The following is a 57,085-nucleotide window of genomic DNA, read 5'->3' as shown; positions in this document are numbered from 1 at the left end:
TCACGGATAATCGTCACGGACCCCGGCGACCGACGGATGACCTGTTCGGCGACGCTTCCGACCAAGAACCGTGACAGCCCACGCCGGCCGTGACTCCCGAGGACGATGTGATCGATATCGTGTTCCTCTGCATATCGGACGATCGACGACGCCGCCGTTCCGACCGTCGTGTCAGTCGTCAGGTCCGCGTCGTATTCCTGTGCGATCTCGGTCGCTTTCTCGAGGAGTCGTTCGGCGGACTCCTGTGATTGTCTATAGGCCGTCTCCGAGTAGAAGCCGTCCATGCCGTCAGTACTCACCCACTCCTGTGGATCACTTACGTGGAGGACGCGAATCTCGGCGTCGGTGTACGTCGACAGTGCGTGATGCAATGCGGCGGTCGCCTGCGGTGATTCATCGAACGCGACCAGAATCCGGGATGCCATGGTCCTCCTCTGGACGGCCAGCAGTGAATACGCTTTGGAGCGCTCGTTTCGATGACGATTCCCAGGCCCACTATAGTAGCCACTGAACGTCACTGTACACCCGATCGCACAGCCCTCGTGCGATCGGTGTGTGAACCGTTTCAGTTGCTATACCCCCACTGATTCATAGGGACTGCTGTCGTACTTACGGTATGTCGCCGAAGCACCACCACCATCGCTGTAATTTCTGTGGCGACGACTTCGATACCGGCGAACAGCTTCGTGAACACGTCGAGCGCCGCCATCCCAAGGAGGACGTCCACTGGTGGGTCGTCGCGGAAGATCCCGCAAAGGAGCTCCGTTTTTCCTAGGAGCGCGACCAGTACCAGTGGCCGAGTGAGCGCTGCCGACGCTGGCAGCTGTCTCGGACGGACAACCGTCGAAAAGACGCGGTCGGTCGATGACGATCACGATCACCGAGTCGGTTTCCATCGCCCGCGACTACCCTTGTGGCGTTCGGCCGAGTTCGCGTTCAACCGTTGCCACTCTGTCTGCCGTATGCTGCTCGCGATCGGGTTGATGATCGATTTCCAACGAAGTGATGGTTCGGTCCTCGTCGATCGCTTCGTGTGCGGCCGCTGCAGCGTCGAAGATCTCGCTCACGTCGTCGGCTTCGATGATCGTATCCATCGGTGTGAGTTCGTACGAGATGTCGAACTGATCGAGCGCATCGACTGCGGCGGCGATCTGATCCGACATGTGTTCTTCTCGAATCGGAATGATCTCGAGTCTGGCGATTGCTGTCATGAGTTTCTCCTCCAGGAGACCCACGGCTGTTCGACACCGTGGCACACGACGTACCACCGGCATCGTCAAATGTGTTCGCGAGTCAGCGCTCGAGACAGTCATACGGTCTGTTGTACCGATATCCCGGTGGAACCGCCACCCGCCCTGCGATCCAACCGGTACTGACGTACAGTCGTCCGTATCAGGCGTGTTTCTTTCCTAGCCTGACGCCTGTCGGATGGTACTCCCAGAAGTCGCCGGCGCGCATCGCGTTTCCAACCAGCTTGTGCATGTCGACCATCGTCTCGACGGAGTTCGCATCGTTCGACGCGTCCACTCCCCCCTCCACGCTCGAGAACAGCACCTCATACTGTCGGACAGCAGTCAATACGAAGTCAGTCGCGGATTCGCGGCCGTCTCCACCGGTGACGGCCGCAGCAGCGCGACCGATCGTCACGTCGTTCTGTCCGGCAGTATCACATACAGGCAGTAACAAAAGAGGATGGTTATCCGAACAGTTCTCCGAGCCCCTCGCCCGACACGTCTTCTTCCTCTTCCTCTTCTGGTTCTTCCGCTTCCTCCTCTGGGGCTTCTGCTTCCTCTTCCGCTTCGTCCGCCTCTGCAGCGGGTGCAGCAGGTGCTGGCGCACCGATTGCCCCCTCTGCAATTGCGTCCTCGATATCGACGTCTTCGAGTGCGGCGACGAGTGCCTTCACGCGGGATTCTTCGCTATCGACACCCGCGGCCTCGAGAACGTCGGTAACGCTCTCTTCTGTGATTTCCTGATCGGCTTCGTGTAAGATGAGGGCTGCATAGACGTATTCCATGGTGATCACCGGTTCGAGCCGGAGTCGATCCACGACGGACACTCATACGGGCTGCTGTCCCGATGTCCCGGTGGGCCCGCAGTGCAGGTTGCGGTCCCACCGGAACTGACTGACAGCAGTCCGTATCATCGGTGGACCGTGGGACTCGACCCCGGTTCGAGCGGCCCCTACACCGACGAGATACATAGTCACTCCGTTGGTCACGAAGTCTGAAAGACACGCGATTGGACACTACAGCCGCTCTCGAGAGACGAGCGATCGTCATAACTGGGCTGAGTGGCACATCCATCCCACAGCAGTCGGGCGAGCAGGTGTGCACTGGCGGTCAGTGGCGACTGTCGATGACGATCAGAATGGAATTACAATCATAGCGTAGTAAATTACAGCACTACCTGACTATCTTCCGACCGATTCTTCCGACGGCCAAGTTTTAACTCATCTCCAGTGGCCCGTCCACTGGGCAGCTTGTATGCCCGTGAGAAGCGCTATGACTGAGGAACGTGATTCCACCGACCGATTCGACACGCAACTAGAGCGGCTCCAACGGCAGTTCGAAAACATCTCGCGGATGTGGGACCTCGAGCGGTTCGGGCTCTCGGAATCGGAGATGACGTCGATTGGAATCGATTTGATCGATCACGGGGACGAGTTCGAACTTACGGCGAACGTTCCGGGCTTCGATCGTGACGAGATCGACGCTCGACTCTCGGAGAACACGCTGACTATCACAGCGGAGCGCGAAGAAGAGACCGAAGCAAACGAGGAACTGTACCTCAAGCGCGAACGAGCACACCGGTCGGTCAGTCGCTCCATTCGATTACCGGAACCGGTCAACGAAGAAAACGTAACCGCAACGTATGAGAACGGTGTCTTGAGCCTGACACTCCCGAAGCAGCAACCGAGCGATGTCGGTGGACACACGATAGAGGTCGAGTAATCGCGCTGTCTCCGTTGGCCAGCTCGCGATTCGGGATGGCCCGTTACTGTCGTCTATACTAAAGAAACGAGGGCGAGTGCCCCGCGCCACCGGGCGCGGGGGTGAAGCCCGACACTCGGCCAACCTATCATCCTCCTTCCATACCTTTACAAGACCGCAGTACCACGATTAGAATATGCAGAAGTCGCTGACCAAAACACTCGTTTTTCAACTCCAACCAGACGAGTCCGGTCAGCAACTTCTGGACGACGCCTTCCTCGAAGCCCGCCGCGTGTACAACGAAACCATCCGCCGGGCAAAGAACGGTGATCGCTGGGATAAGATTCGGAAAGACTTGGAGTCTGACGCCGACCTTGTGAACAACACCACCCAACTCGTCGTACAGAAGTCGCTTGAAGCGATGGAAAACTATTACGAGTACGACGACTACAACCAACCCAGCCACACCACAGACAGCGCGTACCCGCTCCGGTCAAACTACGAGGAAGGGTACAACCTGTTCCTCGAAGACGACTGTATCCGTTACCGTATCAGCGCGAAGCCGTACAACCCGGTGAAAGGCACTCTTTGCGGTTCACCCGACGCCCTCGAACAACTCCGCCACGCCATCCAATCCGATGCGTGGCGTGTCGGAACGGCAGAAGCAATGAGGCGGAACGAGAAGTACGAACTCCACATCAATATCACCCACACGGAGGCCGATATCCAAGACAAAGAGGATTTACGAATGGTGGTGGGTGTGGATATTAACGAGGACTGCGTTGCGCTCGCTGCCCTCCACGAGGACGACATCGTTGATTCGGTGGTCATCGACTTCCCTGAAATCAAGGAGGAACGCCATCGATATTTCACGATGCGAAAGCGGATGCAAAACAACGGGAAGTCGTCGTTCGACCGGGCGTTCGAGCAACAAGAGGAACGGTTCGTCCACGACCAACTCCACAAAGTCTCTCGACAAGTCGTGGAGTGGGTGTCTCAGTTCGAGAAGCCCGTCATCGTCTTTGAAGACCTCAAAGAGATGCGGAACTCGATTGACTATGGCACCCGGATGAACCGTCGCCTTCACTCACTTCCGTTCCGCAAACTTCGAGAGTTCATCACGTACAAAGCCGCGTTCCAAGGGGTTCCGTCCGACAAAATCAACCCGGAATACACGAGTCAGGCGTGTTCACTCACCGAGTGTGAGCAGACAACTCGTGCAAACCGGAACAAGAAGCGATTCAAGTGCGTGGATTGTGGGCGGCAAGACCACGCTGACCGGAACGCGGCTATCAACATCGCCAAGAAGGGATTGGCGACACTGGATAGGAATGTGCCTGCTCTCAAGACGCTTCCCAACGTGCGGAAGCTGCGACGGCAGGCATCGGGCTGTGTGACCCAGCCGACCGTGACCCACGACACCGCCAGAGGTCACCACGCCGATGGTGTCGCGGGTGTGTCCGAGTAATCCACGGGAAGCCACGGGCCACCGCGCCCGTGGCGGTTCACTCTCCGTCTCTCATCGATTACTCGGGGGCAGACGATGGGTACGCGTTCGCGTTCACTCGATGTCGTCGGCAGATGAAACGCAGGATCGGACTGAACATGTAAACTTCGTTACTGTGGTATCGCTCCCGCCGCTCCCTCCAAGAGTTTTGACGTTTGGCGTCGTAGCTCGAGCGTATGGAGTACGACGAGATCGATCTCCGGCTGCGCGAGCGCGACGGACGGCGAGTCATCGAGATAGACGGGTACTTCCGACCACATCCAGAATCGAAGCCGTCTGAATACAGACGCCACGCGATCATCGACCTGACAGAAGATCAAGCGCAGACCCTCCACGACGAACTCGAGGAGTGTCTGACAGAGTGATCGGCGCGCGGTATCAGACGGGCTGCTGTCAGTCAATGCCGGCTGGCCGCGACCGTCCTGCGGTCCCACCGGGTCCCAGTGACAGGACGCCGTATCAGGCAGTGGATTCGAGACGTGTCCGGGAACTATGCCGATTCGCTCGGTCGCCCCCGTATCAGCGTCACGGGTATCGTCGATCGACGTGACACGGTCTCAGCGACGCTGCCAGTGATGAGTCGTGCGGGCAGGGACCGACCGTGACTCCCCATGATGATCTGGTCGAATCCGTTGTCCGCCGCGTAGTCGACGATCGACCGAGACGGCTCTCCGTATGTTAGATCCGTCTCGACGGCGAGATCGTCGTCTTCAATCGTCTCGTCGGCTGCTTCGATGATCGAGTCTCCTTGCTCAGTGAGGTCGTCGACGATCTGCGCTGCGTACGTTCCGTCGATAGCATCGACATCGTATTCGAACGGCAGCGCCACGGCGTGGAAAATCGTGATCCGCCCCTCCGGAAACTGGCTGGTCGCGTACTCGAGCGCGGCGAGTGACTGATCGGAACCGTCGACGGGAACCAGAATGCGACCGGGGAGTTCTCGCTCGAGGAGTTCCGACTGAGCCTCTGGAACGATCGTCGTCGAGACGGGGGCTCGCCGGACGACTGCTTCACTAACGTGGCCGAGAAACGGGTGAACGATCGGTGATTCGCCGTGGCTTCCCATGACGACGTGGTCGATGTCGTGTTCGACGGTGTACTCGACGATCGTGCGATGTGGGACACCTGTCTCGAGTACCGTCTCGAGTTCGCGGCCATACTCCGATGCGATCTCGGTTGCCTGCTTGAGGAGTCGGTCGCCAGCCTGCGCAATCCGCTCTTCGCTCGATTCGGGGGAGCCGACCGTTGCGTACGCGTCGTGGTTGGTGTCGGTAACGTGTATCGCGGTGATGGTAGCATCGGGAAACGAGACGAGCGTATAGACGAGCCCTGCGGTCGACTGTGTCGAGCGATCGATCGGAACGAGAATGGTCGTTGACATGGTCTATGATGGGATCACAGCATCCGGCGACGATGCGTGACAGTGATCCCGACGACGCCGAGATGAATAAACCAGGGGTGACTGATACTGCCGGACAAGACGGTTCATCCCTCGATCGCACCCACGACGCTGTCGCCGACGGCGACGGCCGTCGAGACGCGATCGCGTAGTCACTGACTGTTGTCCAGGAGTATGACGGGGCTCGAGCGGCACACGCTGCGACCAGCACAGGTGCGACCCCCAGTGGTAGCTGTAAACGGACGGCGTAGATCGATCATCGATGCTCGTCTACTGACGGAGGTGCCTTGAGCTTGGCGTCGGTGACTCGAATCCGTCCCCACGTGCCGTACCACTCCCGCTCGAACTCGAACGCGATGGGACGAGACATGTGTGGACCGTCGGTGACGATCGTCTGGAACTCGCCGCCTTCGCCCAGCAGATGGACACCGTATTCGCGGTGGAGCGCTTCCAGTTCCGCCAGCGCATCGTGATCGAGCTGGCGGCCGAGCCACGACTCCTCGAAGCCCGGCCCTGCCACCTCGACAATGCGTATCGTCAGTCCGCCGTCGATCATCGTCTCCGCGAGTTCACGTGGATCCGCCTGCCACAGCGGCGCGAAGAACGCACAACCGAGACGGTCACACATCGACCGCAGTCGATCAGCCTGATAGTCGCTCGTGACGGTCCCGGCGACGAGGCCGCATAAACCGCCGTCGAATTCGGTGTCCAGCCGCTCGAGAGCGGGCTCGAGTGCTTCTAGCTCGCCCGCTTGCCCTTCTGACACACCCGTTCGCAGGTCGGGTGGCTCCATGTCGGTGACTGGGAGCCCAACGTCGAGGATGGGAAGGCCGATGCTGCGTGCGGCCAGTCTGATCACCGACTGCGCGGGCGCGTGGTACATGGACGACGTCTCCGGCGGCTGGACGACGACCAGCGTGCGGACGTCACGGCCGGACTCGAGGGCCTGATAGAGTGCCCACGAGGACTCCTTGCCTCCCGAAAAGAGCGCGGCCCAGCCACCGTTGGCGTCGGACATACAGCTCCTTCTCCATGGATGGATAAATTCCTGCGGCTCGGCTCGCTGTCGGTTCGTTCGATCCGTCCGACTGCACTGCCATGTGCAACGATGGATCGCGAGCCGCCGATGACACGCTGGAATGGGCTACCGTCATACGGGCTGCTGTAACAGTTTACCGGTGCAACCGCGACCCGTTCTGCGGTTGTACCGGCAATTACTTATATCAGCCCGTATCAGCGGACGACGGTGACCGGAACGGTCACCTGTTCGACGATCACGTTTGCCACGCTGCCGAGCAGCCGTTCCATCCGCTCTGAGCGGCCGCGGTGGCCGAGATAGATCGTGTCGACCCCTTCCGTCTCAGCGTAGTCGGGAATTTCCGTGCTCGGATCGCCGTAGAGGGGTCCTTTTTCGACGTCAACGTCGCGTTCCGCGGCGACCTCGACCATCTCCTCGAGGATGGTGACGCCGCGTTGTTCGGTGTCTTCGATGCTCTCGAGGACCAGTCGTTCGGCGTCCGAGAGCGTCGAAATCGGTTCGCTGCCACCTTCGTCGTAGACGGTGGGATCGACCGCATGGACCACCGTTATCGAGCCGTCGACTGCGTCTGCGATCTCGAGGGCGTAATCGAGAGCGTTTTCGGCCTCGCCGGAGCCGTCAACGGCTACCAGAAACCTCATAGCGTTAAATCGCCGCCCGTTTTTCAGTTCGTCGTCCCTCCGCGCGACCGTCACGTGCGGTTCTGATTTGAGCTGCCCCTCGTCTCACGATCGGCTGCTCGGTGTCTGATCGTCGGGGATCGAGCCCGGATCGATCGCGATACCAGACGCCAAGCAGTACGTCCACCGATTGCACCGAGTGCAGTGAGAATCAGAAACGAGCAAAAATACCACGGCTTGGATTGCACCACGGCGAGTCCTTTGGTGGAGGCGGGGACGACACCGAGTGCCAGCAGATAGCAACCGGTGAGGAGACCAAGTGACGAGCGGTGGTACTCGTGCCAGTAGAGAACGCCGACGAGGAGTCCCGCGAGGAGGCCGAGTTGGCCGGAGTGAAGTTCAGGAATCGTACTAAAAATCGAGGACAAGACTGTCTCAACGGTCGCCATGTCTACGTTGTGCTACGTCGGAACCGACATACGAGTTGACCTGCAACTGGACAGCTATTATACTGCCCTCCTATCACATCGGTAATTGGTTTGGACGGCGACCGGCGAGACGTTCACTCTCGCAGACAGAAGTGTTTTGTATGATCAATACAATACTGCACAACATCATGGAGCAGGATTCGATGCGACGTGTGTGGGTCGCAACGACCATCGAATACGGCCGACGCGGCACGGAGGGTGGACGATGATCGGGGACGCACTCGAGACGGTCAAGCAAAACCTCATCTACGTCGTGGTGGGGTCGCTGTTCGCGGGACTGGCCGCCGGACAGGTCGTGGGTCCGGTGACGCGGTCGCTTCTCAAGCAGGCGGTCTTGCCGGCCCTGTTGGTGATGATCTACCCGATGATGATCAACCTCGACGTGCGGGAGATCTTCCAGATCCGAAACCACCTCCGAGCGATCGTGCTGGGGCTCGTGGTGAACTTCGTGATCGCGCCGGCGGTCGCCGTTGGCCTCGCCCAGCTGTTCTTCGCGGGGAACCCCTACTACGCGGTCGGGCTGTACCTGATCGCCCTGATCCCGACGTCTGGGATGACGGCAGCCTGGACCGGACTGGCGGGAGGCGACCTCGAGAACGCCCTCGTCGCGATCGCCGTGAACCTGGTCGTCGCAGTGTTCGTCTTGCCGCCATACCTGTCGGTGCTCGTCGGGGACGCGGTCGGATTCGATCCGGCCGCGCTGTACCGCCAGCTGGCGACCGTCGTCGTCATCCCGATGGTCGCCGGCAACCTGACCCGACGGTGGCTGTTACACCGATACGACGCCGCGGGATTCAAGCGTCTTAAGCCGAAGCTCGGCGGGGTCAGTTCCGTCGGCGTGATGGTGATCGTGTTCATCGCCATGACGATGCAATCGGGGAGTATCCTCGCAGCGCCGGTCGCCTCGGCGCTCGTGATCGTGCCGCTGGTGGCCTTCTACGCGCTGATCCTCGCTACCGGAGCCGCCATCGGTCGCACGCTGCTCGAGGACACCCAATCGGTCGCGCTCGTGTACGCGACCAGTATGCGCAGCCTCTCGGTCGCGCTGGCCATTGCAGCCGCACCCGGGTTCCCGCCGGCAGAAGCGGTCTTACCGATCGCGCTCGCCTACCTCATCCAGCCGACACTCGGCGCGGTGTACATGCACTATCGCCGTGACATCGTCGGGCAGGACCGGGACCTGGTGGAGGCTGTCCGTTCGTGGGCAGCGACCCGCTGACATCCTCCCACGGCTAAACGGGTGACTTTCGTCTTGCTTCCGCTGTAATTCAGCAGGTCACGGGTCGATGACAATCCCCGAGGACGAGTACTAGAGCCTCGACGGTGTTTTTGTTCCCGCAATACGATCTCCCAATATGTCCGAACGGAACGTCCTCGGCGGGGAACTTGCCACCTGTAGTACTGATCCGACGACCGGGTTCGAGCGTGACGGCTGCTGTGGGACCCATCCTACCGATCGGGGCAGACACGAACTCTGCGCGGTGATGACCGAGGACTTTCTGACGTTCAGCAAAGAACGGGGCAACGATCTCGTAACACCGCGCCCGGCGTTGCAGTTTCCCGGCCTCAAGCCGGGAGACCGCTGGTGTCTCTGTCTTGGACGGTGGATCGAGGCCCTCGAAGCGACCCGGACCGAACGGCTCCCGGAGACGACCGTCCCGCCTGTCGTTCTCGAAGCAACGAACGAGGCAGTGTTGGATTCCGTGGACATGGAGACGCTCGAAACCCACGCGTATGACGTGTGAATCGCCTGCTAGGATGTGATCGAGGCCGTACATCCTCGCTATTGATGACGCCAGCTGGAACACTATGATTCCTCTCGATAGCGTCCACTGATCGACGGACGGAAACAGAACGCTTAGCACGGCGCTGTTCGCAGTCACAAGTCGATGACCGACCTCCAGGCAGTTGCTCTCGGCGAAGCGACAGCAGATCTCGTCGTTCGTGGTGGCCACGTGTTCCTCCCGGAACGTGGCGAGTTCCAACGGCGCGATGTCGCCGTGTCGGACGGAGTCGTGGCCACGCTCACCGACGACGCATCCACAGTCACGGGCTCGGAGACGCAAGTGATCGATGCGACCGATCAGCACGTGCTTCCGGGATTCATCGACGCGCACACACACGTCGATTTACATCAGAGTCTCGAAGGAGCGGTTCACCGCATGCTGGAGGGCGGAACGACGGGCCTGATCGCCGAATGTCCGGGTGTCTCCCTCGTGCTTGGTGCCGGTGGCGTGACGACGCTCCTCGACAGGACAGCGACGCTCCCGATCGACGTCCGGTTTACCGTTCCACCACAACTATTCTTCGACACGTTCGAGCCTCAACCGGGGCGGCCCGAAGATCGCGAGGAACTCCGTGCATTGCTGGACCACCACCGTATCGTCGGCGTCGGTGAAACCGACTGGATTCACGCCGTCGGGAGCGAGACGCCCGCGACCGCGCTGTACGACCGTGCCGCCGCCGTCGGCAAGCCGGTCACCGGGCACGCCGCCGGCTGTCGCGACGAGAACCTCTCCGCGTTCGCGACGCTCATCGACAACGACCACGAGGCGATCACCGGTGACGAGGTAATCGAACGCGTCACCCGCGGTATCCACACCGTCGGCCGCTACGGGACGATTCGTGACGACATCGACGCGATCGCCGAGGCGGCCGAACAGGTACCGACACGAGAACTCTCACTATCGTCAGACGGCATGTGGCCCAGAGACCTCGTCAGTGAGGGGTACATGGACGTGGTGGTCCAACGGGCCATCGAGGCTGGCATCGATCCGATCGACGCGTTCCGGATGGCGACGCTGAACCCGGCCCGCCACTTCGGCCTGGACGATCGCGGCTCGCTGTCTCCTGGTAGCGTCGCTGACATTCTCGTCCTCGACGAACTCGAGACGGTCTCAGTCGACACTGTCGTCACTAGTGGGGAGATTGTCGTCCAGGGCGGTGACGCGCTGGTAGAGCCGATGCAGCCGGACTACCCCGATTCGTTCCGCGAAACTGCGACCGTTTCACGTGAGCCCGACCGATACCGGGTGCCCAGTGATGCGGTTTCGGGTGACACTGTGCGCGCGGTCGAGTGCGCTTCCGGCCTGCTCACTCGAGAAACCTGCGAGCCAGTCGTCGAACGTGACGGCGAACTCGTAGCCGATCCCGACGCCGGCTTACTGAAAGCTACGCTCGTCGAGCGGCGACCGCACGGTGACGGGGCGTCGTTTACGGGATTTGTCACGGGACTGGGCCCGCTCCGGGGCGCTGTCGCCACGTCGATGCTTTGGGAGTATCCGGGGCACCTCGTCGTCGGATCAACAGCGGCGGCGATGCAGCGGGCACTGGACCGCGTCATCGAGATGGGCGGTGGGTGGGCTGCCGTCGCCGACGGCAGCGTCGTTGCCGACGTTCCGTTGCCACTCGCTGGGCGGTGCGCTGAGATGCCAGTCGAAGAAACAGCCGCCGCATACGAAACGCTGGAGCGCGCGCTCCGTGACCTCGGTATGGACGTCGAGCGGCCGTTACTCGCCATCCAGACACTCACGACGCCCGGCGTGCCTCGTCTTCGCTTTACTGCTTCCGGCTACGCCGACATCCGGAATCAGCGAACGGTGACGCTCGATCCGAACTGACCGACGACCATCCGAGGAAGTTTGGCTGGCAGTTGCGCTGCCACCGCCGAGTGTGAGCAGCCAACTCGCCCAAACCAACGGGGTAACTCAACCAGTGCAACCGGTCTATCTAGCCGAGCTGCGCTCGGCCGCGCTGTCATTCGTTTGGCATCGGGACACAAACCACAGGGACGTCAGCGTTCCGGACGACGTTTTCCGTGACACTCCCCAGAAGGTGACGCTCGAGTCCGGAGCGACCGTGCGTTCCGATCACGATCATATCGACCGCCTTCTCGTCGGCGTAGTTCAAAATGACCCGCGCCGGCGGGCCGTTTGCGACGGTTCCCGTGACACTGACGCCGGTCGCTTTCGCGCGTTCACGAACCGCCTCGAGTGCGGTCTCGCCTGTGCGCTCGAGTTCGGAGAGGATCGTATTCGGGCTCGATCCCATCGTGAGCCGGCTCGTGTCGGCCGAGTACAGCGCATGCACCATCGCGTCGAACACGTCCGCGAGATGGACCCCCCAGTCGACGGCAGCCGCTGCGCCCTCGCTTCCGTCCGTTGGAAGGAGAATGTGCGCAGCGGTCTCCCGAGTGAGTGAGACGGTCTCCGCCGCCGGTGGAACGACCAGCACTGGAATGTCGACCGTCCGAAGGACGTTTTCGGTCACACTCCCGAGGACGACCCGCTCGAGTCCCGTCCGGCCTTTCGTTCCCATCGCGATGAGATCGATGTCGGCCGCATCGACGTAGTCGTCGATACACTCAAACGGTGTACCTCGTTCGATCGCCGTCGTGACCTCGAGGTCGGGGGCCTGTTCCTGAGCGATCGTCGCCACGGTTTCGACGGCTTCCTCGGCGTCGGCTTCGAGCGCGTCTCGTTCCTCTGCTACCGCGTCGGCGTCGAGAACCAACGAGAGATCATCGAAGTCCGTCGTGTCGGTGACCGAGAGGACGTGGACCTCCGCGCCCACCGCAGCAGCCAGGTCAATACCGCGCTTTGCGCCCGCGAGCGCGCCATCGCTTCCATCCGTTGGCAGTAACACCGCATCGATCGACTGGGTTGCCGATGGCATCGCACTCTCTTTCACCCTCTCGCCGAATAATTGTAGGGGGTCACTCTCTTCGGCGGCTGATCATTAAGTCGCGTACATTTCCGGGTGACAGGTCACTCGCGTCGACGGGACGGCGCGATTCAAGACGACGAACACCTAGAATATCTGATGACCGAAAAGACGATTGGGATCTTCCTGGTATCTAGTGGCATGGACGAGACACAGTGGCCGGAACTCAGCGGAACGGAGCTACAGTACGGCGACCATACGTGGGAACTTACCGGGACGGTCGATGTCGGGAACACCGGGACCATGCTTGCGGTCGAAGCCAAGCAAGTCGACGACGTTCGCCAACCGAAAGCCGTCCTTCGGTTCGCCCTTGACGGCGATGCACCGTCGTTGAATCCCGGTAATCTCGGGAGCCACTTCGACAGTCTCGAGCAAGCGGGTGGCACACAGTATCTCGTCGTCAAAAAAGCGGCGCGAACCTATCGATACGAACTACACGGGTTCGAGTACGAATGACCACTACGACACGCTGCCCACACTCTCCTGTTCGACGACCGTCGGTTGCGATGCGCGAGAGGGGAGAACAGAACGACGACACCACCCACCGCGTGTGCGAAAGCCACTTGCCAAGACGATGAACGAGATTCACGGCAGAACAGCATGGCGAGAGTCCACCGAGATCGAGGCTGCTGTGTCCAACGTTCGGTCGGTTGGACACGACCTGACGAGCCCGGCCGACCTTGACCAACTCGTCGAGCGATTCGGCGACAGGAAATACGTGCTGATCGGGGATGCGACCCATGGAACGTCCGAGTTCTACCGCTGGCGTTCGCGACTGACCGCCCGACTCATTCAGGAACGGGACTTCTCGTTCGTCGCCGTCGAAGGCGACTGGACGAACTGCTACGAGGCCAATCGATACGTCAAGGGCCTTCCCGAGTCTGCCGAAACCGGTCGCGAAGTCCTCGAGACATTCGATCGGTGGCCAAACTGGATGTGGGCGAACTGGGAAGTCCTCGAGTTCCTCGACTGGCTCGAGGTACACAACCAACTGCTCGAGCAGGACGATCGGGTCGGCTTCTACGGACTCGATGTCTATAGCCTATTTGAGTCGCTAGACGCGGTCATCGATTATCTCGAGGATGTCGACCCGGATGCCGCAGCCGAAGCGAGAGACGCCTACCGGTGTTTCGATCCGTACGGTGGGGACGCGCAGGAGTATACGCAGGCGCTCAGGATGGTCCCCGAGACGTGCGAAGACGAGGTCCTCGAGACGCTGACGAACCTTCAGGAAGCGGCCCCGACGTACGATCACGGACAGGACGACTACTTCAACGCCGAACAGAACGCACTCGTCGCGAAAAACGCCGAACAGTACTACCGGGAGATGGCTCGTGGCAACACCGATTCGTGGAACGTTCGGGACCGACATATGGTCGAGACGCTCGAGCGCCTCCAGCGTCATCACGGTATGGGTTCGAAAGGGATCGTCTGGGCGCACAACACCCACGTCGGCGATGCTCGAGCGACGGACATGGACCAGCGCGGGCGGCTCAACATCGGACAACTCGTTCGACAACACGAGGGCGCGTCCGAGGTGGCATTGATCGGCATGGGAACGTTTCGTGGGTGCGTTATCGCTGCTGATTCGTGGGATGCACCGATGGAAGAGCTGACAGTGCCGCCGGCACGACCCGGAAGCTACGAACACGTCTTCGAGCAAGCCAGCGAAACCGATCAGCTCCTGCTCACTGACGAACTCGACGACGAGACGCCACTTCGAGAGCCCCGAGGCCATCGCGCGATCGGCGTCGTCTACCATCCGAATCGTGAATCCGGAAATTACGTACCGACCGTCCTCCCCGACCGCTACGACGCGTTCGTGTCTCTTGGCGAAACGAGCGCACTCCATCCGTTTTCGCTCCATGCAGACCGAACACACGTGCCAGATCTCTACCCGTGGGGGCTATGAACGGACCGGCAGCGACTCCCGAAATCCTGACAGCCAGGTATTATTGGAACGGCTGGTGAACGGCGAGCCATGACGCTCGTTGCCTTCGACTTCGACGAAACGCTCTCCCAATCGGACCCGAGTATTCTCCTCGGGAGGGAGTACGACGTGGCAACGGAAATGCGCGGACTCCTCGAGCAAGGCGTCCGTGACGAGATCGATTTCGAAACGAGCCTGCAAGAGCGCGTCTCGTTGCTCGAGGGGATGCCGGAACGCCGGGTCGAAACCGCGTTCGAGCGGTGTTCCCTTCGTGACGGCGTTGCCGACATGATCACTGCACTCCGACGGTCCGATGTCCGTGTGGCCGTTCTCACGGGCAGTTTCGAGCGAGCCGTCGAGGCAGCACTCGAGCAGGCCGACACGACGGTCGATCACGTCGTGGCGAACCGCCTCGTGATAGAAAACAGTGCGGTAACTGGCGATGTCGACGGCCCCGTGCTCGATGGCCAGAAGGATGGGCCACTCGGGGAACTCGCCGTCGCCGATGGCGTCGATCTCGAGCAGACGATCGCGGTTGGTAACGGGGCCACGGATCTCTCGATGCTTCGTGCTGCTGGGACTGCTGTCGGATTCAATCCGGAGCCGGTCGTCGAGCAATACTGTGATGTCGTCGTGACATCGATTCGGAAACTCCACCTCTACTTCGAACAGCACGGCATTATCGATACAGAACGCTAGTGTCGATGCTCGCTGACACTGCTGGTGAGTAGCCAGCGCGCTGTGCCGAGCCTGTTATGGCTTGTCGAGACACACCTATGTTATATGCTACTGTCTCTCGTTCGATGACCCGATGGGAGGAGCTCGTCGATTTACCGACCGAACTGATGCGGGAGCGCAACTCGCAACGGCGCTCCGTGAGCGGGACCTCGACGCGGATATCGCACTCGCCATCCCGCGGGGCGGCCTTCCGCTCGGGCGTGCAGTTGCCGATGCACTCGACGTTCCCCTCGATATCGTCGTCGCAAAGAAGATCGGTGCCCCGGGGAACCCGGAGTATGCGATCGGTGCTGTCGCAAGCGACGGGAGCGTCTGGCGGAACGAAACAGCGTTTCGGGGGACGAGCGCCAATGAAGACTACTTCCAGGAAATGCGTGAGACGGAAGCAGCGAACGCGCGTCAAAAGGCCGACCGGTATCGTGGCGACCGGCCGGAACCCGACCTGACCGATAAGACCGTCGTCGTCGTTGACGACGGCGTGGCAACGGGATCGACTGTCAGAGCGTGTCTCAAGCGCCTTCAGAACACGGACGCCGAGCGCATCGTGCTTGCAGTGCCGGTCGGCCCGCCGAGTACGATTAACGAATTGCAGGATGAAGCTGACGACGTCGTTTGTCTCGAGACGCCCAGTGGCTTCCAGGGCGTCGGGCAGTTCTACGAGAACTTCGCGCAAGTGTCCGACGAGGAAGCGATGGAATATCTGGAGTCAGAGACATGAGCAAAATACGACGACCCACGTCTCGATTTGGGATCCCGAGACGACTCATCGAGGACGTGGAAGACAGGAACCGCCTTCAGCCGCGAGCAGCACAGCCGCATCGGACGACAGATCGAACACTCGAGCGGACACACACCAATACCCATGGATATCGCTGACATCGTTTCGGACGAATACGTCGAATTCACGCCAGACACACCGGTCTCGAAGCTCGTCGGGACGTTCGAAGATTCCGACGTCAAGGGTGTCCTGATACGGGACACCGAGTTCGAAGGGGTCGTCACCAGACGACAACTCGCGACATCGCATCGCCAACCCGACGAAAAGCTCGGGTCGCTGGTCTGGCACGTCCCCAGACTCACACCCGACGAGGACATCCGCAAGGTCGCACAGCTCATGATTGAGAGCGACTCACAGCTCCTGCCGGTATTCGAGGGACGGGAGCTGATCGGCGTCGTCACCGTCGATGCAATTCTCCAGAAGGTCAAGCCATATCTTGACGCCGCGACCGTCGCCGAGGCGTATTCGAGCGATCTCGTCGTGCTCGATCCGGCGTCGACACTCGGAGAGGCGCTCAACGTCTTCCGGCAAAACAAGATCACGCACCTCCCGGTCGTTGAGGGGAATTCGGCAACTGGTATCCTCAGTCTCTACGACGTGACCGACCTGACGGTCCGAGCAGAGGTCCAGAGCAAGGGCGGCGATGCGGGCGGGACAGACCCGTTCGGTGGCGAAATCTCCTCGAGCACCGGTCGCTCACGGCGCGGCGGCTTCGGCGCTCGAGAGGGTGAGCCGACGCGGATTCTCGATCTCCCGGTTCGGGACGTCATGGCCTCGCCGGTACGCACGATCCCGCCGACCGAAACGCTCGAGACGGCCGTCGAAGAGATGTCCGAGGTCGGTGGCTCGTCGCTGGTGGTGACGTCGAACGGACAACCCTATGGGATCGTCACGAAGACCGATGTCCTCGACTCGCTCACGTGGGAAGCAGGCGGGAATCGGGGCGTCCAGATCTACGGGACTGATCTGATAGACGACGCGACCTACGACGAGATCGTCGCAATGGTCGAGAAGTTCGACGACAGAGACCACGGGATGAACGTCCTCGACGCAAAGATCCACCTTCACGAGCACGACGAGACTCGTCGCGGGCGGCCGCTCTTGCTCGCTCGCATCCGATTGCATACCGATCGGGGGCTCTACATCGCCTCTGGTGAAGGATACGGCGCGAGTCACGCGCTCAATGAGGCTCGCGAGGTGCTGGAGCGACAGATCCGCGACCAGAAGACACACGGACGGAGCAAGAAGCCCCCGAGCGCGGAGTTCTGGGAGAAACGGTTCGGGTGGCTGCTCGAGGAGTAAACGATCTCTCCCGGGCCACGTGACGACACCGCGATGTTGCCGACTAGCAGGCCCATCGTCTGCGTCACGCCGTCAGTTTCTTTGACGATTATGCTCATTGCGCCGGTCGGTGGCCGACTGGCAACAGATACAGCGCCTCGAGCCGTGCCGGCAGCGACAGCGCCGTTGCGACGGCAGTGTCGGTGAACGCGCCGACGGGGCAGGTATTCAACCCACGCGCCTCACAGACGAGGTGGACGTTTTCTGCGACGTGTCCGGCCTCCATGTGGACGTACCGCTCACCGTGGTCCGGATACTGCCGTTGCGTTCGGTCGTAGTCTGCCGTCACCACGATCGTCATCGGTGCATCCGCGATGACCGCTTGGTCGAGTGATGCGGCAGTGAGGTCGTCGTGGACGGCTGTCTCGAGGTCGCGCTCGAGTGCGTGTCGCTGCTGCTCGTATCGGTACACGCCCGGCTCCAGTTCCTCGCTTCCGTTCGGCGCGACTTCGAGAAAGATCGTGAGTGGATACGTCGTGCCGGCGCTCGGTGCGGCGCGTAGCTCGACGCCGTCTCGGACGTGTGTTCGTCCCTGTGCCGCCCACAGGAGCTGTGCCACGTCGTCGATGTCGATCGGCGTCCGGGCGAACGACCGGCGACTTTCCCTGATCGCGATCGCCTGTTCGACGCTCGTCGATCCGTCGCTTTCGGGATCGGGTAGCTCGATCGAGGTCATCTCGAGCGTGTACGTGCCCCAGGAGGTTATGTCACTCCGTGGGAAAGCAGTGTGTATGTCGCGGACAGTGCTCGTTCCCGTCGATGGCTCGCCGTTATCGTTCGATGCACTCCGGCATGCGTTTCGGGAGTTCCCGGACGCAGAGATCGTCGCGTACCACGTCGTCGACTTGTTCAGGCCCGACTACGGGACGCTCGAGGACCGCGACTCGACGTACGAACCGATGATCGGGACCGCAGCGTGGGACCGTGCCGTCGACAACGCCACCGACCAACTCTTTACGGAGGTCACCGACGTCGCCGACGAGTACGATCGGTCGGTCGTGACCGACTCGGATATCGGTGATCCGAAGCGACTCATCGTCGAGTATGCGACGGTCGAAGACGTCGATCACGTCGTCATCGGCTCTCACGGCCGACTGGACGAACGGCGGCCGCTCTATGGAAGCGTCACCGAAACCGTCGTCCGTCGCGTCCCGGTTCCGGTCACCGTGATTCGGTGAGTGCGGATCTCTCGGCTGCTGGCAGCCATCCGTCGTGTCACGATCGCGAAACGTGTGGGTGCGTTTGATGCCCGTTCAGGTCGAACGACTGGCCATGTTCAGCACGATGCTCGTCCCGACAGACGGGAGCGCTGGTGCCGAAGCGACGATCGGTCATGCAATCGAGTTTGCTCGGACCTACGGCGCGGCCGTGCACACACTCTACGTCGTCGATACCGGTGCTGAGCCCGTAGGCATCGCCGGATCCGATCGCGAAGAACTCTATGCGCCATCCGAACGACGGGGACGCGAGGCGACGATCCGGATTACGGACCGTGCTGAGGACGCCGACGTGACGGCTGCTCGAGAGGTACGCGAGGGAGTCCCGCATCAGGAGATTCTCGCGTATACGGACGAACACGACGTCGATCTCATCGTGATGGGGACGCACGGTCGGACCGGCGTCGACCGGGCTCGGCTCGGGAGTACGACTGAACGCGTCCTCACGCTCGCTGACGTGCCGGTGCTTTCGGTCCGGCTGGGAGACGATCGCGAAACAGCGGCGGGACCGTACGAGCAGGTGGTGATTCCGACCGACGGGAGCGACGGCGCCGAACGCGCCGCGGAAACGGCACTCGACGTCGCCGAGAAGTACGACGCCGACGTACACGTCGTCTACGTGGTCGATCCGATGCCGTACGATCTCGAGGATACACCACGGAGCATCATTGGCTCTCTCAAAGAAGGCGGCCGAAAGGCGACGGAAACGATCGCGACCATGGCACGCGATCGGGATCTCTCTGTGACGACCGCTGTCCGTCGCGGCGAGCCAACAGCGGAACTCCTCGAGGCGGCGTCGGCGGTCGATGCCGACCTCGTTGCGATGGGAACGCGTGGCCGAACCGTCGGAACCGGTCGATTGCTCGGCAGCACGACGGCACGCGTCGTCCGACGCTCGTCGACTCCCGTCTTGACGGTCTGATAGTGGACTCGAGCGTTGTTCTGTGTCGCCTCCTCAGACGGTCTGCTGTCCCGATGTTTCGGTGGGACCGCAGGGCGGATCGCGGCCCCACCGGTACTGACGGACTGTCGTCCGTATCACAGCGAGCTACTCCGGATCGACCGCGGCGAGGACATCGCTGAGCCTCTCACAGTGATAGTGTCGTATCGTCCCCTCCTGTCTGTCGTACTCGATCAATCCTGTGTCCGCAAGCAGTGGTAAGTGGATGTAGTGAAGGGCTCGTTCCCAACCACTGATGGTTTCGTCCTCGTGTGGCAGCGCCAGCCGCTGTGCTAACTGCTCGCGGTGAATCCGGTTTTTCTCAACGTTCTCTAGCGATACGACAACCCGTCGTCGGGAGGCATCCGCGAGCAGACGGAGAATCTCGTCTGTCTTACAGGTACTCTGCACGAGCCCGTCGTTGTCTGTGATCGGGAACTCGGTCATGGCTCGAGTTGAACCGACTATCGAGATACTGGTTGAAGTACCCCCGCTGGTGTTCCCACGATGTGGAAGCTCCATCGCTGGTGACCAGTCTGTTGAAGCCATCGGAACAAGAGGGAGGTCAGCTATAGTAACGACTGAAACGATTTACACACCGATCGCACAGTCGCCGTGCGATCGGATGTCATTGACTTTCAGTGGCTACTATAGGCATACTCGTCGAAATCGTGTTCGTTATCCGCTGGTGGCCCTGAAGATGAATGTGACCTCCGCAGAATCCCGTGCAGGCGAAGACCACGCGCTAATCAGTCGTGGTTACCGGATCACCGTCGATGACGGCCGTGACTCGTTTTATGCGATCTGTATCGAAGAACAGGACAGCGAGACAGCGTGGATCATGTCCGATACCGTCCGATCGCTGGAAGACATGCGATAGGTGTCGCCGACATGATCATATAGAACGTCCGTGAATGGAATCTATGGGCAAATGGATCAAACGTCTTGGAAGTCTCCTCGCAGGTGTATTCGGCTTTCTCGCCGTCGGGATCGGTGTGACAGTCGCACTCGAGCCCTACATCTGGCCGTCCGCGATACTGGGCTTGCCTGCCGGGATCATCGCCGGCGTCGCCTTGGTCCCGCTTACATATCTAGGTCTCTCCTACTGGGAGGAGCGAACCACCACTGGCACGGCGTCTCCGGAAACGTCGCGACGGTTCTGGGCGACGGTCGCAGCGATACTCGGATTCCTCGGTGGTGGTGGGCTTGCCATGATCGTACTCTCAATGCAGGCGATCGGACTCGCGGCAGCGATGCTATTCGGTGGCGTCCCGGTCGGAATTGGCTCGGCGGTGCTCGCTGCATACTTCGCTTCCCATCGTAACTGGGGCCGTCACTCCAAATCCGAGTCGGTGGTTCGGTAACGGATCGCTGATACGTCTGTCGTCCGAGAAACTCTCCGATCGCACAACAGATCGGCTACTGTGTGGACTCGTTCATCGTGTCCCGGTCGGAAATTCCGGGTATCTATTCGATCTCACGTTTTGATGCCGGTCTCGAAAAATACGATATCTCGCCATGCACTCGATTTTCAACCACTCAAACGGTCTGAGAAAGATCTTAAGACGATCTCTGTGGTAGAGTATAGCATGCCTGGACCAGAAGAACTGGCGGAGTACCTTCCCGAGGACATCGAGGTGACGTCCATCGAGCCGGCGGAACTTCGCGACCGTATTGCCGCGGGCGAACAGGTGACCATCCTCGATGTCCGTGCAGAAGACGAGTACGAGGAGTGGCATATCGAGGACGACGATGTCACGACGGTGAATATCCCGTACTACGAGTTCCTCGACGATGGCGACGACGAACTTCTCGAGCGGGTCCCGGAGGGCAATCCGGTCGTCACCGTCTGCGCGAAGGGTGGCTCGAGCCACTTCGTCGCTGGAACGCTCCTCGAGCACGATATCGACGCGGTAAACATGGCCGATGGGATGAACGGCTGGGCTCGCAGCTACGACGTCGTCGAGGTATCGCGCGCGCCCGGTCCGGCAACTGTGCTGCAGTTCCAGCGTCCCTCGAGCGGGTGTCTCTCCTATCTCGTTCACCACGATGGCGAGGGAGCGCTCGTCGATCCACTCCGGGCGTTCGTCGACTTCTATGTCGATCTCGCGGATGATCTCGATGTCAACCTGACGTACGCAATTGATACGCACGTCCACGCGGACCACGTCAGCGGCGTTCGCGAGGTCGCAGCGCAGACCGGTGCCACCGTCGTGCTGTCACAACGCGCCATCGAGCGAGGTGTCGAGTACGATGTAGATCGCGTCGTCGAGGACGAAGACGTTCTCTCAGTGGGCGACGCCACTATCGAGGTTCGCGCGACACCAGGGCATACGACGGGGATGACTTCGTTCCTCGTCGACGACGGTGTGTTGCTGACGGGCGACGGCCTGTTTACGGAGAGCGTCGCGCGGCCGGATCTGGAAGAGGGAGCCGAGGGTGCGTCCGATGCCGCCCGCCAACTATACGATATCTTACAGGAGATCATGTCGCTGCCGAACGATACCATCATCGCGCCAGGGCACTTCAGCGACGCGGCCGAGCCAGCGTCGGACGAGACCTACACGGCGCGGCTGGGCGACCTCGCGGACCGCATGGCGGCGCTGTCGATGGACCGCGACGAGTTCGTCGAGTTCATCCTGTCGGATATGCCGCCACGGCCGGCCAACTTCGAGGAGATCATCGCGACGAATCTCGGCCAGCAAGACGTCGACGACGACCGTGCATTCGAGTTAGAGCTTGGCCCGAACAACTGCGCTGCAACCCAAGAGGCGATGACGGGCGATTGATACGGACTCCTGTCATACGGTCTGCTGTACCGATTTATCGGTGCAACCGCAGGACGGGTCGCGGATGCACCGGAACTGACTGACAGCAGACCGTATACCTATCCGAAGCTGAACACGTGGGCAGCGTCCGACGTTTCGTCGAGGAACGCGGCCGCACCGGCGAACTCGGTCGTCACCGAGTCGTCCATCCCCTCACGGTCCCAGCCGAGCATGTCGATGGTCGTCGTACAGGCGACGGTCGTGACGAGGTCGCCCCCGGTTTCGACGAAATCTCCGAGCATCTCGTAGGGGTCTGGCACGCCCGCCTCGACCATTCGCTCGAAGTCGCCGAGGTCCTTTTCGCCCGCCATCAGATGTGTGAGGCCGTCGAACGTGAAGTAGACGACTACCTCCGTGTCCATCGCCAGAGCAACCTGACCGAGGTTCATGGCCATGGCGAGGCTTTTCGGATCGTCACTGTACACGATGATACCGATCTTGTCAATTGCTGGCATTGTTACACCAATAGTTGGATCCCTGTGTCGGCCATGTGCTCGAACGCGGTCGGCGAATCGGTGCTCATGTCGTTGTCCTCCGGACGTAATGTCGATAGACGGTCTCACCGCCCTCGTCGCCCTCAGTTTGTTCGAGGAGCTCTACCCCGTCCGTCGAGTTCGCCCACCCTTTGATGTCGGACATACTTCCGGGGTCGGTCGCGATGACCGCAAGGACGTCTCCTGGCTCGAGACTGTCGACTGCCTGCTTCGCCTTCACGACCGGCATTGGGCAATTCAGCCCTTTGACGTCGGCCGTTTCGGTGATGTCGTAGTCTGTACTCATGTGTCTTGCCGGCCTCGTACAACGTTATCTACCGCGCACAGGCGGATAAAGTTTCGTACCATTGAAAATTGAGTGTCATTCTCAGTCGTGTATGCTGATATTCGCGGCGGTATCACTGCTCTCAGACAGTGATGGTCGGCTGACGACCGAGAAGCGGTGGCGCTGATTCGGGTCGTCCCGCCGACTGAAATGCTCTTTATTCGGTATATTGTGCAACCCGCGCAAGTTTTAAGTGTTATCTTGACGCACGTTGATTGTTGCCACGAACCAACAGAGGTGGTCTCAATCACGAACTATGGCTTCGTTATCGACAACAGGCGGTGTATCGGCTGTCATGCCTGCACGGTGGCCTGTAAGGGTGAACACGACGATCCGATCGGCGTGAACAAGACGTGGGTCAAGTATATCGAAAAAGGTGAGTTTCCCAATACGAATCGCAACTTCTCGGTGATGCGGTGTAACCACTGTGCAGACTCTCCGTGTACCGACGTCTGTCCCGTAACCGCGCTGTGGGAGCGCGAGGATGGGATCGTCGACTTCGATCCGGAGCGCTGTATCGGCTGCAAGGCCTGCATGCAGGGGTGTCCGTACGACGCGCTCTACATCGACCCGAACTCGGAGACGGCAGCGAAGTGTAACTACTGCAGTCACCGAGTCGACACTGGCCGCGAGCCGGCCTGCGTCACCGTCTGTCCCGAGGACGCGATTCTCGCTGGTGATCTCGAGAATCCCGACACAGAAATCGCGCGTACGATCTCCCGCGAGGAGGTTCAGGCCCGCAAACCCGAGAAGGGAACCGAGCCGAAGCTGTTCTACGTCGACGGCGACGAGGGCAGTACCACCCCGGGGACGACCGCCCGCGAGAAACACTACATGTGGAGCGACGCGCCCCATCACGTCGAGACCGAGGGCGGCTCGGTTCCCGATTTCGACCTCGAGAAGGCGGCCGAGTCGCTCGCGGCGTCGGATGTCTCACTTGGGGATGCCGACGGATCGGACGACTCGGAGGCCCGCGCGGACGGTGGGCGAGAGGAGTGTGGTTGTGACTCCTGTGCGTGTGGCGAGGGAGGGACCACTGACAGCTCTGACGCCACCCGGACCGCAGACCGGCAGTCGGACGGCGGCTACCAGTCCGACGGTGGCTACGCCACCGAACCGTCCGGACGGACACGTGATGACGAGGACAACACGAGCCGCACCGAGCGTGCGTACGAACTCCTCCACGAGGAGGCAACGCGGGTCTACGACATCGGCGAGAGCCACTACGGCTCCTGGGGGTGGGAGGTGTACTCCTACACGTGGACGAAGGGGATCGCCGCCGGGGCGCTCATGCTCCCGGCGCTGTTCATGCTGTTCGGGCTGGCCGACCCCAACGTGGCCGCCTTCGGCGCGAGTGCGGTCGTCAGCGGGCTGTTTCTGGCGGCGACCGGTGTCCTCCTCATCCTGGACCTCGAGCAGCCAACGCGGTTTCACTGGGTGCTGTTGCGGCCGAACTGGAACTCTTGGCTCGTGAAGGGTGCCTACATCATTTCCGCAACTGGCGCGTATCTCGGGCTCGTCGTGCTGGGGGCGCTCCTCGGAATCGAGGCCATCGTCAGCCCACTCTCACTGGGTGTCGCCGCCGTCCTCGGCGCGGCGACGGCGGTCTACACGGCGTTCCTGTTCAGCCAATCGAAAGGGCGTGACCTCTGGCAGAGTCCCGCGATGCCGTTGCACATGTTCACGCAGTCGGTCGTCGGCGGCAGCGCGACGCTGGTGATCCTCGGCGTCGCTGGCGTGCCGTGGTTCGAAGCGATGGTCGGGCCGTCGGCGCTGGCACTCGGTGCCGGCCTCGTCGGCCATGCCGTGCTGGTCGCCTCTGAGATCTTCACGCCCCATCAGACCGAGGACGCCGAGGAGGCCGCTGCACGAATCACACGTGGCCGATTCCGGACAGCGTTCTGGGTCGGTGGCGTTGTCGTCGGCATCCTGTTGCCGCTTGTGGCGCTGGCCGTCGGTTTGCCGATCCTCGCCGCAGTCGCCGGCGCGCTCGCACTTGCTGGGCTGTTCGCCTTCGAGTATTGCTGGATAACCGCCCCACAGACCATTTCACTCGCCTAATCATGGGACACGAATTCGATCCGAGCCGTATCGAGAAACTCGCCGAACGACTCGGTGTCATCTCGAACCGGACAGAGGAAACGAAAAAACAGCGACAGCGCCGCGGCGTAGATGGTGTCGATCGTATTGCTCCTGAAGGTGAGCTCGGCTCATATCCCGATCCCGAGCAGTGGCACGACTGGGTCGAGTACGAGTCTGAGGGCCTCCCGAAGGAATACTCGGTCGTCCCGACGGCCTGTTTCAACTGCGAAGCCGGCTGTGGGCTACTCACTTACATTGACAAGGAGACCGGCGATATCCGCAAGATCGAGGGCAACCCCGAACACCCCGGAAGTCGAGGGCGCAACTGCGCGAAGGGGCCGGCAACGATCAACCAGATCAACGATCCCCAGCGCATCCGCTATCCGCTCAAGCGTGATGGCCCACGCGGGAGCGGCGAGTGGATCCGCGTCTCCTGGGACGACGCCCTCGAGGACATCGCCAGCGAGATGCGCGAGACCATCATCGACGGCCGCGAAAACGAGATCACCTATCACGTCGGCCGGCCCGGCCACGAAGGATACATGGACCGGGTCATCAACGCTTGGGGGCTGGACGGACACAACTCTCACACGAACATCTGCTCGGCGGGTGCCCGGGCGGGCTATGCCTTCTGGCAGAAGTACGACCGGCCGAGCGCGGACTTCGCTAACGCCGAGTTCATCCTGCTATTGTCCGCTCACCTCGAGTCGGGCCACTACTTCAACCCCCACGCCCAGCGCATCATCGAGGGCGTCATGGAGGGCGGCCAGCTCGCGGTGCTTGATCCGCGGCTGTCGAACACCGCTGCCATGTCCGATTACTGGCTGCCTACCCAGCCTGGCAGCGAAGCCGCGGTCTTGCTGGCGATGGCGAACGTCATCCTTCAGGAGGGACTCTACGACGAGGAATTCCTCTCTCACTGGGTGAACTGGCAGCAGTTCCTCGACGAGGAATATCCCGGCTACGAGCGGACGTTCGAGACGTACCTCGACGTGCTTCGGGACACGTACGCGGAGTTTACACCAGAGTACGCCGAGGCCGAGAGCGGTGTCGACGCCGCCACCATCGAGAAAGTGGGCCGGAAAATCGGTATCGCCGGCTCGCGCTTTGCCAGCCACATCTGGCGCTCGGCGGCGTCGGGGAACGAAGGTGGTTGGCAGGTCAGTCGGGCACTGCACTTCCTGTCCGTACTCACCGGCAGCGTTGGCACGAAAGGTGGCACCTCGCCCAACGCCTGGCACAAGTTCGAGCCGGAACTCCCGAAGGAGCCACCGCGTCAGCGGCTCTGGGACGAACTTCAGTTACCGCCGGAGTGGCCGTTCGCTCACTACGAGATGAGCCAGCTCCTGCCGTACTTCCTCAAGGAGGGTCGTGGCAAGCTGTCGGTGTATTTCACCCGCGTGTTCAACCCCGTCTACACCTATCCCGACGGGTTCTCTTGGATCGAGGCGCTGAGCGACGAGGACAAAGTCGGAATGCACGTCGCGCTGACGCCCACCTGGAACGAGACGGCGTACTTCGCGGACTACGTCCTGCCGATGGGCCACAGTCCCGAACGCCACGACATCCAGAGTCAGGAGACCCACGCCGCGACGTGGGTCACGTACCGACAGCCCGTCCAGCGGGAGTTCGCCGAGCGCGAGGGCGAGGACATCGAGCGCACCTACGAGGCCAATCCGGGCGAAGTCTGGGAGGAAGACGAGTTCTGGATGGACCTCTCCTGGCGCGTCGACGAGGACGGCGACCTGGGTATCCGGGAGCACTTCGAGAGCCCCTATCGAGATGGCGAGACGGCCGCAGCAAACGGCGGTGCGGCGACACAGCGAGACGACAGCGCAGCCGAGCGAGGGGCCTCGAGCAGTGACGAGGCCGCCGACGAACCCCCGCAGATGACCGTCGACGAGTACTACCGCTACGTCTTCGAGCACGAGGAGAACCTCGTCGAGGCCGCCGAGGAAGCCGGCATGGAACCCCTCGAGTACATGAAACACCACGGGGCGTTCGAGGCCAGCGAGAACGACTACGAACTCCATGAGGAGCCACTCGATCCGGCGCTGCTCGAGGACGACGACGTGGTCGTCGACGAGTACGGGACCATCCACCGGGTACTGGACGAGGACGCCGACATCTCCATCCCGGAAGGGGCGGCGCAGTCGGCCGAAATCGATGAGGGGGCCGATCATCCTGAAGGGTACGACACGATTCCACACGGAGGGGTCTCGGACCTCGAGACGCAGGTGCTCGGCGTGGTCGTCGACGGCGAACCGAAACGTGGGTTCCCCTCGCCGACCGGCAAACAGCAGTTCTACTCGAAGACGCTCGCTGAGTGGGGCTGGGACGACGAGGAATATACCATCCCTCATTACCTGAAAAGCCACGTCCACCCCGAAAATATCGACTACGAGAACGGCGAGATGGTACTCGTGCCGACGTTCCGCCTGCCGACGGCGATTCACACCCGGTCGTCGAACTCCAAGTGGCTCGAGGAAATCTCACACAACAACCCGGTCTGGCTGCATCGCACGGACGCCGAGCGACTGGGCGTCGAGACAGGCGACCTCGCGCGCGTGGAGACCGAGATTGGCTACTACGTCAACGAAGTGTGGGTTACTGAGTCCATCAAGCCCGGAATCGCCGCGATGAGCCACCACATGGGGCAGTGGAAAATCGACCGTGATGGTGATAGCGAGGCGCACCGCGCCTCGGACAGTCGAACGGGCGCTGCCCGTGAGACCGAGGCTGACGGGGACTTCGACGAGGGCGGTGATCCCTACGGGAAGGTCACGGTCGACTTGAAAGACGAGAATAGCCAGTGGGGAATGCGCCAGCAGTCCGGCATCGAGCCGTTCGAGAGCGATGATCCCGACTCCGCGAGGGTCTGGTGGACCGACGGCGGCGTTCCACAGAATCTCACGCATGCCCCCCACCCTGATCCCATCTCGGGAATGCACTGCTGGCACCAGAAAGTCCGGGTTCGGCCTGCGAAAGACGACGACTACTACGGCGATGTCTACGTCGACACCGACCGCGCCATGGAAATCTACCGTGAGTGGGTCGAGAAGACCCAGCCGGTTGATGGGACGGACGGGAAGCGCCGACCGAAGTGGCTCAAACGGCCGATCGCACCACCGTCTGATCCCGGTGAGGACGACGCCTGGTATCTGGACGGCCCGGTCGGTCGCGAGCAGCGATGGGATCCGGACGAGTTCGGCCCGCAGGGTGAGGACTGACCCGCGATGGCAGACTCCGACGAGACTCCTCACGCCGGGCGGAACGATGGGGTGCCGACAGCGTCAGCCGATGCCAGTCAGCGGGACGATACCGCTGCAGCCGTCCGGGAGGCTATCGCCTCGGCGGGCGTGGGAACCGAAGACCTCTCTGCCGACCTCGCAGCGATCGATGGCATTAGTGACGTCATCGTACGCGACGGCGTGGCGTCGGTCGAAATCTCGCTTCCGGTGCCGAGCCAGACGCTCCGCGACCAGCTCGCCATGGACGTGGTGGCTGCCGCTGAGTCCGTCGCTGGCGTCGAGTCGGCCGACATCGACTTCCAGGCCAGCGCTGCCGATCCAAGGGAGCGCATCGATATGCTCCCCGGCGTGAAAAACGTCGTCGCCGTCGCATCGGGCAAGGGTGGCGTCGGCAAGAGCACTATCGCAGCGAACCTCGCGGTTGCGCTGGCGGATGCGGGCGCGGCCGTCGGCCTGCTTGATGCCGACGTATACGGGCCGAATGCGCCGACGCTGCTCGGCCTCGATGAGCGACGACCCAACGCAACGAGCGACGACGAGATGGTCCCGCGCGAGGCCTACGGCGTTCGGACGATGAGCATGGAGTTCATCACCGGCGAGGACGACCCAATCATCTGGCGCGGCCCGCTCGTCGACGAGTTCATCAAACAACTGTTCGGCGACGTCCAGTGGGGCAAACTGGACTACTTGATCGTCGACTTGCCACCGGGTACCGGAGACGCACACCTCTCGCTGGTGCAGCACTTCCCCGTCGCCGGTGCCGTCATCGTGACCACACCACAGGAAGTCGCGGTCGACGACGCTGCTCGCGGCCTCGTTGGCTTCGCACGTCACGACACACCGGTGTTGGGAATCGTCGAGAACATGGCCGGATTCGAGTGTCCGGATTGCGAGTCGCTTCACGACATCTTCGGGACCGGCGGTGCCGACGACCTGGCCGACCAGTTCGACGTTCCCGTTCTGGGTCGCATCCCACTCGAGCCAGCCCTCGGGTCGATGGATGACGATGGTGATTCGGGACGACCGCCCGGTATCGATGTGCCTCTCGTCGGTCGTCTCGAGCTACCTCGCACGTATGAAGAGCGAACGCAAGACAACAGAGCGCCCCCACTTGCCTGCAGGACCGACGGCGGTGCTGCTCGCGAGCAGCTGCGGATCACCGCGAGCCGCATTGCGGCGCGGCTGAACGAGGCTGCCGTGACGTTTCGGAAGTGAGCGTTCGAACGGCGCTGTTCAGATACGGAGTGACGGGTGAGGCGTCACGCTTTCTGCGTGTCCCGGGGTGCTGTCAAACGTGTCTTCAGAGAAATAAAACACCGAACTCCCGCGTTTTCAAACTGTTTCAGCAACACCGAAACTAATGCGGGCTCCTATCAGTCAGTGTCGACGCACCCACACCTCGTCGTGCGGATGCGTCGAGACACAGTGACAGCAAACTCTATGAAACGCCGACGAGTGGCGTAACTCGGTCAGCTTCGCATGGAATCAGCGTTTCTGAACACGACCTGATTGGTCGGCCACATTTTTATATTAGTCATCCGTTGTGTATCGGGAGATGTCAATGGTTGTTGGTACCAAGTGGCGCGCACTTGTTCTCGTCGGAATTGCCGAACTGTTCGCGATGACGTTGTGGTTTAGTGGGAGTGCCGTCGGACCTGAATTGGCCGAGATGTGGAATCTCACGCCGGCCGAAACGGCGTGGTTGACCAATGCCGTCCAACTCGGATTCGTCGTCGGAGCGCTTCTCTCGGCTTCGCTCACCATCGCCGACGTGATCCGACCACGATATCTCTTTGCAGGCTGTGCGTTTGCCGGTGCGGCGGCGACCGCCCTCATCGCTGGCGTCGTCGAGAGCGGTGTGTCGGCGATCGTCCTGCGCTTTCTCACCGGCGTCGCACTGGCCGGCGTCTACCCGACTGGGATGAAGATGATGGCCTCGTGGTTCGTCAAGGGGCGGGGCCTCGCCATCGGCGTCCTCGTCGGCGCACTCACCGTCGGCTCTGCCTCGCCACACCTTCTTCGGGCTGTCAGCGGGATCGGACAGCCGCGAGTCGTCCTCTACGGAACGGCCGCCATCGCAGCGATCGGCGGCCTCCTCGTACTGGCCTACGAGGACGGCCCCCACCAGCCTGAGACGGCTCCCTTTGATCCAAGCGCGATCCGCCGCATCGTCACCGACCGTGGCGTCGTCCTCGCAAACACTGGCTACTTCGGCCACATGTGGGAGCTTTACGCGGTCTGGACGTGGATTCCGGTCTATCTCCTCGCCAGCCTCGAGGCCAGCGGAACGGCAAACCCGGAGCGATACGCGGCACTGCTTGCGTTCGGGACGATCGCGATTGGCGGTGTCGGGGCGTGGATCGCGGGATCGGCCGCGGATCGTGCCGGGAGATCCGTCGTCACCAGTGTGTCGATGATCGTCTCCGGAGGTGCGTGTCTGCTCGCTGGCGTGGTCTACGGTTCGTCGCTGACCGTCGTCGCCCCCTTCGTGCTCGTCTGGGGCTTTTTCATCGTCGCGGACTCCGCGCAGTTCTCCGCGGCGATCTCTGAACTCGCAGACGATAGCTACGTCGGCTCCGCGCTGACGCTGCAGACTGCTATCGGCTTTCTGATCACCATCGGGTCGATTCAGCTCATTCCCGTCGTCCAGCGTGCCGTCGGCTGGCGGTGGGCGTTTATCCCGCTCGCTATCGGGCCGTTGATCGGGACGCTCTCGATGCTTCGATTACGGTCCTTGCCGGAGTCAGATCGACTGGCCGGCGGTCGCGGATAGCGTGGTCTCTGATTGCGATAGGTACGCTCCACAATAGAACGGTCTCCCCTTGTGCTACTCCTCGCATGATCTGTCTCTCACGTCGCGTGTGCTTCGCCTTTTTCGTGCTCGCCCTCGAACAGGATACCATGTTCCCCGGCTCGTCGTTCGGTTGCGCTACGTTCGACAGCTCGAGCCGTGTCGCAGGTGATATCGATGCCTGAACCCGAAGCATACCTGCCGATCGAGTCCTACGGCGTTATCGGCAACCTCGAGACGTGTGCGCTCGTTGCACCGAACGGCTCGATCGACTGGTTCCCCTTTCCACACCTCGAGTCGCCGAGTATCCTCGCCGCGATCCTCGATGCCGAACGTGGGGGGCGGTTCCGAATCGGTCCGACCACCCGTTTTGAGACGAACCGGCGGTACGTCGACGATACGAACGTCCTCGAGACGATCTTCCACACGTCCGACGGGACAGCGACGCTGACCGACTTCATGCCGCCGGCCGGACAGGTCGACCAGCCGAAGAAAGTCCTCTACCGGAAAGTCACCTGTACGGACGGAGCCGTCGACCTCGCAATCGACCTCGAGCCGCAGTTCGACTACGGTCGCGCAGCGACGACGCTCGACTCCGTCGATGGCGGTGTGCTCGCCGCCAGCGAGGCCGAGCGGGTACTGCTCGAGACCCCGGTCGACCTCGAGATCGAAGATGGTCGAATCACCGGCGAGTTCTCGCTCGAGGCGGGCGAGACGGTGTGGGTCTTGCTCCGATGTACTGGTGCCGAAGACGCAAACACGGACCCCGACGCCGCGTTGGAGGAAACGATCGAGTATTGGACCGAGTGGGGACATCACTGCGGTCCCGACGACGACTGCGCATTCGAAGGGCCCTGGCACGACGACGTCGTTCGTTCGGAGCTCGTTCTCAAGCTCCTGACACACGCCGAATCGGGTGCGATCGCCGCCGCACCGACCACGTCGCTGCCGGAGGACATCGGCGGCGTCCGCAACTGGGACTATCGGTTCAATTGGCTTCGCGACGCTGGGTTCACCGTCCAGGCGCTGATGAACCTCGGGACCGTCGCCGAAGCGATCGACTATTTCGAGTGGTTCGTCGATCTCTGTCAGACGGCTGATCCAGAGACAATCCAGCCGCTGTATGGCCTTCACGGTGAGGCGGACCTCGAAGAACGGAAACTCGAGCACCTCGAGGGATATCGCGGCTCGCGGCCGGTGCGGGTCGGCAACGAAGCAGCACAGCAGCGACAGCTCGATATCTACGGTGAGCTCCTGCTGGCCGTCGATGAAATGTGCCAGCGTGGTCGAGCACTGAACGACGACGAATGGGTTCGAATTCGGGACATCGTCGACTACGTCCGCGACGTCTGGGACGAGCCCGATGCGGGTATCTGGGAAGTCCGCGGCGGGAACAAACACTTCGTCTATTCGAAAGTGATGTGTTGGGTCGCCCTCGACCGCGGAATCGAACTCGCTTGTGAACGCGACCGGGATGCCCCGCTCGAGGGCTGGCAGGAGACTCGCGAACGGATCAGAGCGGACGTGCTCGAGAACGGGTACGACGAGGAGATCGGCGCGTTTGTCCAGTCCTACGGAACGAGCGTGCTCGATGCGACGGCGCTTTTGCTACCGGTCGTCGGCTTTTTGCCCTTCGACGACGAGCGCGTTCAGGGGACGATCGATGCGATCGACGAGCGATTGGTTACGGACGACATCTTCGTGGCTCGCTACCACGGTGATGATGGGCTCCCTGGCAACGAAGGCGCGTTCGTCCTCTGTTCGTGCTGGTTCGTCAACGCACTCGCACTCTCCGGGCGTGTCGAGGACGCCCGGTCACGGTTCGAGTCACTGCTCGAGTATCTGAATCCGCTGGGGCTCGTCGCAGAGGAGATCGATCCCGAGACTGGCGCACAACTCGGGAACTACCCACAGGCGTTCAGCCACATTGGAATCGTCAATAGCGCGCTGTACCTCGGCTACGTCCACGGCCACGAACTGCCCGGACCGGACCCGATGGGGATTCGACTCGGTGATCCGGCCGTGGTTCCTGACGAGTGATCCTGATTGGCGCTCGAGCGTTGGAAACGTCTGAACTCGGCTCGAGTCAGGGAACTTCTCGCGCATCCCTTCGACGCGCTTCTCGCCGTCGACGGCGACGTCGGCCGTCGCCCCGTCCTGATCGAAAGCGACGATAGTACCTGTCTTACGACTGACGATCCGGGTGTCAAGGGACATCGATACGCTCGAGGAGTTGCGACACCAGCGCTGAATCGACTGCACGTGATCGTTCATCCGTTCGTTGGCTGCAGCTGGGTGGCACGCTCGAGCGGTCGCTGACACGTGTCCGCGACTGTCACACACGCTTGTCGAAAAAGTGGTGGAAGTGGCCGGAGGATCAACTGCTGAACTCGTTGCAGACGGGAATGCCGATCGTGTTGTAATCGCTCATTGCGGCCAGTTCGTCGGGCACCTCGTGGATGTCGACTGTTTCTTCGACCAGTGCTGTCGGATCCAGCTTGCTGGATTCGACCATGTCGAGCATCTCGCTGTACCGCGATGGCTGGAGCCCGAGCGATCCCTTGAACTCGATTTCCTTGGCGACGAACTCGTCAGTCGGAAGTGGAATCATGCCCGCTTCATCGCTGGTCGTCAGCCCGATCTGGACGTGTGTTCCGCCCTTCCGGAGCGAGTTTACTGCGTTCTGGCACGTTGTTTCGATACCGAGTGCGTCCGCAGAAACGTCCGCTCCGCCGTTCGTAATATCTCTGACCTCAGCAGCAGGGTCGTCGACATCCGCTGCATTGACGGTGGCAACGGCACCGAGATCTTCTGCTCGGTCCAGTTTTTCGTCCATGAGGTCGACACCGATGACGTTCGCTCCGAGGGCGTTTGCGATGTGGACTGCCGACAGCCCGATACCGCCACAGCCGTGGATGACGACATCGTCACCGGCGCGTACTGGTGCCCGGTGAGCCATTGCGTGGAAGGACGTCATGAACCGACAGCCCATCCCGGCGGCCGCTTCAGCGTCGATGCCGTCCGGCAGCGGAACGGCGTTGATGTCCGCGTTGGGGATGTGAACTTCTTCGGCGAATGCCCCGGGTGCCTCGTTCATGAACCCGAGGCCGATGTGGTTTTCACAGATGTTCTCTCGGCCGTTTCGACAGAGGTCACACGTCCCGCAGGCGAAATTAAACGGGATGGCGACCTCCTGTCCCTCTTCAATGTTTTCGACGTCTTCGCCGACGGCGACAATACGCCCGGTTGGTTCGTGGCCGAGAACATGTGGGGGGTCGGGTCGGTAGCCGAACCAGTCCCAGTCACCCTGCCAGCAATGCCAGTCGGATCGGCAGATGCCACAGCCGATGACTTCGGCAACGGCACCATCCGGTTCCGGTTCAGGGCGTTCGACGTCTTGGACGGTCAGCGGTTCTTGGAACTCTTCTAGCAGTACTGCTTGCATCACAACTGTTACCATGCAACAATGGTTGTTAAGCGTTATGTATACTAATTTATGAATGTGCCGTCATGGACTCCGTTTCGGAATTGCAAACCGGTGTTGACGAGCGCCAGCACCCTGACAAACCGGTTTCTAGATCGTGTCTCTAGGGTTGGGGCTCTATCGAAACCGCACTCTATCCTCCATCCCATACTCATCACAGAAACGAAATCTACCGATTCGGAAATTCCCCCGTCTCACTCCTGTTCGTCCGATTGTATCCAGAATTCATACTGTCGGACAGCAGTCAATACGAAGTCGGTCGCGGATTCGCGGCCGTCTCCACCGGCGACGGCCGCAGCAGCGCGACCGATCGTCACGTCGTTCTGTCCGGCAGTATCAGTATCGTCTCGGTGTTTTGCTTCGCTCGAGGTACTTACATTCATATTCGAGTTTAGGCGTTTCCGTTCCTGTTTTGGACCGTCTCTCACCATCAAGAGCATGATGGCAGACTGTACTTTTCAAGACTAGTTCAGTCTCGATGAATATGAGCAGCGAGCAGATCGATACCGAACGTACGGTAGCAGGAAGGAGACGACATCCCTGCTCAAATTCGGCATGAGCGTGGACAGTACCGAGGCCGTTACTGGACCCCACTGGTAGCAAAAGCACTATCGGCACCCCTGCGGAATCACCAGTCGATGGACCGACGAGATGCTGTTCGACGCGTCGGGGTCGTCGTCCTTGCGGTGAATTTCTTGCTAGCCGTTGCCAAGGGGACAGTGTGGTGGACGACCGGGAGTTACGCCGTCGGCTCGGAAGCGGTCAACAGCATTTCCGACGCGGTCTACAGCGTCGTCGTGCTCGCTGGGCTGTACGTTACCACCCAACCCCCGGATTTCGAACACCCGCATGGCCACGAGCGAATCGAGCCGTTCGTCTCGCTGTTCGTTGCCGCCGGCGTCCTCGCTGCGGGCGGCACCGTCCTCTATCGATCGATTACGACGCTCGTCGCGGGCGACTATGCCGTAGTTGCTGGTCCGTGGGCGGTCGGTGTGCTCGTCTCGAGTGCGGTGGCGAAGTACGGGCTCTACCGGTACTGTCTGCGGGTTGCCGAGGCATACAACTCACCAGCGACGACCGCGACGGCACTCGACAACCGCAACGACATCCTCACTGCAGCTGCGGCGCTTGTGGGCGTTTTGGGGGCCGCCGCAGGCTTCCCGCTCCTCGATCCGTTGGCCGGTGCCGTGGTCGCGCTGGGGATCCTCTATACGGGCTATGACATCGTCAGCGAGAACATCGACTATCTCGTCGGTGCAGCGCCGCCACCTGAACTCCGCGAGGAGATACGCGAGCGGGCGCTCGCTCATCCGGACGTTCACGGTGCCCACGATGTCGTCGCCCACTACGTCGGCCCGGAAGTCGACGTCAGCTTGCATATCGAGGTCGAGAGCGACCTGACGCTTCAGCAAGCGCACGACATCGAGTCGACGATCGCGGCGGACATCCGTGATATCCCCGAGGTCGACGATGTATTCGTCCACGTCGACCCGCGCGAACTCGGCGAGTGGAAAGAAAAAGACTAGGTTGAAGCCTTCCGCCATCGAGAACTCGAGGGCACGTACGACGACGTCGTGGTGAGTCGGGTCAGCCTCGACGCCGATTTCGGATTTCGTATCGCGGTTGGTCATCCGGTGTGGGTCTACTCGCTATCGATAGCGAGCAATATTGCTGACCAGTACCACAGTGTTACACGATATCCGGTGTCTAATTTCGTCCAGAGCCGTGTTCAGTCCGAGGGTCGCAACGTCTCCGTCGTACTGTCTCGTCGGACGGCCCACGAACCGATTGCGAGGACGCCTGCAACGGCTGCAGGCCACCGATCAGTACTGAGATACAGATCCGGAGACGGTGGCCGATACGCACTGATCGGGAAGAAAACGGCGTACGCGTCGCCGGTCGCCGTGAGCAACGCGACATCGAGGACGTGGTGAGAGGCTGCGCCGATAGCAGTCAGTACAATCGTCTGTCGTCGATAGTCGGGTGCGACCAACAGCGATCCCAAGAGGACGACGAGCACGCTCCCACCGAGTGTGTGTAACGGCGTCCACGAAATCGGGCCGCCGGTTACCAACTCGAGAGGACCAGTTGGGATCACGGGTGCAATCTTTCTGAAATCCGGGGACAGCGCACCGACCATCACGAGGGTGACCTGTGCCGCTCGAACTCGCTCATATCGAACTGCGAGCAGCGTTCCGATGCTGTAGCCGACCAGTACGTGTGTGAGGAGATCGGGCATCACCGATCACGCTGTTCTCGATGTCGCTCGCTCGAGCTGTCAGCCGATGTGCCATCGCCTTGTGACCGACCGGAATCGACGCCGGATTCGCCACCGTTCGTCGGCGCTGTGGGTCGGGGAACGAGCGCATACCGGCCCCAATCAATGCGCCAGCCACGGATGAGCCGTGCGAGAACCCAGCACCCGCCGACGAATGAGATGACGACCATGTAAAGTGATTCCCACAGGGCAGTGGAGACCGTTCGCTCCGCGTCGAGCGTCGACGCATCCTCGAGCGTTCCGAACACTGTCACGCGATCGCCTGTCTCGAGGGGGCCGGCAGACCGCTCGAGGGTGTCGGCGGTCCGGACGATGGTGAACCTGCCGTTCCCGTTCGACTGTGTTGCGATCACGAGGGGGTCGGTCTCGACGACGGCACCGTCAAGCACGACGCGGTTTCCGATGTGGGATTCGCGATCCGGCGTCACGTCGGCTTCGTCTGGGTACGTGCTTTCTAGCGGTTCAACAGCGGCTGTGCCGGTCCATGACAGGAGTCCGACGAGCGCGAGGAGGAGGGCGACGCTGGCCAGAAGACGGCCAGATTGACCGAACGGTTCACGTGTGGACATTCACTCTCATGACTGGGGCCTGAGATATAGCCGTTGTGTCGGATATACTGCCTAGCAGCCACAGCTTCTCTTTTTCTGCGTTTGGTGTAGCTGAGCGGAACTGACCGACAACGTCCAGTCTGTCTGGGCGACTAGCCTGTTGCCGTTCCTCGAGCGAGACTCCGAATCGAGTCCGCGTATCGACTGATTGGCCTACGTCACATGACGACGTCCTCGGTGCGGTTGTTCTACCGACTCGTGAACTGCCTCGAGAGCAAGCCTTTACCGTGGTTACAGCCGTTTCGGAAGGGTTTTTCGGTGAACCCAGACTGCAAGACTGAAGGTGATGATGAAAAAGAAGAGAAGCCCCACGAGCCAGATGATCGCGCTGTCACCGGTTCCAAGCCCGTATTTCGTCGTTTGGACAAGATAGGTGAGTGGTGACCCGTAAGCGACCACACGACCCCACGAGGGGAGGTCCGCGACAGGCACAAAGATACCGCTGACGAAAATAATCGAGAACTTGACCAGGGTTGCCAGCATCATGACGTTCGACGTCTGATCTGTCGGGACAGCAGCGAGCAAGACACCAAGCGCCGAGAATCCGATCGCTGCAAGAATCAATCCAACACCGAGGAGAACGGGATTTGCGATCGAGACGTCGAGAACGAGAGCGAGTATTGCTGTCGCGACGCCAGTAATACTGACGCTGATGGTGGCAGATGCGACGATATCACCGAGGAGGATTTCGACGACTGTGATCGGAGCAGAAACGAGCCGTTCCAACGTGCCGTCACGGGTCTCCCACGGTGCGATGACCGGCGAGATTGATGTGGCGGTAAACCAGAGCGTCATCCCGATGAGACCCGCGACGAGTTGCGTTCCGGCCATCTCCCGTCCCATAGTGAAGGCGAGAAAGAAGAATACTGGGAGGAGGAGACCGGAGATGAGAACTGGTCCTTTGGTGTAGTAAATCCGGATATCTTTTTTCGCTATGGCCAGCACCCGACGGACTCTCATTGACGCGCCTCCGTAAGGGCAGTAAACGCGTCTTCGAGACTCGGGCCAAGCGTCTGTAACGACCGGAGTGTGAGGTTCTCTTCCTGTGCGAAGTTCACTACAGCTTTGATGACTGTATCGGGGTCAGGCGTCATGAGACGTATAGTATCACCGCGCTTTTCTACGGCGTCGACTGTACTGAACGCGGCCAACGTGTCCAACGTAACCTCCTCATTGAAACTCACCTCCACAGCACGGGTCCGCTCAATCGTTTGTTTCAGTGCGTCTGGCGTATCGATGGCAGCGATTTCGCCACGGTTGATGATCGCAACTCTATCACACAACCGATCAGCTTCCGCGATATTATGTGTGGTCAAGAACACTGTTCGTCCCTCCCGGTTTAATTCCGCTATCCGCTCCCGGATGAGGTGTTGGCTCTCGACGTCGAGCCCTGTAATCGGTTCGTCCAAGAAGAGAACCGCAGGATCATGCAATAGCGCCATCGTCAACATCAGCCGCTGTTTCATCCCTTTACTGAAGTTCGTTGCAAGGGTATGCCGCCGTTCGAACAACCCAAACGAGCGCAGCAGTTCCGTCCCCCGTGACTTCCGTGTTTGCCGTGGAATCCCGTACAGTTCGCCCGCGAGCATCACGTTTTTCCAGGCTGTCAAGTCCGGATACGCGTTGAACTGTTCAGGGACGATTCCGATTTCGGACTTTGCCGCATCGGTATCGGTACGGACGTCGTATCCAGCAATTCGAGCGGCTCCCGCATCGGGTCGCAGAACACCGGTTACCATCCGGATCGTCGTCGACTTTCCCGCCCCGTTCGGGCCGAGAAACCCAAACGATTCTCCCTCATCGACTTGGAAGGAAATACCACCCACGGCGGTAAGATCACCGAAACGCTTGACGAGATTCTCGACGCGAATTGCTGGTGGGGCCATCGTTATCGTATCGTGTCTCCGGAGTCGGTAAACCGTCGTCTACTCGTATGACTGTGGATTTGCTTCGTCGGTAGTTAAATCCCGACGTTCGATAGAATTCTCGGGTCCACAGACGGCACAATTCATCCGTACAGGCGATCCGAAAACTCTGCGAAGCGGTCTCTGACGCTGGGAGCGTCATTGAGAACGATCGGATATCGGGATATCCATGGATACGAATTATTAGCGGAATTAATCGGTCATGAAAGACGTGATGTTCCAGTTGCTGCTGCGAGTGGCTCAGCCAGCGGTCACAGCCGGTCGAAGCACGAACCGCCGGTGCGGTCTGCAGTGAGTCGACTCCGCCCAAATTATTTTAAAGTGACCACATATGTCACGTGTTGTCAGCGTCTGTCATTCCCGTCCAATCCCATTCGTGATAATACATAACTTACCACATTGTATGGAAACCCTTGATGGCAAGTTCAGAAGACGATCCCACAACACAACACGACGCACAGATCCTGTCGATCGATGCTGGCGGGACGATGACGGATACGTTCCTCATGGACTCGAACGGCGAGTTCACCGTGGGGAAGGCGAAAACCACGCCGGATGACGAGTCTCGAGGATTCATCAAGTCCTCTCAGGACGCTCTCGAGGACTGGGACCTGAGCGTCGAAGAGGGGTTCCCGGACCTGGTGTCGACGGTCTACTCCGGCACGGCGATGCTCAACCGGCTGGTCGAACGAGAAAGCGAAGTCGACGTCGGCATCCTCATCACCGGCGGGATGGAGGATACGCTTCGGATGGGGCGGGGCCGGCAATCGTACACCGGCTACTCCTATTCGGATCGCCTCCACGTCAACACCCACAAACACCCCGAGCCGCTGATCCCGCGGAACCGAATTCGCGGCGTTCGAGAGCGTATCGACGTCAAGGGGAACACGCTGGTGCCGCTGTACGAAGATGACGTCCGCGACGGCGTCAACGACCTGCTCGATCAAGGCGTTGACCACATCGTCGTCATGTTCCTCCACTCCTACAAGAACGGGGAGCACGAACACCGGACCGCCGAGATCGCCCGCGAGATCATCGACGAGCGCGGGGCGGAGACGTCGGTCATGCTCTCGAGCGAGTACTACCCGACGCTCAAGGAGTCCGAACGACTGAACACGGTGACGGCGGAGGCGTTCGCCGCCGAGCCATCGCGCGACCAACTCTCGAACATCCAGGAGGCCGTCGACGAACAGGGTGGCAACGTCGGCGTGCGGGTAATGGCAAGTCACGGCGGAACGATCGACATCAACGCGAACGAGCTGGCACGGACGCTGATCTCCGGGCCGATCGGGGGGATGATCGGGGCGAACTACTTCGGGCAGAAACTCGACTACAACAACCTGGTCTGTACCGACATCGGCGGCACCAGCTTCGACATGGGCATCATCATCGACAACGACTGGCAGATCGATTACAGCCCGGAGATGGCGCGGCTGCTCCTGTCGCTGCCGATGGTGAACATGGAAAGTGTCGGTGCGGGGACGGGCAGCTACGTGCGAGTGAACCCCACCTTCGACAAGATCGAACTCGGTCCGGAAAGCGCTGGTGACCAGGTCGGCGTGAGCGCAGTCGAAACCGACGTCGAGACGGTGACGGTGACGGACTGCCACGTCGCGATGGGCTGGATCAACCCGGAGAACTTCCTGGGTGGCGACATGCCGATCGATCGTGAGGTGGCCGAACAGGAGATCAAAGAACAGATCGCCGATCCGCTCGATATGGGCGTCTACGAGGCGGCCCAGGGCGTCATCGACATTCTCGAGAGCAAGCTGCGAAACGACTTAGAGGCCGTCGTGACCGGCGAAGGCTACGCGCCATCGAACTTCAAGTGTCTCTCCTACGGCGGCGGCGGGCCGGTCCACACGGCCGGATACACGAAGGATCTGGGCTTCGACGAAGTGCTGATCCCCGAGTGGGCGGCCGGGTTCTCAGCGTTTGGCTGTGGCGCAGCGGACTACGAGTACCGCTACGACCAGACGACCAGCATCGACATCGACCCCGACCTCTCGATGGAGGAGGCGGCGGCGACCGCCGGCGAGGCGCTGACGGAGGTCTGGACGAACCTCGAGCAGAAGGTCGAAAACGAGTTCGAGAACAGCAACATCGGCCGCGACGAGATCGAGTTCCAGTACAACATCCTCGGCCAGTACCAGGGCCAGCTCAACAGTATCGACATCGAGTCGCCGGTCGGCCGCGTCGACTCACCGGAGAAACTCGAGCAACTGCTGGACACCTTCGAGGAGGGATACCGCAGACAGTACTCCGAGGAGGCCCGCTCGCCGGAGCTCGGACACACCATCACGCAGGCGTCCGTCCGCGGTGTCCGGGACGTCGTCAAGCCGGAGATCCCCACAGAGGAACTGCAGGGACCGGAGCCGCCCGCGGACGCCTACAAGGAGACGCGGGAGGCCTACTGGGACGGCGAGTGGCTGGACACGGAGATCTACGACCTCCACGCGCTCCAGCCCGGCAACGAACTCAGCGGCCCGGCGGTCCTCGAGGGCGCTGCCACGACGTACGCGTTGCCGCCGGACTGTGAGACCTGGCTGGACGAACACCGCGTCCACCACCTCACCACGACCGAGTAGCGCGGAAAACCGCTTTCGTACGGAGATGCATCTGCCCGTCTCCGTGACCGCCGCGCTCGAGCCCGGTCGATCGGTGTGGCAGGTGCACTGTACGAGCCCGCATCTGGCTCAGAACAGATGTGACGAACCCAATACGAATCCATCATGAGTACGGAACCAGACGAGGGGGAAAGCTTCCCCCGGATGCGACGCGAGAAGGAACGGGTCCACGAACAACAACAGGAGGGTGACGGCATCGGCTGGGACGGCCAGACGCTTCGCGAGCAGTTCGAAGCCCTCGAGGAGAAAACCGAAGAGACCGGCCACTACGCCGGCTTCGAGAAGCTCGATCTGAAACAGAGCAACCCGATCGAGTACGAGCAGATGTTCGCCCAGCTCCGTGGCGACCTCGTGAACGCGCGTGAAACCTCAAAGGAGGTCGCGGCGACGCCGATCGTCGAGCAGGAGGGCGAACTCTGCTATGGCCTCTTTACCCCGGAGGGCGACTCGATCGCCGTCTCGACGGGGATCATCGTGCACATCCACACGATGAGCGAGGCGATCAAGTACATGATCAACCACGATTACGAGGAGAGTCCGGGCATCGAGCCCGGCGATATCTTCGTCAACAACGACACCCACGTCGGTGACGTCCACGCATGCGACATCATGACGCTCATCCCCATCTTCCACGAGGGGGAGCTCGTCGCTTGGGCTGGGGGCGTCAATCACGTCATCGACACCGGGGCGATCGGCCCGGGGAGTATGAACGTCTCGCAGGCGTCTCGATTCGGTGACGGCGCATACTACACGGCCCGCAAGGTCGGCGAAGACCTCAAACTGTTCAACTCCTGGAAGAAAGACTACCCGGACAAGACGCGGACGCCGGACTTCCTGAAGCTCGACGAGCGGACGCGGATGACCGGCTGTCTGATGATCCGCGATGCGGTCAAAAACATCATCGACGAGTACGGCGTCGAGCAGTTCAAACAGCTCTCGCGGGAAGCGATCGAGGACGGTCGCCGGGGCTTCCGGAACCGGATCAAGAAGACGATGTTGCCTGGCACCTATCGCGGGGCCTCGTTCGTCGACGCGCTCTACGAGGGACAGGACAACCTGACCCGTGCGTACGCGAACGAAAACCACCTCATGCACGCCCCCTCGGAACTGCACGTCCGCGAGGACGGCTCGTTCCAGGTGTCCTTCGAAGGCGCCAACAAGTGGGGCTGGCATCCGTACAACTGCACGCCCGCCGCAATTCAGGGCGGTATCTGGGTGATGCTCACCCAGACGGTGATCCCGAACTCGAACGTCAACGACGGCGCGTACTACAGCTGTGACTTCCACCTACCGGTCGGCTCGTGGGCCAACACTCAGAACACGGAGACCGCCCACGCCTACGCCTGGCACTTCCTCGTGTCGGCGTGGGCACCGCTCTGGCAACACCTCTCGAGAGGCTACTACTCGAGAGGGTTCTGGGAGGAGATCAACGCCGGCAACGCCAACACCTCGAACTGGCTGCAGGGTGGCGGTATCGACCAGTTCGACAAACTCCACGCCGTCAACTCCTTCGAGTCGGCCTGTGAGGGTGTCGGCGCACGCTACGTCGAGGACGGCGAGCCCCACGCTGCGGCGATCTGGAACCCAGAAGGCGACATGGGCGACGCTGAAGTCTGGGAGATGACCGAGCCGCTGCCGTTCCTTGGACGGGCCGTCAAGCCGAACACCGGCGGCGCGGGCCGTCGTGCAGGTGGTGCCGGCTTCGAGTCCATGCGAACGGTCAAAGACGTCAGCAGGTGGTTGCTCTACGAGATGGGCAACGGCTACATGACCAGTGATGGCGGCCTCTTCGGTGGCTACCCCGCCGCGTCAGGCTACATCCTCAACGCCCAGAACACCGATCTCGAGGAGCGCTTCGAGAACCAGGACGACTACCCACAACACGACCTCGATCCCGAGAGCGGCGACTTCGAGTCGAAGATCGACGGCGAGATTACCCGTCGGCCGGAGGGGATCAGCACGCCCAAGGAGTTCGACGACTACGACATGTACCTGAACTACCTCCGCGGTGGCTCGGGACTGGGCGACCCCCTCGAGCGCGATCCCGAGGATGTCGTCGCCGACATTCACGACGGGTACGTGCTCCCACGTCACGCCAAGGACGCCTACGCCGTCGTCGTCGAGAAAGTCGACGACGAGGCCAAGCACAACTCCGCCGTGCAGGGCGAGTGGGAACTCGACAAAGAGGCGACTGAGGAACTGCGCGAAGAGCGGATGCAAGAACGCGCCGAGACGGCCAAGCCGGTCACGGAGTGGTACGAGGAACAGCGCGACCGGATCAGAAACGAAGAGGACCTCATCGACGACGTCAAGAAAACCTACGAGAGCAGCATGCGGATGAGCAAGCAGTTCGCCGAGTTCTACCACGAGTTCTGGGAGCTGCCCGAGGACTTCGAATTTACGCTGAGCGAGAAGGCGGAGAAATCGCTCGAGAACCGATTCAAGACCGGCCTCAAACAGAAGTGGGACAACCCGACGAAGGGCCACGAGACGTGGCTCGGTATCGGTCGCGACGACGAGCCGGAAGTGCCCTACACCTGGACGGCCGACCGGACGATCCAGGACCTACCGTCTCCCGACGCATCGTTCAGTGACACGACCGCAGAACCAGCAACGGACGACGACTAATACGAGGTGATTACCAATGCCAGAATCATACCCACGTGAACACATCGAGGACCTGGTCGACGACAACTTAGAGTGGAATCAGCTGCACGACATGATGAGCGACTTCAAGGACGCGGACCGCTTCCAGCAGGTCCGGGATGTCCTGCAAGAACGGGTCGACTGGGACGACCCGATCATCATCCCTTATGCGGACCACCTGTACGTGGTCGCGAAACCGGACAACAGATGGGTCATCAAGTGCGACTGCGGCCACGAGTTCTGTGAACACGACGAGAACTGGAAGATGGACGCGCTCATCAACGTCCGCGACTCCGAGGAGGCGTACCTCGAGATCTACCCCGAAGACATGCATCCGCATCCGGACTACATGGAACTGCGGGAGTTCTTCTGTCCGGGCTGTAACACGTTACTCGAGGTGACGAACGTCATGCCGGGCTATCCGCTCATCCACGAGTTCGAGCCCGACATCGAGACGTTCTACAGCGAGTGGATCGAGGAGCCGATCCCGACGGCGGAGCCCGAATCGGCGTAATCTCCTAAGCGATTCCTTTCCGTTCTGTACGATCCAATCATCACGTGACAGATTATGCTAGATAAAAACACACCGACGCTCAGGCAGCTCTACGACTCGGTGCTCCGTCGGTACGAGACGGCACCAGCCATCTCGTTCGAGGGTGAGACGCTCACCTACGGGACGCTCGACGACCGTTCGGCGCGACTCGCCAACGCGCTCGTCGATCGCGGACTCGAACCGGAGGACCGGGTCGGGCTCTTGCTCTCGAATCGACCCGAGTACCCCATCGCGGACATCGCGCTCGCTCGAGCGGGGCTCGCGAAGGTGCCGCTAAACGACATGCTGTCGGCGGGGGATATCGAGTACATGCTCGACAACAGCGACGCCAGCGCCGTCATCGTCGGCCCGACGTTCAGCGAGACGATCCAGACGGTCGCCCCGAACGTCCTGTCGCTGGACCACATAATCACGATCGATACCGCGGCCCTGCCCGCCGTGGCCCACAACCATCGCGTCGAGCGCCTCGAGGACCTCCTCGAGACGACGCCCCCGGAGCCGCCGGACGTCGACGTGTCGACGGACACCCTGGCTGGCGTTTTCCATACGGGCGGAACAACCGGGGACCCCAAGGGCGTCAAACACACCCAGGAGAACCTCGCGCTGAACGCGCTGGCACACGCGATCGAACTCGACATTCGACCGCGGGACGACCTCCTGTTGATGACGCCGCTGCCCCACTCGGCCGGCCTCATCATGGCCGGTGGCCTGACACAGGGGAGTACCCACGTCATCACGCAGGGGTTCGACGCCGAGCGGGCCCTCGAGACGATCGAACGGGAGGCCATCTCGTGGACGTTCATGGTCCCGACGATGATCTACCGCGTGCTCGACGTGCTCACAGACCGCGAGTACGACACCTCATCGCTCGAGACGCTCGTTTACGGGGCAGCGCCGATGAAACCGGCACGACTGCGCGAGGGCCTTGAGGAACTCGGCGATGTCTTCGTGCAACTGTACGGCCAGTACGAGACACCGGACCTCATCACCGTCTTGCCGAAGACGGCACACGACCCCGACGACGAACAACGGCTCTCCTCGTGTGGGATCCCGACCGCAATGTGCGAGGTGAAAATCGTCGACGACGACGGCGAGGAGGTCCCGCCGGGGCAGCCGGGAGAGATTCTCGCCCGCGGAGCCTACTCCATGGAGGGCTATTACGAACTACCAGAGCAGACCGCCGAGACGATCGCGGACGGCTGGATACACACCGGCGACATCGGCAAGCGAGACGACGAGGGCTACGTCTACATCGTCGACCGCGACTCGGACGTCATCATCAGCGGCGGGATGAACGTCTACTCGGTCACCGTCGAGGACGTCATCCAGCAACACGGGGACGTCGCGAACGTCGCTGTCATCGGCGTCCCGGACGACGAGTGGGGCGAGGCGGTCAAGGCCGTCGTCGTCCCGACCGACACCACGATCGACCGCGCCGATCTCGAGTCGTTCTGTGCGGAACGGCTCGCCGACTACCAACGCCCGAAATCGTTCGACGTCGTCGAGGAGCTCCCGACGACACCATACGGCAAACTCGACAAGAAACGACTCCGCGAGCCCTACTGGGCCGATCAGTCACGGGAGATCAGCTAACGATGGTCTCCAAGATCGATCACCTCGGCATCCTTGTCGACGATATCGACCACAACCGATCGCTGTTCGAACGGCTCGGCCTCGAGGTCGGCGCGGTCGAGCGAGTACCGGCGTTCGGCGTCGAGATCGCCTTTATCAGGGTCGGCGAGAGTCTGGTCGAACTCGTCGAACCGGTCGGTCCGACCACTGACCTCGCGGCCGATCTCGAGGCGGCCGGACGGGAGGCGATGCTCCACCATCTCGCGTTCCGCGTCGATGATCTCGAGAGCCAACTGGCCGAGTTACGGCGTGCTGGCGTGGCCCTCGCAGACGAAACGCCGCGTCAGGGTGCCGGCGACGCGTCCGTCGCGTTTCTCGAGCGACGAGCTGCCAATGGGGTTCGAATCGAACTCGTCGAACGTGAGAGGGATTTAACAATAGATTGAGGAGTGTTACGGGAATGGTATGGTTTTTATGGGAGGTCCACATATGCCATCAACATCCGTGACAATTGCCAACAATACTGTATCTGTAGAATCCCGTACTGGTAACGGAAGTAACAGCAATCATCGAACGCCACTCGATGCCTGCACGGATTCGTGACGGTCCACCGATGAGGGGTATGGAAAGAACCGCGTTCGTGACAGGAGACTGTAGAGGACCGTGCTGAAGGGATGCTTCGAATAGAATTTCAGATCGAGCTAGCGGGGATCTCGTCACACCTGTTCGATATCGACGAGCCAGTCACGAGCATCGAAATCGACAATGCGCTACCGGTCTCAGGGGATAAGGTATTTCTCTTCTTATCAGTTCAATTTAATTCCGAAATCACAGTAGACCGATTGTCGGATGAATTATCAAATATAGAGGTGGTTGACGTCACGCAAGCGGACCTGAATCATCATATCTACTATCTCGGTGTGATGGCACACCTCTCCGACGCCTCCGTTCTGTCGCTGTTGACCGAAACTCAGGCGATCCCACACCGAATCGTCGGGAAGAACGCCCATCTCGAGGTGATGGCGTCCGTTCGCGATTGGAACCATCTCAAGGAGGTCGCCGACGCGATCGAAACGGAACACGGCTCGCTCGAACTCCTCGGATCGACCCAGACCGAAAGCATCGGATTTCCACTCGGCGGGAACAAAATCAAGCAGAGTATGTCGGGGAAACTGTCGGAAGAACAGCTGGAGGTACTGGAGACGGCCTACCGGATGGGCTACTTCAAGGTTCCACAGGAAGTGACCGCAGAAGAGATCGCGAGCGAACTCGATATCAGCAGATCGACCCTGTCCGCGCGCCTGCGCCGCGTTGAGCACAACTTCTGTGCACTGCTCTTTGGTCCCCAAGAATGACGACGATCATCATCATCAAGTCGGTTGACCATCACGCATCCGTTCGAGAGATCCTTGGATCGGTCGTCGATGACGGTGAACGAGTTTACTTTCTCAGACTGCCGACTGTGCAGTGTCTCGGGTCGCTCATTCAGGAAGTAAACCCCATGATCAACTATGGGGTAGACTATACGATCACCCCGCTTCCTGACGGATACGACGTATCGACGCTCGTCGAGTTCGCGACCGAATTTGATGCGAATCGAATCTGTATCGGCATCTCCGACCGAACGCTGACTGGCAAGGCACGGATCGACGATCTGACGCAATCGATTTTGCTCCACGACGATATCTCGGGCGACTTCGTCGTCGGCGAACACGCGATCATTCTGGAGGAACTCGAGTATGGGGACTAATCGTACGAGACCGTCGCAAATCCGAGTTGGCCCACGAACACCAGTCCGCCGAAACCAAGCAACACACAGCGATTCATGAGTCCGTCCGATCGAACCGACGACCGACGCGCTGAAGCACGACGCGAAAAGGAAACGGTACGAGAGAAGCGACGACGAGGTGAAGGGATCGGCTGGAACGGCCGGACGCTGCGCGAGCAGTTGGCCGAACTCGAGGACAAGACGGAAGCGACGGGTCACTACTGTGGCCTCTCCGAACTGACGTTGAAAACCGAGGATCCGATACGATACGAGCAGTTGTACGCGCGCCTCCGTGGCGACCTCGTGACGGCACGCGAGACGTCGAAGGAGGTGTCTGCGACGCCGATAGTCGAGCAGGAGGGTGAACTGTGCTACGGCCTCTTTACGCCGGAGGGTGATTCGATCGCCGTCTCGACGGGGATCATCGTGCACGTCCACACGATGAGCGAAGCGATCAAGTTCATGATCAACCACGACTACGAGGAGAGCCCCGGTATTGAACCGGGCGACATCTTCGTCAACAACGATCCCCACGTCGGCGACGTGCATCCGTGTGATCTCATGACAATTCTCCCCATCTTCCACGAGGGAGAACTCATCGCCTGGGTCGGCGGCGTCAATCACGTCATCGATACCGGTGCGATCGGCCCGGGAAGTATGAACGTCTCACAGGCATCGCGCTTTGGCGACGGGGCGTACTACACGGCCCGCAAGATCGGCGAAAACTTCGAACTCTACAACTCCTGGAAGAAGGAATACCCCGCCAAGACGCGGACGCCGGATTTCCTGAAACTCGACGAGCGGACGCGGATGACCGGCTGTCTGATGGTCCGACAGTCGGTCAAAGCGATGATCGACGAACACGGCGTCGAGACGTTCAAACAACTCGCTCGAGAAGCCGTCGAGGACGGTCGCCGTGGCTTCCGAAGCCGTATCAAGCGAACGATGCTCCCCGGCACGTACCGCGGTGCCTCCTTTGTTGACGCGCTCTACGAAGGTCAGGAAAACGTCACCCGCGAGTACGCCCAGGAGAACCACATCATGCACGCTCCGTCGGAACTCCACATTCGAGAAGACGGGACGTTTCAGGTCTCCTTCGAAGGTGCCAACAAGTGGGGCTGGCACCCCTTCAACTGTACGCCGGCCGCGATCCAGGGTGGCATCTGGGTGATGCTCACGCAGACAGTCATCCCAAACGAGCTGGTCAATGACGGTGCCTACTACGCCTGTGATTTCCACCTGCCGGTCGGTTCGTGGGCGAACACCCAGAACACGGAGACGGCCCACGCCTACGCCTGGCACTTCCTCGTGTCGGCGTGGGCACCCCTCTGGCAGCACCTCTCACGGGGATACTTCGCCCGCGGCTTCTGGGAAGAGATCAACGCCGGGAACGCAAACACGTCGAACTGGCTGCAGGGTGGTGGTATCGACCAGTTCGACAAACTGCATGCCGTCAACTCCTTCGAATCGGCCTGTGAAGGAGTCGGTGCCCGCTACGTCGAAGACGGCGAGCCACACGCGTCGGCGGTCTGGAACCCCGAGGGCGATATGGGTGACGCCGAAGCGTGGGAAACAGTCGAACCACTTCCGTTCCTTGGACGGTCGGTCAAACCGAATACGGGCGGTGTAGGCCGCCGAGCAGGCGGTGCCGGCTTCGAGTCCATGCGAACGGTCAAAGACGTCAGCAGATGGCTGCTCTACGAGATGGGCAACGGTTACATGACCAGCGATGGCGGTCTCTTCGGTGGCTATCCTGCTGCGTCAGGGTATATCCTCAACGCTCGGGATACGGATCTCGAGGAGCGCTTCGAGAACCAGGACGACTACCCACAGCACGATCTCGACCCCGAAAGCGGTGACTTCGAATCCAAGATCGATGGCGAGATTACCCGCCGTCCGGAGGGGATCAGCACGCCGAAAGAGTTCGACGACTACGACATGTACCTGAACTACCTCCGCGGTGGCTCGGGGCTGGGTGATCCCCTCGAGCGAGACCCTGAAGACGTCCTCGCGGACATCCACGATGGCTACGTCCTGCCCCGCCATGCAGAAGATGCCTATGGCGTCATCGTCGAGAAAGTCGACGACGAAGCCGAACACAATTCTGCTGTGCAGGGCGAGTGGGAACTCGACGTGGAAGCGACCAAGAAGCGCCGTCACGAGCGGCGCGAAGAGCGAACCGAGACGGCACAGCCGGTCTCTGAATGGTATGCACAAGAACGTGAGCGCATTCGCAATGAGGAGGAACTTATCGACGACGTGAAAAAGACCTACGAGAGTAGCATGCGGATGAGTATGCAGTTCGCTACCTTTTTCCGTGATTTCTGGGAGCTACCGGACGAATTCGAGTTCGACCTCAGCGAGAAGGCACAACAATCACTCGACAATCGGTTCGACTCCGGACTCCGTCCAATGTGGGACAGCTACACACGGGGACACAAAACGTGGCTCGACGTTGGTGACGAACCGTACGTCCCGTACACGTGGACCGACCGCTCTATTCGTGACCTCTCTGGTCCGGAATCGACGTTTGGTGACCGGGAACGAGCGGCCGATGATGACTAACGCGAACACGACAGTTGACAACGGTGGTGTCGCTGCATCCGACGTCTGTGAACGTATTCCACTCCCCGTTCGGGCGGAGGGCAGGGAAGCACGACTCTCGGCAAAATACGGTCGGCGAGGACAAGGGCCATTCTAAATGCGGTTGGAGTATAAAACAATACGACCCGGTGGGGTCGCGTTCAGTGGCCCCGTCGGTACGTCTGGTTATGAAGTACAGGAGTTGTAGGTACTCGGGGCCATGCGGGAGATGGGCGGGTTCGCAAGCGGATCCGCGGCAGGAACATGCCTGCACTACCGTTCTGGACGGTAACTGCTCACTCTTCTATGGCGCTAGCAAGTGGTTGGCTCCGCGGTGAGCGTGATCTCGCATCCGACTCTGCTAAGTGGTTGGCTCCGCGGTGAGCGTGATCTCGCATCCGACTCTGCTGTCGTTACTATGTAAACAGATATCGTACTTGTCACGGCTGTCTGCTCTTTCGGATGGGGTCTGTTTCCTCGATCATAATATACGGACGCAATTGTAACACCCTCTTAGGATATTCACTTGTGGTGGTGTATCCAGTTAGTAAGTTTAATAAATGATGACTCGTCGCATCCGCCACACGAATCCGGTGGCTCGAACGTATGCTCGCCTCCGGATTCGTGGATCGGCGTCCCGGCATGGGTTATTTGACAGTTCTCGCAGACGTATTGTACCGGTTTCTCTGGTGCATGTGCCATGTTACCACTGGCAGCAATATCACACATAGAACTGTTGGCTCCACACCCGGAATTACTTGAGTACCGAGAGCTCTATTCTTGTTCTCATACTGCTGGACAGTAGTCAAGACGAAGTCGGCCGTGAATTCGCGGCCGTCTCCACCGGTGACGGCCGCAGCAGCGCGACCGATCGTCACGTCGTTCTGTCCGGCAGTATCAGCGAGGGAACGAGTCGACAGAACTACGATAGAACCGGTTTTAGGTGCTCTCGAGCCAGCCAGCGTCGGCGGCGATGGCATACAGTTCGTAGACGAATATGATCGCGACGCCGAGTAGTGCGCCCCACAACAACACGGCAAACAGCGTTGACCCGATGACGGCCATCAGTCGCACACCTCCCCGCCGTCGGTCGCCGGCTCGTCGAGTTGCTGGATTTCGGTTGTGAGCTCGCCGTGGTCGTACTCGCCGGCAAAGAGCTGTGCCGCAATCAGCGTTCCGGCGGTCGAGACGAGAAAGGCACCACCGAAGGCGGTCAGATAGAGTGGGTCAGCAGCCGGAAGGAAGCCACCGAGGATCGGAATCGACCGCAAGAGGCCAGCGAAGTCGGGGAAGTACGCAAGCCCGACCGCAAGTCCAAGAACGCTACTGGCGAGTGCGCCCGCACCGGTGAGCCGTCTCGAGTAAAGGCCATACAAGAGTGGAAACGCGACCGCCGCGCCGAGCAGATCGGCCAGGAAGAACAGCCGGAGGACGCTCCGGGCACGGAGGCTGACGTAGATCGCACTGACGGCGACGACGATGGTCAACAGGCGCGCACCGAGTTTGAGCGACCGGTCGTCCGGGTCAGACAGCAGCCGGGGCAGATCCGCGGTGACGATGCTCGAGAGCGCGTTGAATAGCGTGTCGACAGAACTCATCACCAGCAAGAGCGCGAGGAGGACGACCGCAAGGACGATCCACTCGGGGAAGGCCGTCTGCAGGAGCACGAAGAAGGCGATGTCGGCGTTGTATGCTGAACTCGTCACGTCAGTCACGACGTCGGCGTTGCCAGCCGCAACGAGGCCAAAAAGACCCGCGAGGAAAACGATGAGGCCGTTTGCGATGGTAGCGTTGCGAAAGCCCCGCTCGACCGTCTGCCCGTCCTCGGCGGCGTAGATCCGCTGCCACCACAGCTGGTTGATCAACTCGGCTCCGAGAATGGCAAAGGCGAGTGCGAGCCCGAATTGGAGGCCTGGGATGAAGCCAGGGTCGAGCAGTGATGGGTTCGTCGACGCGATGCCGTCATGGATCTCGCCGGCACCACCGAGTGAGACGATCGCACCCGCGAAGGCAACGACCAGCAGTGGCAAAACGAGCAACGCCTGGATCGAGTCGGTGAAGATCGACGCCCGGAGCCCGCCATAGCTTGTATACAACAGGACGAACCCGCCGACGAGGACGGCAGTCTGCCACTGGGGGACGCCAGCTACGAGCGAGAGTGCACCGGCAATCCCGGTCAACTCGGCGGCGAGGAAGACGAACATATAGAGGCAACTCACCAGCAGGACGAACGCGTACATTGCCGTGCCGTACCGAGCGTGGGCATACTCCGTCAGTGAGTGGCCGTTCGGAATCACCTCCCGAATGCGTGGCCCGACTCTCGAGTAGGCCAGCATCGGAAGTGCCTCACCGATCGCGTAGCCGACGACGGCGGCAATCCCAAAGCTCGCGCCGGCCTCCGGCGCTGCCAGCAGGATCCAGACACCCATCACGGAGGCGACGAGCGTCGCCGTCGTTCGTCCAGTTCCGGTCGAGTTTCGGGCCGTGATTAGATCCTCGACAGTTCCGATCCGTCGCCGCGAATACCAGAGTCCGACGGCGGTGAACCCGACTAGCACTGCGATGGTCAGGCCGAGCGCCACAGCTGTACGTACCACTATTAATCACCATCTGGAACGGCATCTTCCGGCTCGCCAGACGGTTCGAACGCGGTATCGAAGAAGGCGACTTCCAGTTCGACCGTCCGCTCGAAGAGCCGCGCCAGTCGCTGCTGTCGTCGTTGCGATGCGGCTGCCCCTTCCCGATCCAGTTCCGATCGAAGCCAGGCGACGAACTCGTCGAACGCGGGATTGTCGTGGATGGTGACCCACTCGGAGAGGTACTCCCGGTTCGGTAGTTCAGTCCCCATACCGGCCCACGACCGATAGATCCACTCGGCCGGGACGAGGACTGCAAGCGTTTCTGCATAGCCACCCTCCCGCGCGGCACGCTCGAGGAGGTCCTGTAACGCTCGCGTCACCGGCTGTAGCGTGGGTTCGGTTCGCTCGGCAGCGGCTACCTCGAGTGCGTCAAAGGACCGCTCGAAGTAATCGTCTTCATCGTCGGTGAGGGTCTCGAGGAAGTCCGCGAGCCGGGACTTGGCGGCCATCGAGGGTGCGTCGCCGAGCGCGTGGCCGAAGGTCCCGACCAGCGTCTCGAGGAAGGCGTAGTCTTGGACGAGATACCGGCGAAACGCCGCGTCGTCTATCGTCCCGGCGTGTAGTTCCTCGGTAAACCGGTGTTCGGTCGCACCGGTCCAGTTGGGCTCAGAACGCGCTCGACACCACTCGGTAAATCGTGGTTCGTCGCCGTCTGTGCGATCGCCGGACTCGGATTCGACGGTCGCAGCGTACTCCTCGAACGTGTCAGCGACGGAATCGTGGGCACTCATATCGACCACTCCTCCTGTCGCCAGGCGGCGTCCCAGAACCGGTACTCGTAGCGTGCGGAGGTCCGGAACAGTTCGCGGTAGCGGTCGCGTTTGTCGGGGGTCGACTCGGCCCACACCTCGTTCATCAGATCCTTGCACCACTCGGTGAGCTCCGTGAACTCCTCGCCGGCATACATATCGACCCACTCGGCGTACCCCTCGTGGTCGGGCCGGCCCTGCTCTGCCAGGCGCTTCCCGGTGACGTTGAACCCCCACATACAGGGCAGCAGTGCGGCGATCAGGTCACCGAAGGTCCCCGTTGCTGCGGTCCGGACGAGGAAATCGGTATACCCCTGTGTCGTCGGCGACGGCTCGGTCGCTTCGAGTTCGGCCTCGCTGATCCCGAAGGTCTCGGCGTAGGATCGATGCAGGTCCATTTCGGTGTTGATCGTCGAGTCCAGCAACTCGGCGAAGGTCCCCATCCGCTCGAGGTCCGGCGCCATCGCCGCGCCGTGGGCGAATACGCGGGCGTATTCGATCAGGTAGACGTAGTCCTGGCGGACCCAGTAGCGGAAGGGCTCCTCATCGAGGGTTCCCGCACCGAGTTGGGTGACCATCGGGTGCTCGAGGATCGCCTCCCAGATCGGCTCGCCGATCGGAGACAGTTCGTCAGTGGCGCTCATACATGCTGGTGGGCGCTTCGTCGCCTTATAACTTGATAATATAGGCCAGTTATTTCACGCCAGAACATCCGGACAATCGTCATCTCAGCGGTTGGCTGTCCGTGTCGGGGCGTGAGCACGACATGCTATCCGATCACGAAAGTAGGCCGATACGGCCGCGCTCGAGCGCGGGCGGCGTCGACATTGCTGACGAAGACGCGGGTGTGAGATTCGGTCTATTTCCTCTGTTCCAACTATTACACACATTGTGAAATTTATAGTTATTGTACCTATTGCTCAAAGTTAGAACCGCTCGTGCGTCAGCGATCCACTCATAGTAGCCACCGGACATCACCGCATACTTGATCACACGACGGCGCTGTCTCGGCGATCTTCCTCCACCAGTCGTCCGAATCCAACGCCTGCGCTGCCGACTGGCGCTTTATTAATAACTTGGGCTGGCTTACACCCAATTATAAATAATATAAGCACAGTAGTTAATAATCGATGGCTCGAGAGACGATTCCCGTCACCGTGCTGAGCGGCACTCTCGGCGCGGGCAAGACGACCGTGTTGAACAACCTGCTGAACACACGAACGGAGCTGGACATTGCGGTGCTCGTCAACGATATGGGTGAGGTAAACGTCGATGCCGACCGCGTTGCCGAACACTCCGACATCTCGGAAGACGACGAGGAGTTGGTGGAGTTATCAAATGGCTGTATTTGCTGTGAACTCCGTGGTGACCTGCTCGACGCACTCGCGAAGCTCGCACAGGCACGCGACTTCGATTATCTCGTCATCGAATCCACCGGGGTCGCCGAACCGCTTCCAGTTGCCCAGACGCTCACGATGGGGTTCGACCAGTCGGATCTCGATCCGACCGCGTTCTACGAGGAGACCGGCATCGAAGTGATGGACTACTACGAACTCGACACGACGGTGACTGTCGTCGACGCTCACCAGTTCTGGACGACGTTCGACTCGAAAGAGTCGCTTATGGATGGCGACACCGAGAAGGACCTCGGGAACTTGCTCGTCGAACAAATCGAGTTCTGTGACGTGCTCTTATTGAACAAGTGTGATCTCGTCGACGAGGAGACGCTCGCGGAAATCGAGGAGATGCTCGCGGTGCTCCAACCGCGAGCAGAGATCGTCCGGACCGAACACGGGAACGTCGACCCGGAACTCGTCTTGGATACAGGTCGGTTCGACCTCGAGGAAGCGAGCCAGTCGGCCGGCTGGCTGCAGGAGCTGCGAGAGCCCCACGAATCTGCCGAAGAAGAACACGGCGTCACCTCGTTCGTCTACTCGTCACGGCGTCCCTTCCATCCCGAACGGTTCGCAGAGCTACTCGACTCGCTCCCTACGAACGTCGTCCGGTCGAAGGGACACTTCTGGCTGGCGGGACGAGCGGAAATCGCACTGGGATTGAACATCGCCGGGCAGTCGATCCGAATCATGCCAGCTGGCAGGTGGATTGCAGCCCTTCCACCTGAAGAGCGCGAGGCTTACATCGAAGAGAATCCGGAGCTCGCAGAAGTGTGGGACAAGACGTGGGGTGACAGAGGGACCCAACTCGTTCTCATCGGCACCGAGATGGACCA

The 57,085-nt window shown here is 60.9% G+C and carries 56 protein-coding genes (2 of these 56 only partly in view); 33 read left to right on the top strand and 23 right to left on the bottom strand.

Annotated elements, in window-relative coordinates; genetic code table 11:
• Window positions 1-425: the 5' portion of a universal stress protein gene (locus C476_RS15815; RefSeq protein WP_008014729.1), read on the bottom strand. It extends 25 nt beyond the left edge of the window; 425 of the gene's 450 nt are visible here — the first part of the coding sequence; it begins with the start codon at window positions 423-425; the stop codon falls past the left edge of the window.
• A 191-nt stretch (window positions 426-616) separates the two neighbouring features.
• Here C476_RS15815 and C476_RS19035 point away from each other — a divergent pair, with 191 nt between their 5' ends.
• Window positions 617-775, top strand: coding sequence for a hypothetical protein (locus C476_RS19035; protein ID WP_008014727.1), 159 nt, complete (start codon window positions 617-619; stop codon window positions 773-775).
• A 130-nt stretch (window positions 776-905) separates the two neighbouring features.
• On the opposite strand, the gene C476_RS15810 is transcribed toward C476_RS19035, so the two are convergent.
• From C476_RS15810 to rpl12p, 3 genes are all read right to left on the bottom strand, one after another.
• Window positions 906-1,211 (bottom strand): thiamine-binding protein, encoded by a 306-nt coding sequence (locus C476_RS15810; protein ID WP_049911989.1) that lies wholly within the window; start codon window positions 1,209-1,211, stop codon window positions 906-908.
• Window positions 1,212-1,392: 181 nt separating this feature from the next.
• Window positions 1,393-1,647 (bottom strand): DUF5785 family protein, encoded by a 255-nt coding sequence (locus tag C476_RS19835; protein WP_008014723.1) that lies wholly within the window; start codon window positions 1,645-1,647, stop codon window positions 1,393-1,395.
• 49 nt (window positions 1,648-1,696) lie between these two features.
• The gene (gene rpl12p / locus C476_RS15800) at window positions 1,697-2,017 is read right to left on the bottom strand and encodes a 50S ribosomal protein P1 (RefSeq protein ID WP_049911988.1); all 321 of its coding nucleotides are present in this window, start codon (window positions 2,015-2,017) and stop codon (window positions 1,697-1,699) included.
• A 487-nt stretch (window positions 2,018-2,504) separates the two neighbouring features.
• On the opposite strand from rpl12p, the gene C476_RS15795 reads away from it, so the two are divergent.
• The 3 genes from C476_RS15795 to C476_RS15785 all read left to right on the top strand — a co-directional run bounded on the left by C476_RS15795 (window position 2,505) and on the right by C476_RS15785 (window position 4,805).
• Window positions 2,505-2,954, top strand: coding sequence for an Hsp20/alpha crystallin family protein (locus C476_RS15795; protein WP_008014720.1), 450 nt, complete (start codon window positions 2,505-2,507; stop codon window positions 2,952-2,954).
• 175 nt (window positions 2,955-3,129) lie between these two features.
• Window positions 3,130-4,401 (top strand): RNA-guided endonuclease InsQ/TnpB family protein, encoded by a 1,272-nt coding sequence (locus tag C476_RS15790; RefSeq protein ID WP_008014718.1) that lies wholly within the window; start codon window positions 3,130-3,132, stop codon window positions 4,399-4,401.
• Between the two features lie 215 nt (window positions 4,402-4,616).
• Entirely contained in the window at window positions 4,617-4,805 is a 189-nt protein-coding gene (locus C476_RS15785) for a hypothetical protein (RefSeq protein ID WP_008014717.1), read from the top strand.
• 125 nt (window positions 4,806-4,930) lie between these two features.
• On the opposite strand, the gene C476_RS15780 is transcribed toward C476_RS15785, so the two are convergent.
• Complete coding sequence (locus C476_RS15780) at window positions 4,931-5,821, bottom strand: universal stress protein (RefSeq protein ID WP_008014715.1); 891 nt, start codon at window positions 5,819-5,821, stop codon at window positions 4,931-4,933.
• 5 nt (window positions 5,822-5,826) lie between these two features.
• On the opposite strand from C476_RS15780, the gene C476_RS18755 reads away from it, so the two are divergent.
• Window positions 5,827-5,991, top strand: coding sequence for a hypothetical protein (locus tag C476_RS18755; protein WP_160162906.1), 165 nt, complete (start codon window positions 5,827-5,829; stop codon window positions 5,989-5,991).
• A 104-nt stretch (window positions 5,992-6,095) separates the two neighbouring features.
• On the opposite strand, the gene C476_RS15775 is transcribed toward C476_RS18755, so the two are convergent.
• The 3 genes from C476_RS15775 to C476_RS19470 all read right to left on the bottom strand — a co-directional run bounded on the left by C476_RS15775 (window position 6,096) and on the right by C476_RS19470 (window position 7,947).
• On the bottom strand, window positions 6,096-6,857 hold the full coding sequence (locus tag C476_RS15775) for a diphthine--ammonia ligase (protein WP_008014714.1): 762 nt from the start codon (window positions 6,855-6,857) through the stop codon (window positions 6,096-6,098).
• A gap of 215 nt (window positions 6,858-7,072) precedes the next feature.
• Window positions 7,073-7,519, bottom strand: coding sequence for a universal stress protein (locus C476_RS15770; protein WP_008014711.1), 447 nt, complete (start codon window positions 7,517-7,519; stop codon window positions 7,073-7,075).
• Between the two features lie 50 nt (window positions 7,520-7,569).
• Window positions 7,570-7,947, bottom strand: a complete 378-nt coding sequence (locus tag C476_RS19470; protein ID WP_008014709.1) for a hypothetical protein — start codon at window positions 7,945-7,947, stop codon at window positions 7,570-7,572.
• A 244-nt stretch (window positions 7,948-8,191) separates the two neighbouring features.
• Between C476_RS19470 and C476_RS15765 the strand changes: the two genes are divergently transcribed.
• From C476_RS15765 to C476_RS15755, 3 genes are all read left to right on the top strand, one after another.
• Complete coding sequence (locus C476_RS15765) at window positions 8,192-9,205, top strand: arsenic resistance protein (protein ID WP_008014706.1); 1,014 nt, start codon at window positions 8,192-8,194, stop codon at window positions 9,203-9,205.
• Between the two features lie 136 nt (window positions 9,206-9,341).
• The gene (locus tag C476_RS15760; RefSeq protein WP_008014705.1) at window positions 9,342-9,731 is read left to right on the top strand and encodes a DUF2237 family protein; all 390 of its coding nucleotides are present in this window, start codon (window positions 9,342-9,344) and stop codon (window positions 9,729-9,731) included.
• 144 nt (window positions 9,732-9,875) lie between these two features.
• On the top strand, window positions 9,876-11,606 hold the full coding sequence (locus C476_RS15755; RefSeq protein WP_008014702.1) for an adenine deaminase C-terminal domain-containing protein: 1,731 nt from the start codon (window positions 9,876-9,878) through the stop codon (window positions 11,604-11,606).
• 136 nt (window positions 11,607-11,742) lie between these two features.
• Here the strand turns inward: C476_RS15755 and C476_RS15750 are convergent, their stop codons facing one another.
• Complete coding sequence (locus tag C476_RS15750) at window positions 11,743-12,660, bottom strand: universal stress protein (protein WP_008014700.1); 918 nt, start codon at window positions 12,658-12,660, stop codon at window positions 11,743-11,745.
• Between the two features lie 147 nt (window positions 12,661-12,807).
• Here C476_RS15750 and C476_RS15745 point away from each other — a divergent pair, with 147 nt between their 5' ends.
• The 5 genes from C476_RS15745 (at window position 12,808) to C476_RS15725 (ending at window position 17,456) form a co-directional block, all read left to right on the top strand.
• Complete coding sequence (locus C476_RS15745; protein ID WP_008014698.1) at window positions 12,808-13,164, top strand: hypothetical protein; 357 nt, start codon at window positions 12,808-12,810, stop codon at window positions 13,162-13,164.
• Window positions 13,165-13,339: 175 nt separating this feature from the next.
• Window positions 13,340-14,620 (top strand): erythromycin esterase family protein, encoded by a 1,281-nt coding sequence (locus C476_RS15740; protein WP_049911986.1) that lies wholly within the window; start codon window positions 13,340-13,342, stop codon window positions 14,618-14,620.
• A gap of 69 nt (window positions 14,621-14,689) precedes the next feature.
• The gene (locus tag C476_RS15735) at window positions 14,690-15,337 is read left to right on the top strand and encodes an HAD family hydrolase (RefSeq protein ID WP_008014694.1); all 648 of its coding nucleotides are present in this window, start codon (window positions 14,690-14,692) and stop codon (window positions 15,335-15,337) included.
• Window positions 15,338-15,449: 112 nt separating this feature from the next.
• A complete protein-coding gene (locus C476_RS15730; RefSeq protein ID WP_008014692.1) occupies window positions 15,450-16,094 on the top strand; it encodes a phosphoribosyltransferase in 645 nt (214 codons plus the stop codon).
• A gap of 144 nt (window positions 16,095-16,238) precedes the next feature.
• A complete protein-coding gene (locus tag C476_RS15725) occupies window positions 16,239-17,456 on the top strand; it encodes a CBS domain-containing protein (RefSeq protein ID WP_008014691.1) in 1,218 nt (405 codons plus the stop codon).
• A 94-nt stretch (window positions 17,457-17,550) separates the two neighbouring features.
• Here C476_RS15725 and C476_RS15720 read toward each other — a convergent pair whose 3' ends face one another.
• Window positions 17,551-18,171, bottom strand: a complete 621-nt coding sequence (locus tag C476_RS15720) for a SagB/ThcOx family dehydrogenase (RefSeq protein WP_008014688.1) — start codon at window positions 18,169-18,171, stop codon at window positions 17,551-17,553.
• A 55-nt stretch (window positions 18,172-18,226) separates the two neighbouring features.
• Between C476_RS15720 and C476_RS15715 the strand changes: the two genes are divergently transcribed.
• Window positions 18,227-18,673 (top strand): universal stress protein, encoded by a 447-nt coding sequence (locus tag C476_RS15715; RefSeq protein WP_049911985.1) that lies wholly within the window; start codon window positions 18,227-18,229, stop codon window positions 18,671-18,673.
• A 94-nt stretch (window positions 18,674-18,767) separates the two neighbouring features.
• A complete protein-coding gene (locus tag C476_RS15710; protein WP_193788169.1) occupies window positions 18,768-19,634 on the top strand; it encodes a universal stress protein in 867 nt (288 codons plus the stop codon).
• A gap of 126 nt (window positions 19,635-19,760) precedes the next feature.
• On the opposite strand, the gene C476_RS15705 is transcribed toward C476_RS15710, so the two are convergent.
• Window positions 19,761-20,099 carry a DUF7344 domain-containing protein gene (locus C476_RS15705; protein ID WP_008014683.1) on the bottom strand — a complete coding sequence of 113 codons (339 nt, stop codon included), beginning with the start codon at window positions 20,097-20,099 and terminating at the stop codon, window positions 19,761-19,763.
• A gap of 259 nt (window positions 20,100-20,358) precedes the next feature.
• On the opposite strand from C476_RS15705, the gene C476_RS19030 reads away from it, so the two are divergent.
• The 3 genes from C476_RS19030 to C476_RS15690 all read left to right on the top strand — a co-directional run bounded on the left by C476_RS19030 (window position 20,359) and on the right by C476_RS15690 (window position 22,441).
• Entirely contained in the window at window positions 20,359-20,532 is a 174-nt protein-coding gene (locus tag C476_RS19030) for a hypothetical protein (RefSeq protein WP_193788167.1), read from the top strand.
• 43 nt (window positions 20,533-20,575) lie between these two features.
• Window positions 20,576-21,016, top strand: a complete 441-nt coding sequence (locus C476_RS15695) for a hypothetical protein (RefSeq protein WP_049911965.1) — start codon at window positions 20,576-20,578, stop codon at window positions 21,014-21,016.
• Window positions 21,017-21,241: 225 nt separating this feature from the next.
• Window positions 21,242-22,441 carry an MBL fold metallo-hydrolase gene (locus C476_RS15690; RefSeq protein WP_008014676.1) on the top strand — a complete coding sequence of 400 codons (1,200 nt, stop codon included), beginning with the start codon at window positions 21,242-21,244 and terminating at the stop codon, window positions 22,439-22,441.
• Between the two features lie 98 nt (window positions 22,442-22,539).
• Here the strand turns inward: C476_RS15690 and C476_RS15685 are convergent, their stop codons facing one another.
• Together C476_RS15685 and C476_RS15680 are read right to left on the bottom strand one after the other, a co-directional pair.
• Window positions 22,540-22,935, bottom strand: a complete 396-nt coding sequence (locus C476_RS15685; protein ID WP_008014674.1) for a DsrE family protein — start codon at window positions 22,933-22,935, stop codon at window positions 22,540-22,542.
• A 64-nt stretch (window positions 22,936-22,999) separates the two neighbouring features.
• Window positions 23,000-23,260, bottom strand: coding sequence for a sulfurtransferase TusA family protein (locus C476_RS15680; RefSeq protein WP_008014672.1), 261 nt, complete (start codon window positions 23,258-23,260; stop codon window positions 23,000-23,002).
• A 276-nt stretch (window positions 23,261-23,536) separates the two neighbouring features.
• Here C476_RS15680 and C476_RS15675 point away from each other — a divergent pair, with 276 nt between their 5' ends.
• The 5 genes from C476_RS15675 to C476_RS15655 all read left to right on the top strand — a co-directional run bounded on the left by C476_RS15675 (window position 23,537) and on the right by C476_RS15655 (window position 33,463).
• On the top strand, window positions 23,537-25,360 hold the full coding sequence (locus C476_RS15675) for a 4Fe-4S dicluster domain-containing protein (RefSeq protein WP_049911964.1): 1,824 nt from the start codon (window positions 23,537-23,539) through the stop codon (window positions 25,358-25,360).
• 2 nt (window positions 25,361-25,362) lie between these two features.
• Complete coding sequence (locus C476_RS15670; RefSeq protein ID WP_008014668.1) at window positions 25,363-28,611, top strand: molybdopterin-dependent oxidoreductase; 3,249 nt, start codon at window positions 25,363-25,365, stop codon at window positions 28,609-28,611.
• A gap of 6 nt (window positions 28,612-28,617) precedes the next feature.
• A complete protein-coding gene (locus tag C476_RS15665; RefSeq protein ID WP_008014667.1) occupies window positions 28,618-29,847 on the top strand; it encodes an Mrp/NBP35 family ATP-binding protein in 1,230 nt (409 codons plus the stop codon).
• Between the two features lie 340 nt (window positions 29,848-30,187).
• Window positions 30,188-31,405: an MFS transporter gene (locus C476_RS15660; protein ID WP_049911963.1), complete on the top strand. Its 1,218-nt coding sequence runs from the start codon at window positions 30,188-30,190 to the stop codon at window positions 31,403-31,405.
• Window positions 31,406-31,600: 195 nt separating this feature from the next.
• The gene (locus tag C476_RS15655; protein ID WP_008014663.1) at window positions 31,601-33,463 is read left to right on the top strand and encodes a glycoside hydrolase family 15 protein; all 1,863 of its coding nucleotides are present in this window, start codon (window positions 31,601-31,603) and stop codon (window positions 33,461-33,463) included.
• 337 nt (window positions 33,464-33,800) lie between these two features.
• On the opposite strand, the gene C476_RS15645 is transcribed toward C476_RS15655, so the two are convergent.
• Together C476_RS15645 and C476_RS15640 are read right to left on the bottom strand one after the other, a co-directional pair.
• The gene (locus tag C476_RS15645) at window positions 33,801-34,868 is read right to left on the bottom strand and encodes a zinc-dependent alcohol dehydrogenase family protein (RefSeq protein ID WP_008014659.1); all 1,068 of its coding nucleotides are present in this window, start codon (window positions 34,866-34,868) and stop codon (window positions 33,801-33,803) included.
• Between the two features lie 233 nt (window positions 34,869-35,101).
• Window positions 35,102-35,290 carry a hypothetical protein gene (locus C476_RS15640; protein WP_008014657.1) on the bottom strand — a complete coding sequence of 63 codons (189 nt, stop codon included), beginning with the start codon at window positions 35,288-35,290 and terminating at the stop codon, window positions 35,102-35,104.
• 255 nt (window positions 35,291-35,545) lie between these two features.
• On the opposite strand from C476_RS15640, the gene C476_RS15635 reads away from it, so the two are divergent.
• The gene (locus C476_RS15635; protein WP_008014656.1) at window positions 35,546-36,433 is read left to right on the top strand and encodes a cation diffusion facilitator family transporter; all 888 of its coding nucleotides are present in this window, start codon (window positions 35,546-35,548) and stop codon (window positions 36,431-36,433) included.
• A gap of 203 nt (window positions 36,434-36,636) precedes the next feature.
• Here the strand turns inward: C476_RS15635 and C476_RS15630 are convergent, their stop codons facing one another.
• From C476_RS15630 to C476_RS15615, 4 genes are all read right to left on the bottom strand, one after another.
• Window positions 36,637-37,146: a metal-dependent hydrolase gene (locus tag C476_RS15630; RefSeq protein ID WP_008014655.1), complete on the bottom strand. Its 510-nt coding sequence runs from the start codon at window positions 37,144-37,146 to the stop codon at window positions 36,637-36,639.
• Complete coding sequence (locus C476_RS15625; RefSeq protein WP_008014654.1) at window positions 37,146-37,754, bottom strand: hypothetical protein; 609 nt, start codon at window positions 37,752-37,754, stop codon at window positions 37,146-37,148. The genes C476_RS15630 and C476_RS15625 overlap by 1 nt, the downstream gene beginning before the upstream one ends.
• A 270-nt stretch (window positions 37,755-38,024) precedes the next feature.
• On the bottom strand, window positions 38,025-38,753 hold the full coding sequence (locus C476_RS15620) for an ABC transporter permease (RefSeq protein WP_049911962.1): 729 nt from the start codon (window positions 38,751-38,753) through the stop codon (window positions 38,025-38,027).
• Window positions 38,750-39,679: a daunorubicin resistance protein DrrA family ABC transporter ATP-binding protein gene (locus tag C476_RS15615; RefSeq protein ID WP_008014652.1), complete on the bottom strand. Its 930-nt coding sequence runs from the start codon at window positions 39,677-39,679 to the stop codon at window positions 38,750-38,752. The genes C476_RS15620 and C476_RS15615 overlap by 4 nt, the downstream gene beginning before the upstream one ends.
• Before the next feature lie 455 nt (window positions 39,680-40,134).
• On the opposite strand from C476_RS15615, the gene C476_RS15610 reads away from it, so the two are divergent.
• From C476_RS15610 to C476_RS15575, 8 genes are all read left to right on the top strand, one after another.
• Window positions 40,135-42,306 carry a hydantoinase/oxoprolinase family protein gene (locus C476_RS15610; protein ID WP_008014651.1) on the top strand — a complete coding sequence of 724 codons (2,172 nt, stop codon included), beginning with the start codon at window positions 40,135-40,137 and terminating at the stop codon, window positions 42,304-42,306.
• A 144-nt stretch (window positions 42,307-42,450) separates the two neighbouring features.
• Entirely contained in the window at window positions 42,451-44,973 is a 2,523-nt protein-coding gene (locus C476_RS15605; RefSeq protein ID WP_008014650.1) for a hydantoinase B/oxoprolinase family protein, read from the top strand.
• Between the two features lie 16 nt (window positions 44,974-44,989).
• The gene (locus C476_RS15600; RefSeq protein ID WP_008014649.1) at window positions 44,990-45,505 is read left to right on the top strand and encodes an acetone carboxylase subunit gamma; all 516 of its coding nucleotides are present in this window, start codon (window positions 44,990-44,992) and stop codon (window positions 45,503-45,505) included.
• Window positions 45,506-45,559: 54 nt separating this feature from the next.
• Window positions 45,560-47,137 (top strand): long-chain-fatty-acid--CoA ligase, encoded by a 1,578-nt coding sequence (locus tag C476_RS15595; RefSeq protein ID WP_008014648.1) that lies wholly within the window; start codon window positions 45,560-45,562, stop codon window positions 47,135-47,137.
• 2 nt (window positions 47,138-47,139) lie between these two features.
• Entirely contained in the window at window positions 47,140-47,562 is a 423-nt protein-coding gene (locus C476_RS15590) for a VOC family protein (protein WP_008014647.1), read from the top strand.
• A gap of 228 nt (window positions 47,563-47,790) precedes the next feature.
• On the top strand, window positions 47,791-48,471 hold the full coding sequence (locus C476_RS15585; protein WP_083857079.1) for a helix-turn-helix domain-containing protein: 681 nt from the start codon (window positions 47,791-47,793) through the stop codon (window positions 48,469-48,471).
• Entirely contained in the window at window positions 48,468-48,866 is a 399-nt protein-coding gene (locus C476_RS15580; RefSeq protein WP_008014643.1) for a hypothetical protein, read from the top strand. Before C476_RS15585 ends, C476_RS15580 begins: the two co-directional genes overlap by 4 nt.
• Before the next feature lie 75 nt (window positions 48,867-48,941).
• Window positions 48,942-51,449 (top strand): hydantoinase B/oxoprolinase family protein, encoded by a 2,508-nt coding sequence (locus C476_RS15575; protein WP_008014641.1) that lies wholly within the window; start codon window positions 48,942-48,944, stop codon window positions 51,447-51,449.
• A 957-nt stretch (window positions 51,450-52,406) separates the two neighbouring features.
• On the opposite strand, the gene C476_RS19700 is transcribed toward C476_RS15575, so the two are convergent.
• Genes C476_RS19700 through tenA form a run of 4 tightly spaced genes read right to left on the bottom strand, consistent with a single transcriptional unit; the run spans window position 52,407 to window position 55,499 of the window.
• Window positions 52,407-52,532 carry a hypothetical protein gene (locus C476_RS19700; RefSeq protein WP_275039683.1) on the bottom strand — a complete coding sequence of 42 codons (126 nt, stop codon included), beginning with the start codon at window positions 52,530-52,532 and terminating at the stop codon, window positions 52,407-52,409.
• Entirely contained in the window at window positions 52,532-54,064 is a 1,533-nt protein-coding gene (locus C476_RS15570; RefSeq protein ID WP_049911961.1) for a sodium:solute symporter family transporter, read from the bottom strand. Before C476_RS15570 ends, C476_RS19700 begins: the two co-directional genes overlap by 1 nt.
• Before the next feature lie 2 nt (window positions 54,065-54,066).
• Window positions 54,067-54,837, bottom strand: coding sequence for a TenA family protein (locus C476_RS15565; protein ID WP_008014635.1), 771 nt, complete (start codon window positions 54,835-54,837; stop codon window positions 54,067-54,069).
• Window positions 54,834-55,499: a thiaminase II gene (tenA, locus tag C476_RS15560; RefSeq protein ID WP_008014632.1), complete on the bottom strand. Its 666-nt coding sequence runs from the start codon at window positions 55,497-55,499 to the stop codon at window positions 54,834-54,836. The genes C476_RS15565 and tenA overlap by 4 nt, the downstream gene beginning before the upstream one ends.
• 486 nt (window positions 55,500-55,985) lie before the next feature.
• Between tenA and C476_RS15555 the strand changes: the two genes are divergently transcribed.
• Window positions 55,986-57,085: the 5' portion of a GTP-binding protein gene (locus tag C476_RS15555; RefSeq protein ID WP_008014631.1), read on the top strand. 181 nt of this gene lie beyond the right edge of the window; the window shows 1,100 of its 1,281 coding nt (coding positions 1-1,100); its start codon is at window positions 55,986-55,988; the stop codon falls past the right edge of the window.

This window comes from Natrinema limicola JCM 13563, from assembly GCF_000337475.1.
In the GTDB taxonomy this organism is placed as follows: Archaea; Halobacteriota; Halobacteria; order Halobacteriales; family Natrialbaceae; genus Natrinema; species Natrinema limicola.
Note: the sequence above shows the minus strand (reverse complement) of the source record. Positions and strands in the feature narration are given on the sequence as shown.

Coding starts and splice junctions, on each gene's coding strand:
- C476_RS19035 (WP_008014727.1), top strand. CDS start 617: ATGTCGCCGAAGCACCACCACCATCGCTGTAATTTCTGTGGCGACGAC.
- C476_RS15810 (WP_049911989.1), bottom strand. CDS start 1,211: ATGACAGCAATCGCCAGACTCGAGATCATTCCGATTCGAGAAGAACAC.
- rpl12p (WP_049911988.1), bottom strand. CDS start 2,017: ATGGAATACGTCTATGCAGCCCTCATCTTACACGAAGCCGATCAGGAA.
- C476_RS15795 (WP_008014720.1), top strand. CDS start 2,505: ATGACTGAGGAACGTGATTCCACCGACCGATTCGACACGCAACTAGAG.
- C476_RS15790 (WP_008014718.1), top strand. CDS start 3,130: ATGCAGAAGTCGCTGACCAAAACACTCGTTTTTCAACTCCAACCAGAC.
- C476_RS15785 (WP_008014717.1), top strand. CDS start 4,617: ATGGAGTACGACGAGATCGATCTCCGGCTGCGCGAGCGCGACGGACGG.
- C476_RS15780 (WP_008014715.1), bottom strand. CDS start 5,821: ATGTCAACGACCATTCTCGTTCCGATCGATCGCTCGACACAGTCGACC.
- C476_RS18755 (WP_160162906.1), top strand. CDS start 5,827: ATGATGGGATCACAGCATCCGGCGACGATGCGTGACAGTGATCCCGAC.
- C476_RS15775 (WP_008014714.1), bottom strand. CDS start 6,857: ATGTCCGACGCCAACGGTGGCTGGGCCGCGCTCTTTTCGGGAGGCAAG.
- C476_RS15770 (WP_008014711.1), bottom strand. CDS start 7,519: ATGAGGTTTCTGGTAGCCGTTGACGGCTCCGGCGAGGCCGAAAACGCT.
- C476_RS19470 (WP_008014709.1), bottom strand. CDS start 7,947: ATGGCGACCGTTGAGACAGTCTTGTCCTCGATTTTTAGTACGATTCCT.
- C476_RS15765 (WP_008014706.1), top strand. CDS start 8,192: ATGATCGGGGACGCACTCGAGACGGTCAAGCAAAACCTCATCTACGTC.
- C476_RS15760 (WP_008014705.1), top strand. CDS start 9,342: ATGTCCGAACGGAACGTCCTCGGCGGGGAACTTGCCACCTGTAGTACT.
- C476_RS15755 (WP_008014702.1), top strand. CDS start 9,876: ATGACCGACCTCCAGGCAGTTGCTCTCGGCGAAGCGACAGCAGATCTC.
- C476_RS15750 (WP_008014700.1), bottom strand. CDS start 12,660: ATGCCATCGGCAACCCAGTCGATCGATGCGGTGTTACTGCCAACGGAT.
- C476_RS15745 (WP_008014698.1), top strand. CDS start 12,808: ATGACCGAAAAGACGATTGGGATCTTCCTGGTATCTAGTGGCATGGAC.
- C476_RS15735 (WP_008014694.1), top strand. CDS start 14,690: ATGACGCTCGTTGCCTTCGACTTCGACGAAACGCTCTCCCAATCGGAC.
- C476_RS15730 (WP_008014692.1), top strand. CDS start 15,450: ATGGGAGGAGCTCGTCGATTTACCGACCGAACTGATGCGGGAGCGCAA.
- C476_RS15725 (WP_008014691.1), top strand. CDS start 16,239: ATGGATATCGCTGACATCGTTTCGGACGAATACGTCGAATTCACGCCA.
- C476_RS15720 (WP_008014688.1), bottom strand. CDS start 18,171: ATGACCTCGATCGAGCTACCCGATCCCGAAAGCGACGGATCGACGAGC.
- C476_RS15715 (WP_049911985.1), top strand. CDS start 18,227: ATGTCGCGGACAGTGCTCGTTCCCGTCGATGGCTCGCCGTTATCGTTC.
- C476_RS15710 (WP_193788169.1), top strand. CDS start 18,768: ATGTTCAGCACGATGCTCGTCCCGACAGACGGGAGCGCTGGTGCCGAA.
- C476_RS15705 (WP_008014683.1), bottom strand. CDS start 20,099: ATGACCGAGTTCCCGATCACAGACAACGACGGGCTCGTGCAGAGTACC.
- C476_RS15695 (WP_049911965.1), top strand. CDS start 20,576: ATGGGCAAATGGATCAAACGTCTTGGAAGTCTCCTCGCAGGTGTATTC.
- C476_RS15690 (WP_008014676.1), top strand. CDS start 21,242: ATGCCTGGACCAGAAGAACTGGCGGAGTACCTTCCCGAGGACATCGAG.
- C476_RS15685 (WP_008014674.1), bottom strand. CDS start 22,935: ATGCCAGCAATTGACAAGATCGGTATCATCGTGTACAGTGACGATCCG.
- C476_RS15680 (WP_008014672.1), bottom strand. CDS start 23,260: ATGAGTACAGACTACGACATCACCGAAACGGCCGACGTCAAAGGGCTG.
- C476_RS15670 (WP_008014668.1), top strand. CDS start 25,363: ATGGGACACGAATTCGATCCGAGCCGTATCGAGAAACTCGCCGAACGA.
- C476_RS15665 (WP_008014667.1), top strand. CDS start 28,618: ATGGCAGACTCCGACGAGACTCCTCACGCCGGGCGGAACGATGGGGTG.
- C476_RS15660 (WP_049911963.1), top strand. CDS start 30,188: ATGTCAATGGTTGTTGGTACCAAGTGGCGCGCACTTGTTCTCGTCGGA.
- C476_RS15655 (WP_008014663.1), top strand. CDS start 31,601: ATGCCTGAACCCGAAGCATACCTGCCGATCGAGTCCTACGGCGTTATC.
- C476_RS15645 (WP_008014659.1), bottom strand. CDS start 34,868: ATGCAAGCAGTACTGCTAGAAGAGTTCCAAGAACCGCTGACCGTCCAA.
- C476_RS15640 (WP_008014657.1), bottom strand. CDS start 35,290: ATGAATGTAAGTACCTCGAGCGAAGCAAAACACCGAGACGATACTGAT.
- C476_RS15635 (WP_008014656.1), top strand. CDS start 35,546: ATGGACCGACGAGATGCTGTTCGACGCGTCGGGGTCGTCGTCCTTGCG.
- C476_RS15630 (WP_008014655.1), bottom strand. CDS start 37,146: ATGCCCGATCTCCTCACACACGTACTGGTCGGCTACAGCATCGGAACG.
- C476_RS15625 (WP_008014654.1), bottom strand. CDS start 37,754: ATGTCCACACGTGAACCGTTCGGTCAATCTGGCCGTCTTCTGGCCAGC.
- C476_RS15620 (WP_049911962.1), bottom strand. CDS start 38,753: ATGAGAGTCCGTCGGGTGCTGGCCATAGCGAAAAAAGATATCCGGATT.
- C476_RS15615 (WP_008014652.1), bottom strand. CDS start 39,679: ATGGCCCCACCAGCAATTCGCGTCGAGAATCTCGTCAAGCGTTTCGGT.
- C476_RS15610 (WP_008014651.1), top strand. CDS start 40,135: ATGGCAAGTTCAGAAGACGATCCCACAACACAACACGACGCACAGATC.
- C476_RS15605 (WP_008014650.1), top strand. CDS start 42,451: ATGAGTACGGAACCAGACGAGGGGGAAAGCTTCCCCCGGATGCGACGC.
- C476_RS15600 (WP_008014649.1), top strand. CDS start 44,990: ATGCCAGAATCATACCCACGTGAACACATCGAGGACCTGGTCGACGAC.
- C476_RS15595 (WP_008014648.1), top strand. CDS start 45,560: ATGCTAGATAAAAACACACCGACGCTCAGGCAGCTCTACGACTCGGTG.
- C476_RS15590 (WP_008014647.1), top strand. CDS start 47,140: ATGGTCTCCAAGATCGATCACCTCGGCATCCTTGTCGACGATATCGAC.
- C476_RS15585 (WP_083857079.1), top strand. CDS start 47,791: ATGCTTCGAATAGAATTTCAGATCGAGCTAGCGGGGATCTCGTCACAC.
- C476_RS15580 (WP_008014643.1), top strand. CDS start 48,468: ATGACGACGATCATCATCATCAAGTCGGTTGACCATCACGCATCCGTT.
- C476_RS15575 (WP_008014641.1), top strand. CDS start 48,942: ATGAGTCCGTCCGATCGAACCGACGACCGACGCGCTGAAGCACGACGC.
- C476_RS19700 (WP_275039683.1), bottom strand. CDS start 52,532: ATGGCCGTCATCGGGTCAACGCTGTTTGCCGTGTTGTTGTGGGGCGCA.
- C476_RS15565 (WP_008014635.1), bottom strand. CDS start 54,837: ATGAGTGCCCACGATTCCGTCGCTGACACGTTCGAGGAGTACGCTGCG.
- tenA (WP_008014632.1), bottom strand. CDS start 55,499: ATGAGCGCCACTGACGAACTGTCTCCGATCGGCGAGCCGATCTGGGAG.